Below are 56896 nucleotides of genomic sequence, written 5' to 3' on the forward strand. Positions count from 1 at the left end.
ACGAGCCGTCGCTTCCTCAGCGAATTCCGTGCCGAGACGGGTCCGCGACTCGGCGACCCCGCGCACGGCATGCTCGTCGAGCGGTTGCGGCAGGCGAGCGCGGAGTTCCGCGAGGGCTGGGACAGCCGTGACGTGCAGCGCTTCGCCTCACGAGAGCGGCTGTTTCAGCATCCAGATGTCGGCCTGCTGCACCTTGAGCACCACCAGCTGGCGATGGATGACCATCCGGAGATCCACGTGGTCGTCTACACGCCCATGCCAGACACGGATGCTGCGGAGCGCCTCGCGCGGCTGCGGGCGACGTAGACCGTGTTGGAGGACACCCCACCGGTCACCGGATTGTCGAACTCGACGACGTGCGCCGTCGCCTCGTCAAAGACCGCTCTCAGCTCGACCATGAACTCGTCATCGGGCGGATCATCCGACCACAGCGCGAAGACGCCGCCCGGCGCAAGATGCCGATCGAGCGCACGCAGCCCCTCTGACCGGTAAAAGTCGTCGTTGCCCGAATCCAGTCGGTGACGTGGTGAATGATCGATGTCCAGCAGAATGGCCGAATAGCGTTCATCCGCCGCGGGCTCTGCGCGCATCAGCGCGAAGAAGTCGTCTTCGACGAGGCTCGTGCGCGCATCTGCCACGAGCTCGGCCGACACCGGCAGCAGCATCCGCTTGTGCCAGTCGATCACCGCGGGCAGCCGGTCGACGACCGTCAGGGCGCGGACGCGCTCATCGCGAAGCGCCGTGACTGCTGTGTATCCGAGGCCGAGGCCGCCGACCAGAACGGTGAGCTCTTCTCCCTCGACCGCGGCAAGGCCACGCTCGGCGAGCTCCTCTTCGGCAACGGTGAAGAGGCTCGACATGAGGAATTCCTCGCCGAGTTTGACCTCGTAGATCTCCTGGCCCACCACGGGCTCCATGCGCCGTCGCAGGGTGAGATCCCCCATCACGGTGGGCTGCCAGTCAAGCTCCTCGAACCGAATAATCACTGCCACCCCTTCGTCGCTGTTCACCCTACAGGTCAGGCGCCGCGCCGCGAGCGCCGGGCCTCACGCCAGGGCCGCGGGTCGCTCCGCGCACGGTTGGCGACCGCGCCGCGTCCTACGCACCGGTACTGTGACGTACCCACACATTGGGCTCGATATAGACGGCCGTGCCGTTGTCGACGTCACAGTGCACCAGGGTGAGCGCTTGCGGCACCTCAACGAGCCCCGACCGATCAAAGGGCAGGCCCGTCCAGTCACGCCATTCGTCGAGCGTGCCCGGAATCACCATGGCGCGCGGAGCCACCTTGTCGATGCGCCCGCCCGCTCGCACGTGGACGCGAAGCCACGGATCGACGGGCAGCCCATCGTCTCGCGTGCGGAACGCATACGACGACATCGGTTCACGTGGATCCTGCTTGGCATTGGGCCGCACCGGAACGACCAGCTCTCGGAACCCGTGCCGCTTCGCGTTGTCGCGCAGAGCCTCCACGATCTGGCCCGAGAGTCCGCGCCCCTGCATCGACGGCGCGATGACGATCTCGAGCGCCGCCACCGTGTTCGGCTCCTCGCCGTCCACGCTCGTCTGCACGCCGCGACGGATCGCGCCATCCCATCCATCGTCAGGGAGCTCATCGCTCTCGCACCGGAACGGAATGGAAAACGCCTTCGCCACAATCTGTCCGTCGTCGTCCTGACAGACAAGAATATGCTCGGCAAAACGAGTCAGCGTCGGAGTGTTGTAGTACAGCGCTCCGATGGGGTCCTGGCGCATGAAGGTCGGCCAGGGACTCTCCATCGCGAGGAAATCATCCAGAAGGTCGGGGCGCTCGGCGAGCACAGAGATCGTCAATGCCATGACGCCCATCGTAGGGCGCGCTACGCTCCCTCGGCTGAACCATCGTGCAGCACCCGGCTGCGATAGTTCTGCGGTGACTCCCCCAGGAGCCGCTTGAACGCCGTACTGAACGCGCTCTCTGACGAGTACCCGAGTTTGGAGGCGATGGGGCGCATGCGGGACTCCGGTGCCCGCAGCTCACGCTGTGCCAACAGCATCCGCCATCTCACCAAATAGGTGAGCGGAGGCGTTCCCGCCACTTCGCGAAAGCGCACAGCGAACCCCGTGCGCGACATGGCAGCGGAGCGGGCGAGGTCATCGAGGCTCCACGACACCTCAGGATGCTCGTGCATCAGGTCAAGCGCCGGTCGCAGGCGTTCGTCACCGAGCAGCCTCAGCCAGCCGGGCGGCATGTCCGTGCTGCCCGAGAATGTGCGAAGGACGTCGAGGAGAAGCAGCTGACTGTATTGGCGTACGGCGAACTCTGCACCAGGTCGATCCTCGACGATCTCTGCGAAGAGCTGATTTACATGGCCACGAATCCTCCCCGCTTGGGGCGACGCGGAGCGCACATGGGCGACAGGAGGAAGCGCACCGGCGAGCACCTCGCTGCCCTCGACGTTCAGGTCGATGCGACCGCCGATGAACACGTCGGCGCGCTCGGGATCCGCTCCGTCACGCCTCACGATCGTTCCGTTCGACGGCTGCTCAACCTCGACGACGGGGCCGTCGCCGGAGCCGCCTCGCAGTTCGAGCCACGTCCGCGCATTGAGCACGGCGACCTCCCCTGCAACGAGCTTGATCGGCTCGTCGATGCCGTCCGTCATCAGCAGTGCTTCACCGCGCGCGACGGCGCAGAACTTCAGCTGCTCCGCGACATTCCCGTGCGCGCGCCACCGCCCCGTCACCGCGGCACCGCCAGAGACGACGCCGCGAACGGAGATGACGTTCAGAATTTCGGTCAGCCGATCAGCGCTCATTCTTGAACTATAGAGCATAGATTACGAACGCTTCGTTATTCCCCATACACTCTCGGCGCACAATACTGAAAGACATGACTCAAACGAATTCCACTCAGAACCCCACAGCCACGCGTCCCATCGCTCTCGTCAGCGGTGCCAACCGCGGAATCGGCTTCCAGGTGGCGAGCGATCTCGCCGCGCGCGGAATCACCGTGCTCATCGGCTCACGCAATCTTGAGCGAGGCCGTGAGGCCGCCGCCCAGATCGGCGAGGATGCTGTCGCCATCCAGCTGGATGTCTCTGACGCCGATTCCGTGGCGGCAGCCGCCTCGAGGATCCACACCGAGTTCGGGCGTCTCGACATCCTGGTGAACAACGCTGGCGTCTCGTTCCTCGGCGATCAGAACACTCCGCTCGACGTCCGCGCGAGCTCCGGCCTTCTCACCGTCGCCCCTCTGGACGTTGTGAGGCAGATGTACGAAATCAACGTGTTCGGAGTCATCGCTCTGACGCAGGCGCTGCTTCCGCTCCTCCGCTCCACCGAGGGCTCGCGCATCGTCACCGTCGGCAGCGGGGGCGGTTCGTTGAACGAGAACGCCGACACGTCGAATCCGCACCGGCGCATGTTCGGGCTCTATTCCGTATCGAAGTCAGCGCTTCACGCGGTGACCCTCGCGTTCGCGACGGCGCTTGAGCCAGAGGGCATCCCCGTGAACATTGTCGACCCTGGCATGACAGCCACCGCGCTCAACGACTTTCAGGGAACCAAGTCCGTCGAGCAGGGTGCCGCCCATATCGTCGAGGTAGCCATGCGCGGAACGGACGGCCCGACCGGCACATTCACCAGCGACGAGGGCGTCGTGGCCTGGTGATACGACGCATGATCGCGCGAGAGCCCCGGCGTCAACTCTGTGTGCTTGCCTCATAGACCTCGTCAAGCGCGCGCCGCGCCACGACCCCGAAATCGTCGCCGCACCCTCGACCCGACCACCGCTCGTAGGCGATGTCCATGGCGAGGGCACCGAACTCAGCGGCAATCCGGGCGGCCAGCTCAGGCACCCCGCGACGAACGAGACCGTCGGTCAGTGCTGCAGTGATCGAGAGACCCTTAAGCGCCTCGCGTTCTTGCAACTCCGGGTTGTCTGCGATCACCGCGCGGCGACGCGCAGAGAACTCACGGGTCTCGGGAGTGAACGTCTGGCTGCCCACCGCATCGAGCGCAGCGGCGATCACCTCGCGTGGTGTCAGCTCAGCGGGAAGATCCTCGATCGCCCGCTCGAGCAGAGCGGCCACCTCGCCACCTCCGAACAGAACCTCTCGCTTGTCGGGAAAATGCCGAAAGAAGGTGCTCTTGGTCAGCCCCGCGCGTTCGGCGATTTCGATCACCGTCGTGTTCTCGTAACCGTTCTCGGCGAACAGCTCGACGGCTGCCGCGATAAGCCGCACACGGGCATCGGGCTTCCAACGAGGCATGCGACGAGTTTATCGGACCACGTTGCATCAAGTGGCGACGTGATGGCACTTAGTCCCATCACGGGTGTACAGTGATAAGACTTAGTCCCATCACATTAATCGGAGGTCGATATGAGTCGAGCCGTTATGTACGAAGAGTTTGGCGGACCAGAGGTTCTGAACGTGACGGAGGTCACCGAACCTCACCCGGGGCCGGGCGAGGTTCGCATCCGCGTCACCGCGGCCGGCCTCAACCCGATGGACTGGATCATTGCTGCGCAGGCAGAGGCGGCAGAGATGTGGGGCGTCAGCCTCCCGGCAGGGTTCGGCTCTGACTTCGCTGGGGTCGTCGACGAAGTCGGAGAGGGAAGTGAGCGGTTCTCCCCAGGCGATCGAGTCTTCGGCGGGGCGATCGCCAAGGCGGTGGCAGACTATGCCATCGTCTCGACGGAACCCTCTGCCCTCTACGAGCTTCACCACCTTCCCGACGACGTCAGCGACGAGATCGGTGCCGCGCTGGCGACGCCAGGGCTGACCGCTGCCGCCGCTCTCGACACGATCGGTGTGGGCCCGGGCGACACTATGCTCATCGGCGGCGCGGCGGGAGGCGTCGGAGTGCTCACCGTCCAGTTGGCCACGCTCGCCGGGGCACGCGTGATCGGCACGGGCTCAGAGGGAACGTTCGATTTTCTGCGCTCACTCGGCGCTGAGCCGGTCACGTACGGCCCCGGTCTGGCCGACCGAGTCAGAGCCCTCGCGCCCGAAGGCGTCACGGCGGCAGCCGACCTGTTCGGCACAGAGACTGTCGAGGCCGCGCTCGAGCTCGGTGTGGCGAAACAGCGCATCACGTGGATCGCCGCGGGCGGGGCAGTGCCCGACGGCATCCGCTGGTCGACTGGTTCAGAGGCAGCCCCCGGTGCACTCGAGAAGATTGTGCACGCCGTCAGTGCCGGAGACATTGCCGTGCCCATTGCCGCCACGTTCCCACTCGAGCAGATTCGCGACGCTGTGCAGCTGCAGGCGGGCCGTCACGCTCACGGCAAGATCGTCGTCGTTCCCTGACCTCTCGCAAGCGCATGTGCGTCGACGACGACTGTCAGAAGCAGCCCGTCACAGGCCAGCACCGAGTTCGCGCATCGAGGCGAGCGTGACCTTCTCGCGCGGCGGGATCACTGCCGGATGCGTTCCCGCCATCTCCTCGATGACGCGCAGCACCTGGCAGCTGTAACCGAACTCGTTGTCGTACCAGACGTAGAGCACCACGTTCTCCGCGTCGGCAATCGTCGCCAGCCCGTCGACAATGCCCGCCCGGTGCGAGCCCACGAAGTCCGTCGATACGATCTCGGGCGATTCGATGTAGTCAACCTGCTGCCGCAACTTCGAGTGCAGAGACACCGCGCGCAGGTAAGCGTTGAGCTCATCGCGATCCGCAGCGGCTGTGAGGGCCAGGTTCAGAATTGCGAGCGACACGTCCGGCGTCGGAACACGGATCGAACTCCCCGTCAGCTTGCCTGCCAGCTGCGGAAGCGCCTTGGCCACGGCCTTGGCCGCGCCGGTCTCGGTGATCACCATGTTGAGCGCCGCAGATCGCCCGCGTCGCTCCCCGTTGTGGAAGTTGTCGATCAGGTTCTGGTCGTTCGTATACGAGTGCACGGTCTCGACATGGCCGCGCACGACGCCATACGCCTCGTCGATTGCCGCGAGCACCGGCGTGATGGCGTTCGTCGTACACGAGGCGGCCGAGAGGATGCTGTCGCCGTCAGCGATCTCGTCGTGATTGATGCCGTACACAATGTTCTTCACGTCGCCCTTGCCCGGAGCCGTGAGCAGCACACGCCCCACGCCCGTCGAGTGCAGATGCTGTTCAAGCCCGGCCCGGTCGCGCCAGCGCCCCGTGTTGTCTACGACGATCGCGTCGTCGATGCCGTACTCGGTGTAATCGATGCTCGCCGGGTCGTTCGAGTAGATCACCTGAATCAGTGTGCCGTTCGCGAGAATCGTGTCGTTCTCGTCATCGACGGTCAGAGTTCCGGCGAAAGGGCCGTGCACTGAATCCCGCCGCAGAAGGCTTGCGCGCTTCATGAGGTCGTCGTCGCTCCCCTTGCGCACCACGATCGCGCGCAGCCGCAGACCAGCATCGCCGCCATCGTGAGCGATCAGCAGGCGAGCAACAAGTCTGCCGATGCGGCCGAAGCCATACAGCACGACGTCCCGCGGCTCGACCGGGGCTGACCCCGCCTCGGTGCTGTCCGCAAGCTCGTCTCGCAGAAACTCATGAAGGCTCAGCCCCTCACCGCGATCACGGTAGGCCTGATGCAACCGCGCGATGTCGAGCGACGCCGGCCCCGGCTTCAGCTCGGTGAGTGCCTCGAGCACAGCTGTCGAGGCATCCATCGACATAGTCTGCGCCCCCGCCTGCCTGGCGAACTTGTGCGCCTTGATGAGGTCAATCGTCGAGAGACCGATGAGCCGCCGCCCGTGAATCGACGTCACGACTCCGTGGTTGCGATAGAGGCCGCCGACCAGCGGGATGAGGCGCTCGGCCTGCTCTTCCCGTGCGATCCAGTGCGTGCGGTGGGCTTCTGCGGTGCTGTTCACAGCGCGTGCGCTCCTTCTGCCTGACTGCCTCGTGAGCAGACAGCGTTGTCATGAATTTTGGGCACGCCGAATGGCGTGGAGAAACGGGGCGTGGCCTTAGTTTACCAAGCGCGTACCCGCAGAAGGCTGGGAGCACATCGGGCCGAAGTCGCGGTGCTTACCGACTCGGCAGCAGTGCTCGGGCAGGGTGCGCTCAGACCGGCCGCACCGGCTGACGCAGAATCGTGCGCAGCTTCTCAGGCGCCGTCTTGCGGGGATCAGAGAGATAGATCTCGTGGTGCCTGCCCATCAGCGCGTAGCCGGCATCCGGAATGACTGTATCGTGCATCTCAGCGATCAGGGGGCCTTCGGCATCGTAGGGCCCGACGTGCAGCACCTGCGCAGCACGGTGACCAGGATGCTGCGCCCAGCGCACACGATCGAGTGCTGCCGGGTTCTTCTTTCGTCGCACCTGCTCGTTCGCTTCGGCCACCATCTCGTCATCGATCCAGTCTGGCTGCGCGATCATCATCGTCCAGTCCCAGTCGGCCTTGCGACGCTCGGTGAACGCCGCCCAGTCGTCAGCCGACCACAGTCCCTCGAGCGGAGCCACCGTGTGCACCCTCCCGAGGTTCTGCTTCGCGCGAGCCCGGATGCCTTATGACAGTGAGAACAGCGCGACGACGGCATCCGTATACGCGCTCGTCGTGTTTGGGTCGCCGTGCCCGTCGACCATGAGGTAAGACAAGGTCGGCACGTCCACGAGTGAGAAGACTCCGGGCTTCGGCGCATAGAGCACGGGGTACTTCTTCTTGATGTCCTCGTTCTGCATCGGCATCCTTGTTCACATCGTCTCGCTCGTGCCGCGCCCGTGCATGCGGCGACGCACCGGGAGCTTGATTGCGCTATCCACTGAAAGGTTACGCTGTACGCAATGACACAGTCGGGTCGTACAGCAACGCGCTTCGCTCTACTGGGCGTGGCACTCACCCTCGTCACCATCGCGCTTGCTGTGATCATTGTCACCACAGACCTCCCGCTTCTCGTTCGAGCAGGACTCGGAATCGTTGGCGGTCTGACGCTCATCGGCGCAGGGGCGACAATCGGCTACGCGATCGCGGTCATTCGCCTGCGAGATGAAGACAATGATGAGGACGAAGACTGACGGCGGCGTGCACCGACGAGCCCTCGGCCAGACGAGAGCTGATGGGCGACAGAGCGAAGCCGCACCAAACGCCGCCGCAACTGAACATCACACCTGCTGGGTCACGCCGCGACCAGCGCACACCGTGACCGGGGCCGACCACGGCATCACTGCCTGACACCGTTGCCCGCTGAAGACTGTGCGCTGGCCCCCAGCCAGCGCAGCGCTGAGCCACACCAGTTCGGGGCGCCGAGGCGTTCAGGCGTTCGGAACTTCTTGCCGAAACGCCGCTGGCGACGCGCCCCGAACGGCGCGTCGCCAGCATTGTCCGAATGTGTGAACGCGAATTCAGCCCGCGGGAGTGAAATCACGCGCCCCCGCGAACTCCGGGCGCGGGCTGCTCGTCGAGAACGGATCGACGGCGGTGTTCTCCACACTGTTGAACACGATGAACACATTGGACCGCGCGAACGGCGTCACGTTGCCGTTCGATGCGTGCATGCAGTTGCAGTCGAACATGATCGCGCCGCCTGCCGTGCCCTCGAGCACATCAATGCCGTACGTGTCGGCGAACTCGGTGAGCGTCTCCTTCTCGGGAGTGCCTGCCCCCTGCATGATGAGGGACTTCTTGTAGTTGTCCTCCGGGGTCTCACCCGCGCACGACACGTACTTCTTGTGCGAACCCGGCATGATCATGAGCGGGCCGTTGAACGAGTAGTTATCGGTCAGCGAAATCGAGATGCTCACGGTGCGCATGCGCGGAAGCCCGTCTTCGGCATGCCACGTCTCGAAATCCGAGTGCCACATGAACTCCTTGCCCTCAAACCCAGGCTTGAAGTTCACGCGCGACTGGTGAATGTAGACGTCTGAGCCGAGCAGCTGCTTCGCCCGACCGACCACGCGTGGATCGTTCGCGATCTTCGCGAAGACGTCGCTGACCTTGTGGATCTCGAAGATCGAGCGAACCTCGTCACTCGCCGCCTCAACGATCGTGCGCTCGTCGCGGCGCACGCTCTCGTCTGCCGAGAGCCGCTTGAGCTCATCCTTCAGCGCGGCGACCTCGTCGGCGCTGATGAGCTCATCGATGGCCAGATACCCGTTGCGGTCATAGCCGCTGAGCGTCTCAGCATCCATGGGGCCGTCGTCGGCCGTGCCGTAGAGCGTGGGATCCTCACGATCGAACACCCTCTCGGCACCACCTGTGCGCGTCGGGTAAACATCGGTCTGGACTGTCTGGGTTGCAGTCACGTACTCCTCCTTTGACGGTTTTGTTCGTTCTTGCATGGATCACCCAAACGACAGCAGCCGGGCCAGCTTTCGCTGACTCGGCTGCTGTGATTGGGAGCTTTACGCGCCCGTTGGCTCTTCGACGATGAGCGGATACACGCCGTTCTCGTCGTGAATCTCGCGACCGGTCACCGGCGGGTTGAACACGCACACGCACTTGATCTCGGTGCGCGGGCGCACAATGTGCTTGTCGTGGTCGTTCAGCAGGTACACCGTTCCCGGCTTCAGCTCGTGGGTCTCGCCCGTCGCCTTGTCGGTGATGGTGCCTTCACCCTGCGTGATGAAGACCGCTTCGATGTGGTTCGCGTACCAGAACTCGCTCTCGGTTCCGGCGTACAGCGTGGTCTCGTGCACCGAGAATCCCACGCCTTCCTTTGCGAGGATGATGCGCTTGCTGCGCCAGTTCTCGCTCTTGATGTCGGACTCGGTGCCCTCGACATCTTCTACACTGCGGACGATCATGCGAAGCTCTCCTCGCTCTTAGAAATGGTGGATGCTGAGCTCGCCAGCTCACCCGAGGCAACCGTGGCAACGGCGCTCTCGAGAATGTCGAGTCCGGCGTCAAGAACATCTTCGGGAATGGTCAGGGCCGCAAGCAACTTCACGACCTCACCGCTCGGGCCGGCGGTCTCCACGAGAAGCCCGTTCTTGAAGGCCTCCTCGCAGACTGCATCCGCGAGCTCGCCGCTCGTCATCTCGATGCCGCGCGCGAGCCCACGGCCCTTCGCGGCAACCGTGATGCCGGGCGTCACGTCGACGATCGACTGGAAGCGCTTCGCGACAGTCTCACCCTTGTCCTTGATGGACGTGGTGAACGCGTCATCGGACCAGTACTCGCGGATCGCCGCCGTCGCCGTCGCAAAGCCGGCGCTGATGCCGCGGAATGTGCCGTTGTGCTCACCGGGCTCCCAGACGTCAAGCTCAGGCTTGAGCAGCGTCAGAGCCATGGGGATGCCGTAGCCGGAGATCGACTTCGACAGGCACACCATGTCCGGCTCGATGCCCGCCTCTTCGAAGCTGAAGAACGTGCCGGTTCGGCCGCATCCCATCTGGACGTCGTCGATGATCAGCAGGATGTCGTGCTCCTTGCAGAGCTTCGACAGGTTCTGCAGCCACTCGTAGCGAGCGGGGTTGATGCCGCCCTCGCCCTGGACCGTCTCGACGATGACAGCACCGGGCTTGTTCAGGCCGCTGCCGCTGTCGGTGAGCAGGCGCTCGAGGTAGAAGAAGTCGGGGTAGTCGCCGTCGAAGTAGTCGTCGTACGGCATGGGAGTGGCGTGCACGAGGGGGATGCCCGCGCCGCCGCGCTTGAGGGAGTTGCCGGTGACGGAGAGCGCACCGAGCGTCATGCCGTGGAAGCCGTTCGTGAAGCTGATGACCGACTCGCGGCCGGTGTACTTGCGTGCCAGCTTGAGGGCGGCTTCGGTCGCCTGCGTTCCACCGGGGCCCGGGAAGGCGAGCTTATAGTTGAGCCCGCGCGGCTTCAGGATCAGGTCGTTGAACGTCTGGATGAACTCCTGGCGCGACTTCGTGAACATGTCGAGCGAGTGCATCACGCGGTCATCGCTGATGTAGTCGATCAGGACCTTCTTGAGCACCGGGTTGTTGTGCCCGTAGTTGAGCGCACCGGCGCCGGCGAAGAAGTCGATGTACTCGCGGCCGTCCACGTCGTACATGTGGCTGCCGACCGCGCGATCGAACTCAGCGGGCCACGAGCGCGAATAGCTGCGCACCTCTGACTCGAGAGCAATAATGTCATCTGAAATGGGGGACATCACGATTCCTTCCTTCATGAGGATGCCGTGAATCTTTGAATTGACGTCGTGCGCAGGCGTCACGGGTGATCCTGCACGCGTCGCGAGGTCAGCGGTGGCCGCCCTCGACGTGTGGGGTGTCAGGCGAGCGATTCGGCGCGTTCGCGCTTCTGCTCGACCTCGGCGAGGAGCTCGTCGTCGAGAAAGAAGATCGGTCCGATCTCGTACAGATTCTCGGCGTCGTGCCCGTCGGGAAAGTGCTTCTCTTCGAAAAGCGGGTCGACGGTCATGGGGGCCTTCTGCCAACGCCGCGCGAACGAGGCGAAGAGCTTCTGGGATGCCTCGTTGTCGTCGGTGATCGTCGTCTCCACGGTGTGCACCTCAGCGGATGCTGCCACGTCGCCAAACAGCTCATCGAGCAGTCGCCCAGCGAGGCCGTGCCCGCGGTAGCTCTCGTCGACAGCGATCTGCCAGACGAAGAGGTGGTGCGGCTTTTCGGGTCGCAGGTGCCCCATGACGTAGCCGACGACCTTGCCGTCGACAACGGCGACGCGACTTGTGCTGCTGAAGTCGCGGCAATACACGAGGTATGCGTAGGAGGGATTGAGATCGAGCGTGACCGAGTCGCGCGCTATGCGCCACATCTCGGCAGCGTGTTCGGGTCCGGGAGCGACAATGCGCTCCGTGGAGTCACTCTCGACTTGGACATTCGTAATGGCTTGAGTCGCAGACATATGGCTTCCGAGGTTACAGAGGCTCTGTGCAGCCTTCAACCGCTATTCGGGATACCCGGAAAGCCCACAGATAAGCGTCAACCCTCGTGCTAAGAGCCAAAAATCGTTGGCATCTCAAGGATCGTGACCCCTCAGAACCGGGCACTTCCGGAACCTGTCCAGCCGATAATGCAATCGTAATCAAAACGAGACATAACGCACCCGTAACCTCAGGTTTCCTCTGTCACAATCACCCTCTCTGAGGACTCTGCAGACTCTGCCGGTCTCGGGTGCGACGGGAGGCCGCGGCTTCTGTGCTCGCCAGCCGGGTCGTGGCTGCCACAGCATCCTGAACCTGCGCCCCGCTAGTCAGCCGCGCCGACCAGACCCGCTGACAAGAACGCCAGGAAGGCGGCCCCGGCAAGCACGAAGGGGATAACGCCGATGAGCACCATGCGCCGCGGACGGAACCACCGCACGCGCGCCGTCGCGACGGCGCAGATCCACACCGTCAGCGGCATCCACAGCGAGACGGCCCAGAAGCGCGGCGATGCGATCTGCTCGAGCACGGCTGCACCCCACGACACGTCGGCCTCACCGTGCGGAATCACGATCGCGACGATGACAATCACAAACTCCACAAGCGCGACCACACCGATCACGGGAGCGATCCACCAGTGCAGCACCGGGCGGCCCTCCGTGGTGCGCCAGGTGACAAGCCACGCGAGCCCGGCCACCACAATGGCCCCGATCACCGTCCAGATGGCCACCGAGACGACATGGTCTGTCTGAGACAGCTCGGGTGAGAGCGCGCGGTAGACGACTCCGGCCAGGACGTGGACGATCAGCAGGTAGAGCGGCACGATCCCGATCGATACGCCGGTGCGCAACCAGGGATCAGACGCGAGGGCTCGACTCATGCGCTCAGGATAGGCATGAGTGCTCTAATGTTGACTGGATGCCCGACGAACAACGTTTCCCGTGGGTCGGCCTTCTCACCCTCGCCGGAGCGATCTTCGTCTCGGTCACCAGTGAGTTCCTGCCCACCGGTCTGCTGCCAGACATGGCTCGCGACCTCGACGTCAGCCTGTCGACGGCGGGGCTTCTCGTAACCGTGTTCGCGGGCACCGTCGTCATCGCGACGACCCCGCTCGCGGCAATGACGCGCAACGTGTCCCGCAAGGTGATCGTCGTGGCCGTTCTGCTGGTCATCGCGCTGGCGAACGTTCTTGCGGCGATCGCGCCGACGTACGAGCTGCTCGTCGGCGCGCGGATTCTCGGCGGGCTTGCGCACGGTCTGTTCTGGGCGGTCGTCGCCGCGTACTCGGCGCACCTCGTTCCGCCGCATCAGCTCGGCAAGGCCGTGGCGATCACGTCGGGCGGAGGTTCAGCCGCGTTCGTCCTCGGCGTCCCCGTGGGCACGGCACTTGGGCATGTGCTGGGCTGGCGTGCGGCGTTCCTGATCATCGGCGGCATCGTCGTGGTGCTCACACTCGTGGTGATCAAATACCTGCCCGCCGTGCAGCACCAGGTTCCGCTGCGCACGGGAGAGATCGCCATCCCCGCTCGACGCGATCGGAGCCTTCCCGGTGTGATCATCGTGTGCGCGGTGATTCTGCTCGTACTCACAGCACACAACACCTTCTACACGTACATCACGCCGTGGCTCGTCGAACAGGCAGGATTCCCGCCCGATAACGTCGCCTTTCTGCTCTTCCTCTTCGGCGGCGCCGGTGCCGTCGGTCTCGTCATCGCGGGTTTCACAACCGACCGCTTCCCCAAGCGCGGCTTCGCCATCGCCGTGCTCGCGCTCATGGCGGCCATCACCGTGCTTGCGCTGCTGACCATGAACCAGACAGTCGTGACGGCAGCCTTCGTCGTGTGGGGCGTCACGTTCGGGGGCATCCCGGCCATGCTCCAGACCCGGATGCTGCACACGGCGTCGTTCCGCCTGCGCGACCTCGCCGCCGCCTTGCAGACCACCGCGTTCAACGTCGGCATCGGCGGCGGGGCTCTCCTCGGCGCTGTCGTCCTCGACGCCACAAGCCTCAGCACACTGCCGTTCGCGGCGATCGCGCTTTTCGCCATCGGCCTCGTGCTCAGCGTCTCGACCGATGCGCTGCGTGCTGCCCGCGCCCGCCGCTCCATGCTCTGACGCTCCGCGGCCCCGCTCCAGCGCCGGCAGGCCGCGCGCCCCACGCGGCCCGTCGCTGTGCACGTTGCGCCGCTCGGGTGGATACTTGAGGCAGCAGACACCGTCGTCAGCCTGGAGCCCTATGCCACCCGAACATTCCGCCCTGCATGCCCTCGGCAGGCACACACCGCCGTCACACAGACGCGATGACGCCCGAGGCCGCAGAGGCAGAGGCAGAGGCAGAGGGAGACAATGATTCCGGATGCTGCCGCCCACCCTCACGCCGAACCGACGACGCGCGTCGGCATCGGCTGGCTTCTCTCGTTCGCCCTCGCCTGGTTCGGATTCTGGCTGCTCATCGTTCTGCCCGGCCAATTCATGGTTCTGAAGCTCGCGAGCGTTCTCGACCCGGTGGGCAAGGTCGCGTCGAGTTCGTTCATGATCGCCGAGATGTCCCTCGTCATCGTGGCATCCGTCCCGTTCATTGGCGTCGCCTGCGACCGCACCCGCACACGTTTCGGTCGCCGCCGCACATGGATTCTCGGCGGCTTCATCACCGCGACCGTGCCCTTCGCGTTTGTCGGCTCACAAGCATCCTGGCCCCTCGCGGCCCTGCTGCTCGGCGTTGTCTCGCTCGGGCAGGCCGCCGTGCTCGTCGCCCTGTCGGCGGTGATTGCCGACCAGGTTCCGCGCGAGCAGCGCGGCCGTGCGTCGGCAGCCATGGGCGTTCCTCAGGTCATCGCGCTGGCGGGGGGCATGGTGATTGTGACGATGCTGGTCACCGACGTGGCGCAGAGCTGGTTCGTCATCGCCGTCCTCGCCCTCGCGTCCAGCGCGCCGTTCCTCATCATGCTGCGCGACACCGAGCCCGGCCCGCTTCCCCCGCGACCCCGATTCCGGATGCTGCGACGCAGCGACCTGCACGGGTACCACGACTTCTCGTGGGCCATGCTCTCGCGTGTGCTGATCAACGCTGGCAACCTCACGGGCACGACGTACCTGTTGTACTTCCTCGCCGATGTGCTGCACGCGCCGAACCCCGACGAGGCGCTCACGACACTGATCTTCGTCTATCTCGGCGCGTGCGCGGCGGCGTCGTGGCTGAGTGGCATCCTGTCTGATAAATGGCAGATGCGCCGGCATTTCGTGGCCGCCTCTGCGGCACTGCAGGCGGCGGCCGCGCTGTGCCTCGCGTTCGTTCCCACGTGGGAGAGCTCCATGGTCGCGGCTGTGCTGCTGGGTTTCGGCTTCGGCACCTTCCTCGCGGTCGACCAGGCGCTGATCACCGACGTGCTGCCCCGACCCGAGTCCCGCGCCCGCGATCTCGGCATCATCAACTCGGCGCAGTATCTGCCGATCGCTCCGGTCGTGGGCTGGCTGGTGCTGGGCATCGCCGGATACACGGAGCTCTACGCGGTCACGGCGGCGATCATCGTCGCGGGCGGCATCGTCGTGTACCGCATCCGCTCCGTGCGCTGACTTCGCTGCACCGGCTTCGACACGCTGACGTTACTGCACTGGTATCGCTGCACCCACGTCTCCACACCGTCTTCACGGCGCTGATTTCGCTACACCGACGTCACCGCACTAACCTCGACGCACTGGTTTCGCCGCACCAACGTCGCCATGCGCACGTGACCCACCTCTCCCGTTGCCAGAATCACCCCCGCAGGCACTGCCGACCCACCTCCCCGTCGCCGGCAGCAACCGCCTCAATTGGGACCCAACTTTTGCTATCAACTCGGGCATTTCCATGAGCAAAGTTGGTCTCCAATTGCGACACACGGTGCCGTACACTCGGCGCATGACCGTCATCGATGACCAGGGGCGCCCGGAACCGCCGATTGCCGCAACAGAACTCGACACGCTCGTGGGCTTCCTCGAGTACCAGCGCGCCACATTCGAATGGAAGTGCTCCGGGCTCGACGCCGCGGAGCTGAACGCCACGACGGCATCCTCGTCGATGACTCTCGGCGGCATGATGAAGCACCTCGCCCTCGTCGAGGATTCCTGGTTCTCTGAGGTGCTTCTCGGCAACGAGCCCGGCGCCGAGTGGCGCAACGTTGACTGGAACGATGATTACGACTGGGAATGGCACTCGGCAGCGGATGACAGCCCCGAGCGACTGCGACAAGTGTGGGCGGATGCTGTCACGCACTCGCGCGCCTGCGTGGCCACGGCGCTGGAGCGCGATGGTCTCGACACACACGCGGCACGAGGTCAGCGCGACGGCTCGCATGTGACGCTGCGCTGGATTCTCGTGCACATGATCGAAGAGTACGCGCGCCACAACGGCCACGCCGACCTGCTGCGTGAGGCGATCGACGGCGAGACGGGCGAGTAGCGGTCTGAGGCTGCCCCTCTTAGCGCAAAGGGCCTCATCCGTACAGTGAGATTTCACGAAATGCCCCTTCCAACGGCGGAGAGAGGGGCCGATCGTGACATCTCACTTCCCCGAGGTCGTTGTTCTCACGTCACGAGGTCGCGGTACCTCACGTCGTGACCGAGTCGTGGTCGACGCGGGCTGCTCGTAAAAGTGCGGTGGAAGTGCGGCTACTCTGCGACGACGCCACGGAACGCCAGCGACGAAGGAGGCTCGACTGCCCAGCAACGACGCCACGGAGCGCCAGCGCGGCGACAGCGAGACGCGGCGGGAGCTCGACGTGTCAGCAGCAGCGGCTCGAAACGTCAGCGGCAGCAGCTCAACGCATCCGCGAGAACTGCAGCGGCGCCGATAGGCTGAAACGGTGGTGCGCGCATGACAGTCCTCGACGCAACGGGCGTCTCGGTGACGACGAGCGGCCATGTGCTTCTCGACTCGGTCGACATCCGCGCCAGCTCCGGCGAGTGCGTCGCCGTCCGCGGCGCAAACGGCTCCGGCAAGACAACACTGCTCCGTGTGCTCTGCGGGCTCCTCGCGCCCTCAACCGGACGCGTGCTTCTGGACGGAGTGCCGCTCAGCGACCGTCGCGCGGAACACCGCGCAGAGCTCTCCGCCCTCGTCGGTTCACCCGCGGCATACCCGGACATGACCGTCATCGAACACCTGGAGCTGATCTGCGCCAGCTGGAAGGTCCCGGTCGACGAGGCCGAACGGCGCATCACCAGCATCCTCGACGAGCTTGAACTGGGCCTTCTGCGCGATCGGTTCCCGGGCGAGCTGTCGTCGGGGCAGCTTCAGCTCTTCAGTCTCGCGCAAGTGCTGGTGCGACCCTTTTCGGTGCTGGTCATCGACGAACCGGAGCAACGTCTCGACGCCCACCGGCTCGCCCTCGTCGCGGACGCCATCACGGGGGTGCGGGAGTCCGGCGCCGCGATCATCCTGGCAACGCACAGCGACGACCTCGTGAGCACCGCGTGCACGCGTGAGATCTCGCTCGACGACGCGCGCTGACATGAGTGCCGCCTCCCCGTCGTTTGCGCGCGTCCGGCGCACACTTTTGGCGCGTGGCGCGGCACGGGAACCGCGCGATGTCGCCCTCACCGTGTACTCGGTGGGGCTCGGCGCGCTCGTCGCCATGGTTCCGATCATTCGCACGCTGGTGCTGACGCTCGCGGCGCCCGGGCCCGCCGCCGTGCTCACTGCCCCGTATGTTCGGGCACTCATCACCACTGGATGTCTGCTCGTGCTTCTGATCGTCACCGCACTCGGCGGCGTTCGCGGTGCCGTGGTGCCCGCGCCGCCCTACGTCCAGTTCGTCGTCGGCGGCGCGTACCCGCGCTCGATCACGCTGCGGCGCAGCATGCTGAGTGTGCACGCCGTGTCAGTCACGGTCAGCGTTGTGTCCGCGCTCATCATGTGCGCGGCCGTGTCTACCGCGGGCAGCCGGATCACCGCCGTCACCGTGACATCGTCCGTGGCAATGGCCGTCGCGTTTGGTGCCGTTCTCGCTACCGCCTGGCTTGCCGGGCAGGTGTTCCGCATCGTCAGGACAAGCAGCGCCGTCGCCGTGCTTCTGCTCGCGGTCGCAGGCACTGTCACCGTGACAGGCGGATACACGGATGCTGTCGCGAAAATCGCTGCGTCAACAGCATCCGCTCTGGCATGGCCGGCATCGGCGAGCGCGGTCACCGCGACGATCGTCGTCTGCGTGGTGTCCGCTTTCGTGGCGATCGTCGCATCATCGGCGATGCTCGACCGTGTGCGCCGAACAGAGCTCATGCGGCAGGCCGTCGTCTGGAGGGCAGCGGGCACGCTCGCGCTCACCGCCGACATGCGGGGGACCGTCGACAGCATCCGCCAACCGGCGCGGCACAGACCGGCACACGTGCGGTGGGCGACGCGCTCGGTGGCGCTGCGAATTCTCGTGCGCGATGTCGGCGGTGTGCTGCGGCATCCGGTGCGCACTCTGGTCGGCGCGGCGTCTGCCCTTGCAGCCGGTGCACTGGTGCCCGCGATGCTCGGTGCGAGTGCGAACGGCGCCGCCCTGGCCGGGGCCGTAAGCGCCCTGCTCGCGTACGCCGCGGCTGGAGCATGGAGCGACGGGCTGCGCTCCCATGCGGACAACATCGGGGCTCCGACGCTCTTTGGCTTTCGTGCCGGAACCGGCATCCTGATGCACGTCGTGACTCCGCTGCTCGCCATGATCCTGCTGTTGCTCGCCGGCGTCGCGCTTGTCACCGTGCCCGCGGCGGGCGGCAGTCCTGCTGCTCCCCCGCCCGAGGACGCATCGTTGTGGACCGCCGCACTCGCGCTCGGGGTTCTCGCGTGTGCGCTGCGCGCGCATGGGGCGGTGAAGGGTCCGATGCCTCTGCGGCTGCTTGCGCCCATCAGCACACCGGCTGGCGACGCGTCCATTCTGGTCATCACCGCGTGGGCGCTCGACGGGCCCGTGCTCGCGATCATCGCCGGCCTGGTGCTGGTCATGGCTGTGCCAGGCGGCGTTCTTCCCGTTCTCGGCGCGACGGTCGTCATGCTGGCGATCCTCGCCCCGTGGGCGTGGCTGCGGCTCCGCGACCGCCGGTCGCGCTAAGCAGGTCGTCGGGCGAAGTGCGCTGCGAGGCAGTCGTGCGCGAAACCGGGCGGTAGCCACGCGATCGCTCTGCCCGTGAGAAGCAGCTGACGGCGACGCCGTTAGGCCGAAACTGGGGGCGTCGCCCCATCGCCGCGCGAGTGAAACTGCGCCTCCTTTGCTGTTTCTGTACTTTGCGGTCTTGCTGTAACCCCGCGGCAGACAGGAAGACCGCAAAGTTCAGATTTCGCACCATGCGTCAAGAAACTTTCTGCGCGATGTCGATTTACGGCTCCACCATTCGACGTCATAGTAGGAGGACATATTCGGTGTCCTCATAATGAAGGAGAGAACCGTGAAATACATGCTGATCATGCGCACCACCGATGACGCTGCAATCCACGAGGACGAGCAGACGAACTTCGAAGAAGTCATCAACGCCATGGGGCGCTACAACGAATCGATGATGAAGGCCGGCGTGCTGCTCGCTGGTGAAGGACTCAGCGATGCGGCCGAGGGCTTCGTGGTCGACTTCAATGCCGAAGCACCCATCGTCACGGACGGCCCCTACGGCGAGACCCACGAACTCTTCAACGGGTTCTGGATCCTCGAGGTTGCGAGCAAGGACGAGGCCGCGGAGTGGGCGCGCCGCGCTCCGCTCGGCCGCGGAAGCAAGCTCGAAGTGCGTCGCGTCACCGACGAGAGCGACTTCGAAGACTTCGCCGACAACGAGTTCGTGCAGAAAGAGAAGGGCTGGCGCAATGAGCAGGAGCAGCGCGCGGAGCAGTCATAAGAGTGCGCGATGGCAACGCCGAGAACGCCACGTGCGCTCTGCCACGTGGGCGTAGATCCCTCGTGGCAGCGAGGCGCGGAGCGCTGACGACTGCGCCGCGTCACGCGACAGCATCCTGTGAGCATCTCGCATGACGACGATACAGAGCACGCTCGACGTCACCTGGCGAATCGAGGGAGCGCGCATCATCGCGACGCTCGCCCGGTTCACCGGTGACGTCGGGCTCGCCGAAGATCTCGCTAACGACGCGAGCATCGAGGCACTACAGGCATGGCCGGATGCTGGTGTGCCACGCAATCCGGCGGCGTGGCTGACCGCTGTCGCGAAGCGCCGCGCGATCGACGCGTGGCGGCGCGAGGCCCGGCTCAACGAGCGGTACGCCGCGCTGGCGCACGAGCTCGACGAGCAGCATCCGGACGCCGACGGAATCGTCTGGGAACCCGTGGACGACGACGTGTTGCGCCTGGTGTTCATCGCGTGCCACCCGGTGCTGTCGCGCGAATCGCAGGTGGCGCTGACGTTGCGCGTCGTGGGCGGCCTCACCACGACAGAGATCGGGCGGATGCTGCTCGTCCCCGTCCCGACGGTGCAGGCGCGCGTCACCCGGGCGAAGCGCACGCTCGCTGAAGCACGCATCCCGTTTGAGAACCCCGACTCGGGCGAGTTGAAGGCGCGACTCGGTGGCGTGCTGAGCGTCGTCTACCTGGTCTTCACCGAGGGGTATGCCGCAACGCAGGGCGACACGTGGATGCGGCCGGACCTCGCCCGTGAGGCGCTGCGGCTCGGGCGCATCCTCACGGGTCTCATGCCGCGGGAAGCCGAGGCTTTCGCCCTTCTCGCCCTCATGGAGTTTCAGGCCTCACGATTCAACGCTCGAGTGGATGCTGCTGGGAAGCCCGTACTGCTTGCGGACCAGGATCGCGCGCGCTGGGATCACGCGCAGATCCGCCGAGGAAGTGCTGCTCTGGCGAAGGCTGATGCTTTGGGGCGTGGTCGAGGCGCATATGCCCTGCAGGCGGCGATCGCCGAGTGTCACGCTGTTGCGCCAAGCGTCGAGGCCACCGACTGGGAGCGCATCGTCGTTCTGTATGAAGCGCTCGGACGGCTGGCGCCGAACCCGATCGTCGACCTTAATCGAGCCGTGGCCGTGTCGAAGGCGACCGGCCCGGCGTCGGGGTTACGCATCGTCGATACTCTCGTGGCAAACGGGGCTCTGGCGCAGTCGCATCTGCTGCCGAGCGTGCGCGGCGAACTGCTGCTGCAGCTGGGCAGACACGACGAGGCGCGGGCAGAACTCGAGCGCGCCGCTACGCTGGCGGGCAACGCGCGCGAGACCGAAGTGCTGCGCGCAAAGGCGCATAGCGTCTGCCGGGCGCGCTCGTGAGGCGACGCTCATGGGCCAGAACGCCAGCGCTCGTCGTTCAGAGGTCGAAGTTTGCTCTAAAACTGCGCTCTTAGAGCAAACTTCGCCCAACGAACGCGCAGAGCCCTGCCCGACGCAACGCAGATCGCAGCGCTGCGCAGGCGAGCAGAGCTCCGGGCGAGGTGCTAGATCACGCCGTCCGAGAGCGTGCTCGGCGTTCCGAAACGGTGCGCCGTGATCGATACAGCCTGCTCGTGCAGCAACTGCGTCCGGATCAATCAGCCAGGCTGACGCTACTCCACAGTGCGTTGATAAATTTATCAAAACTGCAACTCTCGTCGACGAGAGAGCAAGCCTGTTGCGCCGGCCCCACCTCACAGCGCTTGGACTCGACGCGCGGCATCATCCAGCGCGGAAAGCCATACACATTCCGTCACCGAGCCGTCGAGGCGTACCTCACGAGCGACTGGCCTGACATCCGCTCAGGCTAACGGCGACTCTGCGCCATAGAAATGAGGTATACCCAGGCAACCGAGCATGGCACGTCCCCCAGCCACCGAGCGGACGTGAGATGAGTGTGACGCGCCTACTATGTGAGAACGCTATTCTCATTGCTCACGACGATATTCGACGAGTGTGACCACATCGCGGTAGAGAGGCAGAGGTGGTCTTCGATGACACGACGACGCTATGAAATCGTCAGCGCAGCTGAACTGGGGCTTCCCGCGCCCGAAGAGCGCCACGCAAAGCGGCATTCGCTTCGCGCTCGCCTGGCTCTCATGGGAGGTGCCGTGATTGCCGTCGTCGTTCTGGTGTGGGGCGGCGGCTTCGTCTTTCGGTTCGTGACCTTCCCACCCTTCGAATCGGGGCGCTGCTTCGTCCTCTGGCCGACGTGGTGCATATCGCTATCCGAGACGTGGATTGAGGACACGGCCGATGTGCAGCTACCTCCGGGGTCGAGGATTGTGGAATCCGGCTCCTCGGAGAACTTCTTCGGCAGCGGCATGTCTGCGCTCGTCAGGCTCCCGTCAGACGCCGAGGTCGAGCTGGGTTCTGGATACACCCAGTGCCAGTACGCCTCAACAACCTGCCTGTCAGACGAAGAACAAGAGTATTTCGAATCACGCGACCTCACCCGGGACCACAGCTTCACCGACAAAGACGGCCAGAACTCAGGCACGTTCGTCAGTTTTGGTCATGACGACGAGGGCGCAGTGTGGGTGTACATACGGGCACACCACGAAGCATGAACGGTCGTCTTCCGAATGGACGCAGCACGGATGACGCTATCGAGGCCGAGATGCTGCGCGCAAAGGCGCATAGTGTCTGCCAGGCGCACTCGTGAGGCGACGCTCATCGGCCAGAACGCCAGCGTTCGTCGTTCAGAGGGCGAAGTTTGCTCTAAAACTGCGCTCTTAGAGCAAACTTCGTCACACGAACTGGCGGAGAGCCCAGAAAGGCGCTGCGGGACCCGAGAAAAGGGAGAAACTCGGGTCCCGCAGCGCTCTTCGGAAGGAGTGCTAGATGACGCCCTCGGAGAGGGTGCTCGGCGTTCCGAAACGGTGCGCCGTGATCGATACAGCCTGCTCGTGCAGGTGGGGAAGCATCTCGACACGACCGGCAGAGACGACCTCGCCCCCGTAGACGGCGATGTCCGGCTTGCCGTTCGCCGCCTCGAAGACGGCGGCAACCTCGGCATCCCGCGAGGCACCGGCGACAACGCGAATGCGGGCGCTGGCCGACGGGCCCTCCTGCGCAGCAAGCCCCGCCACGCGTGAGCGCCATGCGGCGTCGTCTTCGAAGTGGATCGGCACACCGGCGGCACGCACCGCGTTCATGATCTGCTCGGGCAGAGCGATCGGCGTGCTCACCGTCGGCGTCGCCCCAGCCGCGAGCCCCGCAGCGACAACACGCACCACATGGTGCAGCGGGGCGTCGACCGCCACACGAATCGTCACGGGGACCGGGCGATACCGCAGCATATTGCGCTCGACGCCGAGCTGCGAGGCATCCCGGGCGATGCCGAACTCCTCGCTCCACGCGCGCGCATCGCTGCCAAGAGCCGCCGTGAGCCACGCGAGCTCGCCGCCGTTAAGACCGGCGCGCTCGGCGGCGTTCAGCAGAGCGGCGGCCGACGCACGCGGCGAGACCGCGGGCTGCGTGGGCGCGGCATCCGACCAGTCAACGAGTCCGTGCAGGTAGTTCGGGCCGCCCGCCTTGGTGCCGGCTCCGATCGCTGATTTCTTCCACCCGCCGAACGACTGACGGCGCACGATCGCGCCCGTGATACCGCGGTTCGCGTAGAGGTTTCCGGCCTGGACGCGGTCGAGCCACGTCGCGAGCTCGTCGCTGTCGAGCGAGTGCAGACCGGTCGTCAGGCCGTACTCGATGTCATTGACGATGTCGATCGCCTCTTCGAGCGTGTCAGCGGTCATGATGCCGAGGATCGGCCCGAAGTACTCGGTGAGGTGGTACTCGGATCCGCGCTTCACGCCGTCGCGCACGCCGGGGCTCCACAGCTTGTTCTCACCGTTCTTGTCGAGCGCGAGCGGGCTGTCGCTGGCAAGCGGCTCGGGCTTGATCGCCCAGCTTTCGCCGGGGCCGAGCGTTGTGAGGCCGCGCAGCAGCTTGCCGTCTGGCGCCGCAATCACGGGGCCCATCTGCGTGTCGAGGTGCTCAGGTGTGCCGACCTTCATCGACTGGACGGCATCGAGCAGCTGGCTGCGGAATCGCCGGGACGTCGCGACGGATCCGACGAGAATGACCAAGGATGCCGCTGAGCACTTCTGCCCCGCGTGCCCGAACGCCGACTGCGCGACGTCCTTCGCCGCCAGGTCGAGGTCGGCATTCGGCGTGACGATGATGGCGTTCTTACCGCTCGTCTCCGCGAGAATCGGAAGGTCCTGGCGGAGCTCGCGGAACGTCACTGCCGTGTCATACGAGCCGGTGAGGATCAGCCGGTCGACGCGTTCGTCGGCGACGAGCTTCGAGCCGAGCGAGCGGTCGCCGAACTGCGCAAGCTGCAGCACGTCGCGCGGAACACCGGCCTCCCACAGCGCCTCCACCATGACCGCACCCGTGCGAGCGGAGTTCGATGCGGGCTTGATGATCACTGACGCGCCCGAGGCGAGCGCGGCGAGGGTCCCTCCGGCCGGGATCGCGATCGGGAAGTTCCACGGCGGGATTACCGCGACGAGCTTCTTCGACTGGTGCTTTGCGCCGTCGACCTGCTCAAGCTGCTGCCCGAGCATCGCGTAGTAGTTGGCGAAGTCGATGGCCTCCGAGACCTCAGGGTCGCCCTGATCGAGGGTCTTCCCCGCCTCAGAGCCCGCGACCTCGAGCAGGTCGGCGCGATGCTCTTCGAGCTTCTCGCCTGCGCGGTAGAGAATGCGGGCGCGCTCGTCGGCACCGAGTGCCTGCCAGGCGTCGGCCGCGGCAACACCGCGTTCGATCGCCTCGTTCAGCGTGGCCTCGTCGTTGATGCGGGCTGCTTCGACAGCATCCGTACCCAATTTCGACTCGACCATGCGGTCGGCAATGGCGCGACCCCATTCGCGGTTGCCCTCGAGGTCGGGGTCGGTGTCTGGTGTGTTGTCGAACTCGCCCTTTCGACCTGCGACGATGCGCTCCTCGATGCGAGCCTCTGCGCCGTCGGCGTCGTACGAGCGGCGGTCCTGCTGGCGATTGGGTTTCGGCACGTCAAACGACGCGACGTCGCCATCACCCGTGATCGCCTCGAGGTCGTCGAGCGAGGCCAGGAAGCGCTGTTTCTCGCGCTCGAACAGGGTCTCGCTCTCGTTGAGCTCGAAGACGGCAGACATGAAGTTCTCGTGGCTCGCGCCCTCTTCAAGACGGCGAATCAGGTAGGCGATCGCGACGTCGAACTCCTGCGGGTGTACGACGGGCGTGTAGAGCAGAAGCGATCCGACGTCGCGCTTCACGACCTCGGCCTGCCCCGTGGCCATGCCGAGGAGCATCTCGAAGTCGACGCCGTCTTGCGCGCCGCGGGCCTTCGCCAGCAACCAGGCCAGCGCGACGTCGAACAGGTTGTGACCGGCGACGCCGATGCGCACATTCCGAATGCGCTCGGGGTGCAGCGCGTAATCGAGCACGGCCTTGTAGCTCGTGTCTGAGCCCTGCTTCGTGTCCCACGTCGCCGCGGGCCACCCGTGAATCGCGGCGTCAACGTGCTCCATCGGCAGGTTCGCGCCCTTCACGAGGCGCACCTTGATGGGCGCTCCACCGTCGGCCACGCGCTGCGCAGCCCACTCCTGCAGGTGCATCATCGCGCCGAGAGCATCCGGAAGGTACGCCTGCAGAACGATGCCAGCCTCGAGCTGTTTGAACTCGGGTCGATCCAGGATGCCGGTGAAGACGGCGAGTGTGAGGTCGAGGTCCTTGTACTCCTCCATGTCGAGGTTGATGAACTTCTGCGGGCTGGCGTTCTTCGCCTGTTCGAGAAGCGGAGCGAGGTGATTCTGGATGCGCTCGGCGGCCTCGTCGAACGCCCAGTGGTTGTGCGGGGCGACGGTGGACGACACCTTGATCGACACGTAGTCGACGTCACCTCGGGCCAAGAGCGCCTTGGTTCCGGCGATGCGGCGCTCGGCTTCGTGCTCGCCGAGGATCGCTTCGCCGAGCAGGTTGATGTTGAGGCCGACGTCGTCTTTCTTGATCTTCGCGATCGCGGGCCCGAGCTTGGCATCGCTCGCGTCGATGATGAGGTGGCTGACCATCTCACGCAGCACCTTGCGGGCGATCGGCACCACGACCTGCGGCAGCGGCTTCGCGAACGCCCCGCCGAGCCCGATCGCGGCACGCAAAGGGGCGGGGAGGAACTGCGGGGTGAGCGGAGTCAGTTCGTTCAGCTTCTTCGCGGCTGCACGAAGGTCTTCGGGCCGCACGACGCCGTCAACGAAGCCGACGGTGAACGCGAGGCCGTTCGGGTCGCTCAAAACACCGGCGAGTCTCTCACCTGAGGCGTCTGCCGGGATGTCCGCGGCCTCGCTCAACCACCGCTTCGCGAGTGCGATGGCGTCGTCGGCGAGATCCTGGGGGCGAGTCTGCGGCTGGGTGGCATTCGATGCCGAGGTCTGCGATGTGCTCACGATGTGCCTTTCACGAGCGTGCGAGCAGCAATGCTCGCGGGGGTACGGACGTCAGACTGCCAGTTTCACCCCGCTCAAGTGTGAAGTAAAGCGACGTTTTTTCACCGGTATTCTGAAGCAGACCTGTAGTGTTTATAGTCGGCGCTCGCCACCACCGGTTCCAGCGAAGCAAGTGATCAGGGCACCCACTCCGACGACCAATAGTCGGCATGGATGCTGAGGAGGTCGCCCGCTTGCTCTGCCCGCAGCCAGATCGTTCGCGGGTCCAGCAGGTTTCCACTGATTTTCCCCTGAGGGTCAGTGCCAAGCTGAAGCGCGAGGTCCTTCGGTGTCATGTCTTCCGGCGGCCGCACGTCGAAGATTGACCAGCATCCGGCCGATGCACAATCGGTGCTGACGTTGACGACCTGGCTCCCGTCAGGAAGCGGAATCGACGAGGATGCGGACACGTCACCCTCCGTTGCACCGGCATACAGCCAGAGAACTCTCACCACGTAGAAGAGGATGAGCACGCACGCTGCAATCACCACGGTGAGCAGCCCGCGGCGTGACGTTCGTGTAAGCGTCATAGTTCATTGCCGATAGCAACGGTCATCACAATGGGGCTCACTCAGGCACGGGAGCGGCGAGCAGGCACACGAAATACGGCGCCCCGATGATCACGACGATCCCCATGTCTGGCTGGCGCCGCGTCGTGACAATTGGGGACCAACTTTCGCTATGCCAGACGGCGTTTTAATGAGCAAAGTTGGTCCCCAATTTCCAGTGGGTCAGGCGGCACGGGCAAAGCGCTCACGCGCGGGAGCGCGCGAGCAGATACACGAAGTACGGCGCTCCGATCACCGCGACGATGAGCCCCGCGGGGATCTGGGACGGCGCGATCACCGTGCGGCCCAGCGTGTCGGCGACGACGAGCAGCACGGCACCGAGCATCATGGCGACCGGCGCGACACGAGCATGCCGCCCGCCCACCAGTGCTCGCGCGGCATGCGGAGCGACAAGGCCGACGAAGCCCACGACACCAACGGCCGAGACGCTCAGCGCGGCAAGCACCGCAGCCGTGATCAGCACGCCAAATCGCACGCGCTCGCGCGCGACGCCGACCAGGCGCGGTGTGTCGTCGTCGAGCGAGAGCAGATCGAGTTCCCTCCGCCACACGACGGCCAGCGGGATGGCTGCGACAAGCGCGACACCCACAGGCAATACCTCGGCCCAGCCGCGGCCATACGTCGATCCCGACAGCCACGTGAAGATCGCGGGCGTATCCCACGGGTTCGCGCGCACGAGAATGAAGGTCGTCAGCGCCGTGAACCCGTACCAGAGGCCGATTCCGATCAGCACCAGTCGGTCGGTGTTCATGCCGCCGCGCCATGACAGCGAGTACACGAGCGCGAACGCCAGCAGAGCGCCGCCGATCGCGGCGGCCGTCATGACGACAACGCCGCCGCCCGACACGAGTGTGACGATGATCACCGCGCCCAGCCCGGCACCGCCCGTGATGCCCAGAATGCCCGGCTCGGCGAGCGGGTTGCGGGCGCTGGCCTGCACGAATGTTCCGGCCAGGGCGAGCGCAGCACCCGCGAGGAGCGCCGCGGCAACGCGCGGAGCACGACCGTCCAGTGCGTGCGCGATGACCGGCGCCGCGTCATTCTGCAGCCACAGGGCGATGTCTCCCGTGAGCAGCCATCGTTCACCGGCGAGCAAACCGACAAGAACGCTGCCGACGACGAGCGCCGCAAGAATCACGGCGACGATCACCGTTCGACGGCGACCGTGGATGCTGGTGCGCGCTGCGCGCGGCTGCCGCGTCGGCCCGGAGTCGCGGATGCGGCGCGCAAGCAGCACCAGCACGACCGCGCCAAGCAGCGTCGTCGTCACTCCGGTGGGCACTGAGATGGCAGCATCCGCCCCGATGATCGCGCGCAGCACGGCGTCGGCGACGATCACGATCAGGGCACCGACGAGGCCGGCGGCCGGAATCATCACGACGTGCTTATGCAGAACAGGGACGACGCGTGCAATAAGGCGGGTGATGACGGGCGCGCAGAGACCGACGAACCCGATCGGTCCTGCGAGTGTCACGGCCGTGGCAGTGAGCACGACGGCGATCAGGATGCCGCTTGCCCGCGTCGCGCGAATCGGAACACCGAGAACGGATGCCGCGTCATCGCCGAGACCGAGCAGGTCGAGGCGGCGCGACAGCAGCATCGCCAGCACCGTCGCCACGACAATCACGGGTGCGCAGCGCTGAGCGTTCTCCAGGCCCAGCTGGCTGAGCGAACCGCTGCCCCACGCGAACAGGCTTGTGGTCTCTTCCGCAAAGAGGATCAGCAGGGTTGACGTGCCGGCCTGCAGAGCCAAGGCCGTCGCCGTTCCGGCCAGGATCAGTCGGGTTGTGGAGGCCCCGGCGCCACCCGCGATGCCGAGCACGAGCCCCGCCGCAAGCAGGCCCCCGACGAATGCGACGCCGCCCGACGCCCACAGTGGCACAACGATGCCGAATGCCGCGACGACCGTCACCGCGAAGTACGACCCGGCCGTGACGGCGAGCGTGTCGGGCGACGCGAGCGCGTTGCGGGCGAGGGACTGGAAGAGCGCGCCCGCAACACCGAGCGCGATCCCGACAAGAATCCCCGCGGCGACGCGCGGCAGGCGCGAGCCCAGCAGCACATCGCGAGTGGTGACGCCGCCTGCGTCTGCGGAGCCGCTGCCCGACAGCATCCCGAATAGCTCGCCGATGCCCGTGTTCGACGTGCCCTGCGTCACGTGCCAGGCGGCCGCGAGAACCACGAGAACGGCGAGGCCGACGAGCGCACCCACGGCTCCGAGCCCGCGCGTCAGTGTGAGGACGCGCGACCTGCCGCCCGTCGTCGATGTGACGGGCGGCACGGTGTTGGTGTGCGCCATGCGGTGAAAACCTACGCGGTCAGCAGCTCGACGTAGGCGTCGATCGCCTGCTCAGCGGAGCGCGGCCCGCCGAACGTCCAGATGCCCGCGGGGAACGCATAGGTGTCGCCGCGCTCGACAGCAGGAAGTGACGTCCAGATCTGATTGTCGGCGAGCAGGTCGACGACGCTGTCGGACTCGGGGTCGTCGGTGCCGGTGTAGAACATCATGGCGTCGCCCACCTCGACGAGGCCCTCAACATCGGTCTGCCCCAGGCCGTACGCCGGGTCGACGTCACCGCTCCACACGTTCGTCAACCCCAGCTGCTCGCCCAGCTCGCCGAAGAGCGAACCCTGACCGAACGGACGGATCGCCACGTTGCCGCCCTGCACCCAGCCGTCGAAGTAGACGAAGTCCGTCGTCTCGAGGTCTGCGTCGGCAACAGCATCCTTCGCATCGGCGAGAGCCGTGTCGAACTCGTCGAGAACCACGTCAGCGCGTTCGCTGCGCCCCGTCGCATCGGCGATCAGCGAGAACGTGTCCTTCATCTTCTGAATCGGGTCAGCAGCATCCGCGCCCACGGTCGCCAGCACGGGCACGTCGTACTCTTCAAGCTGCGAGACGATCTCGTCATCGGGCGATGACACCTCGACGATCACCAGATCGGGATCTTCGGCGAAGATTGCGTCGAGGTTGGGCTCCTGACGGGTGCCGACGTCGGCGACGCCCTCGGGGAGCTCCTCTGCGGTGTCCCACGTCGAGTACCCGTCCGCATCAGCCACGGCGACCGGCGTCACACACAGCGAGAGCAGGTCTTCGGTCTGCTGCCACTCGAGAACGGCGACGCGCTCGGCCGGCTTGTCGAGTTTCACCGTGCGGTCGAGGTCATCGGTGAGCGTGACAGCATCCGTCGATGTTGTCGTCTTGTCGTTCTCGCACGACTGCGAAACGGGCGCCCCGCTCTCGCCCTCACCCGAGGCCTCGACCGAGGTGGTCCCGCAGGCAGAGAGTGCGAGGGCAGTCAGGGCCGCAAGAGCGACGGCGGATGCTGTGGATGAGCGTCGTGACATGGATCTGCTTTCGATGGATGGGGAGGGACAGAGAGTGCGGATGCTGTCGAGACAGCGCTTTGGAGCTATGCGGTGCGCGCCAAACAGCGGCGCGGCAGCGATTCAACGCGAACGAGCCCCGAGTCGTCGTCGACGTGGGAGACGATCGGGATGCCGTAGACCTCAGAGAGGACGCCCGCAGAGAACACCTCGGGCGGCGTTCCTTCGACACGAACGCGTCCACCGCTCAGCAGAACGACGTGATCCGCGACGGCCGCTGCATGGTTGAGATCGTGGAGCACGACGCCGACCGCCGTGCCGTGGTCATCGGCGAGCTCGCGCATGAGATCGAGAATCTCGACCTGGTAGCGCAGGTCGAGGTGGTTCGTGGGTTCATCGAGAAGCACCACCCCGGTGTCTTGCGCGAGGCACGTTGCGAGCCAGACGCGCTGCAGCTCCCCGCCGGAGAGCTGATCGACGGCACGGTCGGCCATGAGCTCAGTTCCGGTGAGGCGGAGAGCCTTCTCGATGGCGGCGTGGTCGCTGTCGCTGAGCGCCGCGAAACGACGCCGGTGCGGGTGGCGCCCGTAGGCGACGACGTCGCGGACGCTGAGACCCGACGGGTTGGGCCGCGACTGCGAGAGAAGCGTGACACGGCGGGCGAATTCGCGGGCGCTGAGGGCGGCAGCATCCGTGTGTCCTTGTCCGCCGCGGGCACCCGTGCTGTCGCGGGTGGCTGCGCTGTCGCGAGTGGCTGCGTGACCTTTCGTTCCCTCGGCGTCGCCAGCCAGCGGGGCAGCATCGCGCACGGTGACCGATCCAGTGCTGACCGGATGCAGCCGGGCCATCGATCGCAGGACCGTCGACTTGCCGCTGCCGTTCGGTCCGATGAGCGCCGTGACCGCGCCCGGAGTGATGTCGAGTGAGACATCGTGCACGACAGTGCTGCGCTCGTAGGCGAGGGTCAGGCTGTCTGCGGTCAGCTGGGTGCGATTCACATTAGCCGAGCCTAACCTAACCGCGCCTCAGTCCGCGAGGGGGAAATGTAATTTTTCTGCACCGGGCGACGGTCTTCTCCCGCCCGCGTCGCGACGCGTTCCTGTGATTCTCACCTCACACTCGGCGTCCTGCGCGTATGCTATTCCCGTGAATTCATTGATCTCGACTCCGCCCGATGGGCGTTTGGAGGATGCTGGCGCGCTCTGCGCCGGTACGAGATAGCCCTGCCGCCGCGTCGAGAGACGATTGTGCCTCGCGGCATGCGCCGCACACCTTGCACGTCACACTCTCTGTGCCCTGTGCCCTGTGCCCTGTGCTCTGTGCTCTGTGCTCTGTGCTCTGTGCGGCACCGTGCACTCTGCATGCCGTGAGCCTATTACTCGCCACCCAGAAGTTTCACCGCCACTTTTTGTGTTTCGCTCTCGAATCTTCTGGCGCGAAGAACTAAGAACGGCGCGCTTCCGTGAGGGGAGCGGGGCACGATGCGTCGGACGCGGCATCCGGTTGTACTATCTCGGACTCCCGGGCGATGAGTTCGCCCGCCATCATTAAGGACCACTCATGCTTCCACTGACCGAAAAACAGATCCGCTCAAGCTTTGTCAATGCGACCAAACGCGAACGCACGCAGCTGAGCATCCCCGACCTCGATGCCCAGCCGTGGGAGTCGCTCGACTTTCTCGGCTGGCGCGACACGAAGTTTCCCAAGCTCGGTTACGTCGTCGCGATGGTCGACGACACACCAACGGGCATTCTGCTGAAGCTGGCCGAGGGCCGCACGCTCTCTCGTCCGCAGTGCTCGTGGTGTGAAGATGTGACGCTGCCCAATGACGTCGTCTTCTATGTCGCCAAGCGCGCGGGCGACGCGGGGCGCAAGGGCGACACCGTCGGCACGCTGGCCTGCGCCAACTTCGAGTGCAACGTGAACGCGCGCCGCACACCCGTGAGTGCGTACATCGGGTTCGACGTCGAGGCGGCGAAGCAGCAGCGCATGGACGCCTTGCGCAGCAACATCACGCGATTCGTGGCGGGCGTGCGCGACGGCCGCTGAGCCGCCGCGGTGCTGACGGCGACCGCCGAGCCGCGTCTCGCCTGGCCGCACCTCGTCGCACAGCTCGCCTCGCCGCGCGGCAGAACTCGCTCGCCGCGCGGTACGGTCGGCAGTCCGCAGTCCGGTCGGCAGTCCTAGGTGCCGCCGGCAGCCCTCGGTCCGGACGCCAGCCCTCAGTCCGGACGCCAGTCCGCGATCCCTGTCGCCTGGAGGCCAACCGCTGGTGCGCTACAGAATCGGATCTGCGCTACAGAATTTTCTGTAGCGCAGATCCGAAAGTGGCGCGCACGGGGTGTCGGCTGCACAAAGCGCGGGGCGTGCGGTGCGGAAACGCCACCACCTGTGCTGAAGGCCGGCCCCGCTACCGCGCGTGGCGCAGCGTGGTGAGCGACACAACGATCGCCACGACGATGAGCCCCGCACCCAGCCACGATGTCAGAGATGCCCCACTGCCGAACGCAGTGATGGCCGCATCGCGCAGGGCATCGCCAAGCTCAGCCGGAAGACCATCGGCGACCTTCATGGCTCCGCCGATGGTCTCGGATGCTGCCACAGCATCCACCCCGCTCACACCCTCGGGAATGCTGATGTGGCTGCCGTACGACGCGGTGAGCACAGTGCCCAGCGTTGCAACGCCCAGCACCGAACCGAGTTCGTACGCGGTCTCGGAGAGGCCGGACGCCGCTCCCGCCTTCGCGGCCGGGGCATTGGCGAGGATGAGGTCGTTCGACACCGTCTCGGCCGCACCCACCCCGATGCCCAGGGCGACGACAGCGAGCGCAATGCCCAGCGCGTTGACGCTGCCACCCTGCACGGCGATGCTGCCGTAGCAGAGCACCGAGAACACCAGAGCAACCGCGATGACGATGCTGGGCCGCACCCGCCGAGCGATCGGCACCACCACGAGCCCCGCCGTGATCATGACGGCAAGACCGGGAACAAGCACGAGACCCGCATTCATGGGCGACATTCCCAGCACGAGCTGCAGGTGCTGGGTGATGAAGAAGAGTCCGCCGACGAACGCGATGATGCTGAACAGGTTGATGACGATCGCGCCGGTGAACGCCGAGTTGGTGAAGAGCGACACGTCGAGCATCGGATGCCGCAGCCGCAGCTGGCGGCGCACGAAGAGAGCCCCGAAGACGAGCGCGCCGAGGAACGCCGCGACAGCGAACGCATCGATTCCGGCATCCGCCGCGTGCTTGATCGACCAGACGAACGGCACCATTGTGACAAGCACGAGAAGTGCGCTCAGCAGGTCGATGGGCGAGTCCACGGGGTCGCGCGACTCGCGCACGATGAGCGGAAGGAAGATGAAAAGCGGCAGCAGCACGGGGACGGAGAGCAGGAAGATCGAGCCCCACCAGAAGTGCTCGAGAAGGAAGCCGCCGGCGATCGGGCCCAGCGCGCCACCGCCCGCGAACGCGCTGCCCCAGATGGCAATGGCGAGGCGCCGCTGCTCGCGGTTCACGAAGAGATTGCGCAGCAGCGAGAGTGTCGACGGCATGAGTGTCGCGCCGAACAGGCCGAGCGCAGCACGCGCCGCAATCAGGGCTTCAGCCGATGGCGAGTAGGCGGCGAGAATTGAGACGATGCCGAAGCCGGCTGCCCCGATCAGAAGCAGCTTGCGGCGCCCGACGCGGTCGCCGATGCTTCCCATCGAGACCAGCAGCCCCGCGAGTACGAGTGGATAGACGTCGATGATCCACAGCAGCTGCGTGCCGGTCGGCAGCAGGGCCTCTGAGATCTGCGGCAGGGCGAAGTTGAGAATCGTGTTGTCCACCGAGATCAGCAGAACAGGGAGCATCAGCACGGCAAGGCCGAACCACTCGCGCGCTCCGGCCCGCGGCGTGGTCACTGTCATCTCTGCTGTCGTCATCATTCACCGTCCGATCGACAACTGTACCGTCCAGACGGTACAGTAGCAATATGGCTTCTCAGACTGACAGCGCACACACAGCCGACCGACTTCTCGATGCCTACTCAGAACTCCTGATCGAAGGCGGCGAGAAGGCGGCGACGCTGGATGCTGTCGCGGCCCGCGCGGGCATCTCCAAAGGCGGCCTCCTCTACCACTACGGCTCGAAGGACGCCCTCACGGCCGGGCTCATCGAGCGCCTGTCACACCTCGTGGACGAGGACGTCGCAGCCATGGCCGCCGACGCAGAGGGCCCCGTCGCGTTCTTCATCCGCACGTCGACTGCCACGGCAACACCCTTCGACGTCGCCTACAACGCAACGGTGACTCTCGCACAGAGCGGCGATGCGTCCGCCGCTGCCGCCATCGCCAGCACTCGGGCGCGCTGGCACGCCGCCCTTCTGCCCGAAGTGGGTGACCCGGATGCTGCGACCGCACTGATCTTCATGAGCGACGGCCTCTACCTGGCGAGCGCCAGCCCCGAGACCGACCCCGCCTTCACCCGCGGCTCAGCATCAGACTTCGCCGAGCGGATGCTGGCGGTTGCCCGCCGCCTCATCGCGCAGTGATACCCGCCGGCCGTCTGGTGCGGACGCCACGAGCCCGGCATATCAGAGATGCGCCGCGCCGACGCACAGCGGGCACTGACCGCTATCGACAAGGATGAGACTATGACGTCACAGGACACCACGGCTCCGGCGCAGCCCCCGCGCCGGCGCGGAATTCAATACGCACTCACGGTTATTCGCACCGAGCAGCTCACGCCACACCTCGTGCGTGTGCACCTGGGTGGCGACGGTTTCGACGCCTACATCGCTGACGCCGACCCAGAGCGGCTCGCCGCGACCGACACCTACTCGAAGCTACTGTTTGCCAAGCCGGAGCTCGGCCTGACCCCGCCGTATGACCTCGAGACGTTGCGCGAGACGCTTCCCCTTGAGGACCTCCCCGTGCGCCGCACCTATACGATCCGGTCGATCAACGAGGCCGAGAAGACTCTCGCCATCGACTTCGTTGTGCACGGCAGCGACGGCATCGCTGGACCCTGGGCCGCGGCCGCACAGCCGGGCGACGTCGTGTCGCTGTCCGGCCCGGGCGGCAAGTTCGCGCCGAGCCAGGACCCGTCAGTGCAGCGCCTCCTTCTTGGCGATGACTCGGCAATACCCGCGATCGCCGCAGCGCTTGAGGCCATGCCGGCGGATGCTGTCGGGCGCGCGATCATCGAGGTCGGCGACGCGAACGACGAGATCCCACTCACGCACCCGGCGGGGGTCGACGTGACGTGGCTTCACCGCGCTGGTGCCGTGCACGGCATCCCGCTTGTTGAGGCCGCCCAGGCTCTGCCCCGGCCCGAGGCGACTGATGACCCGGATGCTGAAATCGAGGTCTTCTCCCACGGCGAGCGCAGTGCCATGAAGCAGCTGCGCCGGCTGCTGCACAACGAGTGGGGCATCGATCGCCGCGCGCTGTCTCTCTCGGCATACTGGGCACTCGGCCGCGCCGAAGACGGCTTCCAGGCTGAGAAGCGCGAACCCGTCGGCAAGATCTTCGACGAGTAGGGCGCCGCTCTCTCGCGTCAGTCGAGCAGGTCGGGGCGGAATCGCAGACCCTCGCGAGGCACGCGGACCAGGTCGTTGAGCACACGCGTGATCACGTCAAGGTCGCTCTCCGAATAGCGCACGAGCAGCGTGGCCAACCCGTCGCCCATCTGCTCGTGGAGACTGTGGTGTGCGCGCTGGATCTCCTGACCTACCGTTGTCAGACGCAGATGGACTTCTTTGCGATTCCCTTCGCGCCGATAGCGGTCGACCGCTCCCCCATCGACGAGCCTCTGCACAATCTTCGACACTGTCCCCTTCGGGACTCCCGTTGCGTCTGCCAGCCCGACGATATTCACCGACTCACCGCTGCCATCATCGGCAGGAATTCGGGCGAGCACGTGCAACGCCTGCACGCTGATCGTGGCGAGAACACGCTGCGCAGCGGGTGAGCATTGGTCACGCATCCAGGCCTGCTCGTCGACGTCTTCCTCGCTGAAGCGAACGGTGAGCTGATCGATAAGCTCGCCGATCTGCTGGATCGCGTCCTGCTTTGTTTTCACAGAAACAATCTTGCCATTTCACGCACGGTGATTTATTGTTTCCTTGGAAACCAAAACCGACAGGAGACAGTTCCATGAAGGCAGCAGTCATCGATGCTCTCGGCCGTGCACCCGTGTGCCGCGAGGTCCCAGAACCGACAGCACCCGACGGCTGGGTTGTCGGCCGCGTGCGCGCCGCGGCGATCAAGAACATCGAGCGGATGCTGGCGGCCGGCACGCACTACGGAAGCGGGAAAATGTCTCTACCGGCGCAGATGGGCCTCGATGCCGTCGTCGAGCTCCCGGATGGCCGCCGTGTTTACACCGGAGCGACACCACCAGCCGGGGCAATGGCTGAGCGCCTGGCCGTGAACCCCGCACAGGTCATCGAGCTTCCCGAGGGCGTCGACGATGCCGTCGCCGCCGCATTGCCGAACGCGGCCGTGTCTGCGTGGTTCGCCCTGGAATATGCGGGGCAGATTCAGCCGGGGCAATCCGTTCTCGTGCTCGGCGCCACGGGCGTGACGGGTGGACTCGCCGTGCAGCTGGCTGCGCAGCAGTTCGGCGCGGACCGCGTTGTTGCTGTCGGGCGCGATGAGACTCGCCTTGACCAGCTGCGGTCGATGGGGGCCGACAGCGTCATTCGTCTCGACGCTGATGCGGCCGGGCTGACGGATGCTGTCAGGGCACTCCATGCCGAGCATCCATTCGACCTCGTGCTGGACTATCTGTGGGGGTCGCCAGCGGAGCAGACGTTGCGCGCACTGGCGAACGACGACCTTGCGGCGAGCTTCCATCGCACGCGTTTCGTGCAGATCGGTGAGTCGGCAGGGCCGACGCTCTCCCTCCCGGCCGCTGTGCTTCGAAGCGCGGGGATCGAGCTCGTCGGCCAGGGCGCCGGCAGCGTCCCGCACGAGGCGTTCGGGCGCGTCCCGACGGAGATCCTGCCGGCACTCTTCGCCATGGTCAGTGCCGGAACCCTCACGCTCACTACTCGCACGATGAACCTCGACCAGGTCGAGTCTGCCTGGGCGGAGCCCACAGCATCCGGCGAGCGCATCGCGCTCACCCCGTGATCAGCGCACGCGACGGCCGTGCGCGAGGTCGATCAGGTGCGGCAGCACGTCGCCCGAACGCAGTCCGTTGTGCTCGTTCTCGCTCGAGATGAACGGCGTCACACCCGGCAGCATCCGCAAAGTTTCGAGCGAGTACTCCATCGGAACATAGATGTCATTCGCGTACACCGCCGCAGCGCCGCGGGCTCCGGATGCTGTCAGCGCGGCCTCGTCGTACAGGCGCGGCCACTCCACCTGCGCCAGCGTGTCAACGACCTCGCGCCACGGTTGCAGCGCGGGAACGGTGTCTGCCCACTCCCGGCGCACGTGCTCGCCCGTCAGAAGCGTCACGTCGCGGTGGAACTCTTCGGGCATCGCCCGCTCGGCCGACCAGTTCGTCACCACGCCGTCCGCGTAGCACGACTCGTGGAACACGTAATAGAGGGGATTGCGTCCCGAGAACGGCAGCGCGGACACCAGATCGTAGCGGAACGCATTCGTCGCCGGATCCCGCTCCAGCAGGCTCCACAGCATCTGCCAGCCCTCGTTCGTTCCCAACAGCATCCCGAGAGATCGCAGTCGCGAGACCGACACCACTTCGCCGTCCGGGAGCACGATCTCGCCAGCATCCGCCCGTTCTGCCAGACGCCGGAACGCGTCACGATGCCCGGGGAATCGCCGGTAGTACCGCAGCGTCGCGTCGTGCACCTTGTCGTAGGTGAGCGCATAGGGCTCGTCTGGGTGGTGCCCGACAGCGCTCACGCCTCCGGTGAAGTACGCGTGCTCGATCGACGAGGCGTGCGTCGAGAGGTACGTCAGTGTTGTGAAACCGCCGAACGACTGCCCGAGCACACTCCAGGTCTCGGCACCCAAGTGTTCGCGCACCGCTTCGCAGTCGCGCACGATGGAGTCTGCCCGCAGGTGCGTGATGTGCTCGGCAAGGGATGCTGCCGGGCGCTGCAGATCCTCATCGCCGATCGGCGTCGAGCGGCCCGTTCCGCGTTGGTCGAGCATGACGACGCGGTAGTCCGTCAGCGCGTCGTCGAGCCACGACGGCCCGGTCGGATCGCGGAACGGCCGCGGCGCCTCACTGCCCGGGCCGCCCTGCAGGAAGACCAGGTACGGCAGATGCTCACCGCCCTCGCGCGACACCACGGCGGCGAACACGTCGATCGTGCGCGAATCGGCGGCGTCGTCCCACACCAGCGGGACGGTGAGCGTGTGCTCGTGAACGGTCAGATCCAGCATGCGTCGCGTCGTCACGGTCATACTGCCAGCCTACGCGGCGGTGCGGTTCGCGCTTTCGGCTGCAGTCTCCGTTGTTCGCGGTGCTACTTCAGAATCAGCTTCTGTCCCGTGCGGCGTTGCTCCAACATCAGTTTCTGTCCTTTACGGATTTGCTGGCCTTCCGCGGAGTTACAGCAAATCCGTAAAGGACAGCAAATGCCGGTGCCACACCTCGGAGCCGCTGCAGCCAGCGCAGCAGAAGCCGCAGCATCGGGTGCGCCTCAGACGTACGGCACCGGCGCGCCAGAGGTCGCCGCGGCCGCGGCGCATCTGAAGCACTGCGGCAGCGACACGTCACACCTCAGCAGCGACACGTCACACGGTCAGCAAGACCTTGGTCGCACGGCGCTCGTCCATCGCCGCATAGCCCTCAGCGGCGCGGTCGAGCGGCAGCGTCATGTCGAACACATCGCCCGGGGTGATGGCGCCGCTCATGATCAGGTCAATGAGCTCGGGCAGGAACCGCCGCACCGGCGCCGGCCCGCCATGCAGGTGCACAGCAGAGAAGAAGAGCTTGTGTCCGGGCAGCTCCACACCGTGTGACACCCCGACAAAGCCCACGTGGCCGCCGGCCCGCGTCGAGCGAATCGCCTGCATCATGGACTCCTGCGTGCCCACCGCCTCGATCGTCGAGTGCGCGCCGAGCCCGTCCGTGAGGTCGCGGATCCGGCGAGCGCCAGCATCCCCTCGCTCGTCGACGATGTCGGTGGCACCGAACGAGCGCGCCAGCTCCTGCCGGTCGGCGTGGCGGCTCATCGCGATGACGCGCTCGGCACCGAGGCGACGGGCCGCGAGCACACCGAGCAGCCCGACGGCGCCATCACCGACAACGGCCACTGTCTTGCCCGGGCCCACCTCTGCAGCGACGGCGGCGAACCAGCCGGTGCCCAGAACATCGGATGCTGCGAGCAGCGCGGGAATCTCGGCGGCCGTGGGCGGGCGCGGCGTCGCGACAAGTGTGCCGTCGGCCAACGGAATCCGTGCGTATTCCGCCTGGGTCCCGATCGAGCCCATCGGCACCACGTGCACGCAGCGGCTCTGATATCCGGCGGCGCAGATCTCGCACGTGTTGTCGCTGGCCATGAACGAGCCGACGACGAAGTCTCCGGGCACCACTGTCGTGACAGCATCCCCCACCGACTCGACGACGCCGACGTACTCATGCCCCATCGGCGACGGCTGATCTGACGTGTCGATGCCGCGATACGGCCACAGGTCGGAGCCGCACACGCATGTCGCTGCGATTTTGATGACGGCGTCCGTCGGCTCCACGATCGTGGGCTTCTCGCGCTCCTCGACGCGGACGTCGCCGGGACCGTGCATGATCACTTGGCGCATGTGCTCTCCTTCAGTCGGTTCTCGCAGTCTGCGCTTGCAGTCGATGCCCGCAGTCTGCACATGTGCGAGTTCAGTGCGCGTGCGAGCCGTCTCGCGTCACGCGTGTTCGCGCTGCCTCTCAGATTACGCCGTGCTCGGTGCTCGCTCGAGGCCGGTCGGCTGAGCGCACCAATCGTCGTCCATCGTTCCGCACGAACGGCCAGTTGCCCGCGGGTCGACGGCTCATGGCAACGTTCGAGAACACGGGACGCACACGCTCGACAAGACCTCTTCCCGTTGTCGGATGCGCCACGTAGGCTGTGCCGGGTGAGCACAACGACGTACCTTCGCTACCCGCACATCTCGAACGACCTTCTTACCTTCGTCGCTGACGACGACATCTGGCTCGTCGGCTCCGACGGCGGCCGCGCCTGGAGACTCACCTCAGACCACGCTCCCGTGCGCCAGCCCCGGCTCTCGCCCGACGCCGCGCACGTGGCGTTCGTGTCACACCGCGACGGCCACCCCGAGGTCATGGTCGCCGACATCGCCACCGGTTCGGTGCGCCGCCTCACCTGGTGGGGTGGCAGCGTGACCACGATGCTCGGGTGGGCGTCGAGCGACAGCATCCTCGTTTCGTCTCATGCGGGCGAGGCGAACATGCGCCATACGGTTGTGAAGCGCGTTTCGCTCGATGGCCGATTCGAGCGTCTGCGTTATGGCACAGCGGCGGGTCTCGCCGTGCGTGCGGACGGCGCTGTGGCGCTCAGCACTCCGGGGAGCCGCCCACCAGCGTGGTGGAAGCGCTACCGGGGCGGCACGGCGCCGCGGCTGTGGCTCGACGCCCACGGCGATGGTGCCTGGCAGCAGCTTCTGCCCGGCGACGAGGCCTCGATCGTCGACCCGATGTGGCTGGGCGACCGGCTGGTCTTCGTTTCCGATCGCGCCGCCCGGTTCCCCGACCACGCCCGGGAGCAGGCCAACCTGTGGGTGCTGGATGCTGCCGAGAACGCCGAGCCGCGCCAGCTCACGTTCCAGACCGAAGATGACGGCTACGTCCGCGATGCCACGACGGCCGGCGAGCGCATCGTGTGGCACAGTCGCGGGCAGCTCCGGATGCTGTCGGGCATCGACGCCGAGCCCCGCACCCTCGACATCGTGCTACCCGGCATCGACGTGGGCCCCGTCGCCCTCGACCCGGCGAAGGACGTAACCGCAATCTCGCCGGACCACGGTGGCGACGCGAGCCTCCTCACCTGGCGGGGCAACGCCTTCTGGCTGTCGCACCGCGAAGGACCCGCACGCGCGATCGCCGCCGATTCCGGCATCCGGACGCGCGAGCCGGTCGTCCTGGGCGAGACCGGATCTGTTGCCTACATCACCGACGCTGAGGGTGAGGATGCTGTCGAGATCCGCGCGTCTGACGGCAGCGGCGAGCCGCGTCGCATCCTTGGCGGGGTGCTCGGGCGTATCCTGCACCTCGCGGCGAACCCAGCGGGAACACACATCGCCGCGATCTCGCACGACGGCGTCATTCGGCTCATCGATGTCTCCGCCGGAACGGCCCGCGATGTCGGCAGCAGCGTGGCCGGGGAAGCACTCAGTCCCGTCTTCTCCCCCGACGGTCGCTACCTCGCATGGTCACAGCCGACGTCGGGCGAGTCGGAATTGCATCAGCTCCGCATCCTCGACACCACCCGCGGTGACGATGCCGTCGCGCTCACGACGGGGAAATACCACGACCACTCGCCCGCGTTCACCCTCGACGGCGCGCACATCGTGTTCCTGTCTGACCGCACGTTCGACCCGTACTACAACCAGCACGCCTTCGACCTCGCCTTCAGCGGGGCGACGCGGCCGTGGCTGATCCCGCTGTCGGCGACGGAGCCCGCACCGTTCGGGCCGAGCGCTGACGGGTGGCGGCTGTCGAGCGCGACGGGCTCCTCCGCGGAGGGTGGCTCCGCAGCATCCGCCCCTGTGACCTGCCCGGAGCTCGACGTCGAGGGTGCCGAGGAACGCATCACGCCCTTCCCCGTGCCCTCCGCCGATTACCGCGATCTGGTGGCGGCGAAGGACGGCGTGCTCTGGATCCGAGTCGCGTCGGACGAGCAGGGCGAGCTCGGGTCGCGCCGCGCCGGCGTCGCGGGCGAGAAGGCGGCGGACCGCGTGGAGCGCTGGTCGTTCACCGACCGCAAACTCACGACGCTCGTCGACAAGGCGGACCACGTCGCCGTGTCGGGTGACGGCGAGAGAATCGTCGTGCGTCATGGCGACGACGTCACCGTGCTGCCGTCCACGCGCAAAGCGGAGGAGGACGACAGCGCCCGCATTTCCGTCGACATGAGCCGGCTGCGGTTCGAGCTCGATCGCACGGCTGAGTGGCACCAAATGTTCGACGAAAATGCTCGCATCATGCGCGATCATTACTGGCGCGCCGACATGAACGGGGTCGACTGGGATGCTGTCATCGCACGCTGGCGCCCGGTGGTCGATGCTGTGCGCACGCACGACGACCTCGTCGACGTGCTGTGGGAGACCGTCGGCGAGCTGAACACGTCGCACGCCTACGTGATGCCGCGGGATCCGCTCGGGGATGCCTCGCGCAAACTGGGCTTCCTGGGCGCCGACCTCTCGCCCACGGAGGGCGACTGGCGCATCGACAGCATCCTGCCCGGCGAATCGAGCGAACCGGAAGCCCGGTCTCCGCTGCGCCAGGCCGGGGTGGGCGCACGGGCCGGCGATCTGATCGTCGCCGTCGACGGCGCACCGGTGGACCCCGTGGCGGGGCCGGCACGACACCTCATCGGGGCGGCGGGCAAGCCCGTCGAGCTCACACTGCGACGTGACGGTACCGATCGGCGCGTCGCCGTTGTGCCGCTTGCCAGCGAAGAAGTGCTGAGGTATCAGGCGTGGGTGCACGAGCGCCGCGCGTACGTCACCGAGCACAGCGGCGGCAGGCTCGGGTACCTGCACGTTCCCGATATGCAGAGTTACGGCTGGGCACAGCTGCACCGCGACCTTCGCGTGGCAACCGACGCCGAAGGGGTCATCGCCGATGTCCGCTACAACCGAGGTGGGCACACGAGTCAGCTCGTGATCGAACGCCTCGCGTCGCGTGTGATCGCGTGGACGCAGGCGAGGCAGTACGAGCATCCCATTCCCGATCCGGACCGGGCACCACGTGGTCCCGTCGTGATCGTCGCGAACGAGAACTCGGGGTCAGACGGCGACATCGTCAACGCGCGTGCTCAGGCCCTGGGCGTCGGCCCGGTCGTGGGCGTGCGCACCTGGGGCGGCGTCGTCGGCATCGACGGGCGGTTCAGCCTGGTCGATGGCACGGGCATCACACAGCCACGGTACGCGTACTGGCTCGAAGGCAAGGGCTGGGGCGTCGAGAATCACGGCGTGGATCCGGATATCGAGGTGGTGCACACGCCCTCCCAGCTGTTCGAGAATGACGACCCGCAGCTCGACCGGGCGATCGCCGAGGCGCTTGCCCGGCTCGACCGGACTCCCGCGGCGGCGCCTCCGCCTCTTCCGGAGCCGCGAGTTCAGGGCTGACGGCAAACGCTCATCGTTCCTGCTGAGGGCTCCGCGCTTATTGCTCCTGGTGAGAGCCGGGGCCGGACGACTTCAGATCTCGCCCGCTGAGCTCTCGCGCCGATTGGGTCAAGACGGATGCTGTCATGCAGCGCGATGCTGCCACCGCAACGCGGTTCGGCACCGCGCGCGTGCGGCCGGCGCTGACGTCACGTCGCCAGCGCCGGTCGCTCACGCCGCGGCCAGTTATCGGGCGAGGATCTCATCGAGAGACTCATAGCCCTCGACGACTCCGTGCTCCATGCCGCTCTCGACCATGGCATCGCGCACCTCGACACTGGGGTACGTGGCTCGGGAGCTGAGCCGAGTGCGGCCACCACCCAGATCGGTGAGTGTCAGCTTCTCGATGCTGACAGCATCCGGAGCGCCTTCGAACTCGAACGTCTGAATGACTACCTCGTTCTCGCGAACCGTGTGGAACGTTCCGTTGAAGTGAAACTCGTTGCCTTCACCGTCGCGATGGACGAACCGATAGCTGCCGTGTGAGGTGAAGTCCCATTCGGGAACTGTCATCTCGTAGCCGTGCGGCCCCATCCATTGGGCGACGAGCTCCGGGTCGGCATGAGCCCGGAAGACTGCCGATGGGGGAGCCTCGAACTCCCGCTCGATGTCGACGAAGGGAAGTCCTTCTGGAGCTGTAATGGTGACGGGATTCGTCATTGTTCTGCATCCTTTGAATCGTTGTGTGAGAGAAGCTCGTCGAGCTGTCGAAACTGCTGCTCGTGGATCAACCGGTAGCGGTCGATCCACGCCGTGAGCTTCTCGAGCTGTGCGGCATCCAGTGCGACCGGTCGCCGCTGCGCATCGCGCGAACGCGTGACGAGCCCGGCGGCCTCGAGCATCTGGATGTGACGGGACACGGCCTGCTTGGACATCTCGAACGGTTCCGCGAGTTCATTCACGGTTGCCGGTCCCCTGCTCAAACGCGCAACGATCCGCCGTCGGATCGGGTGCGCCAGAGCAAGGAACGCGGCGTCGAGAGTGTCGTCATCCGCATTCGTCATTAATCAACCTATTTCTTTATCAACTACTTTGTTGATTAACAAGGTACCGAGAAGTCGCTTCGAATGCAAGGCCTCCCTCGAGACTTTTGTGTCGCCCGATGCGTTGCTGCGTGTCAGGTTCAGAGCGCAGAGGGGATATCGGTGTAGGCGAAGTCGTCACCAACGTAAAGAAGGGGCTCATCGGACACGGACGCGAGCGCATAGCTGAAGGTGTCTCCGAGATTGAGCTTCGCGCGATGCCCTGACCCTCGCCCGTAGTCACGATATGCGTCACACGCGGCCTGAGCCTGTTCTGCGTCGAACGGCACGACGCTCACCTCGGCCACTCGCAAGAGTCGCTCAAGCCGCCGCTCACCTTCGGGCCCGGCCTTTGCCCGTGCGACGATCCGCGCCTCGACGAGTGTCGCCGCCGAGATATGCGAGTCACCACGAGCCAGAGCACGTCGGATGCCGTCAGCATCCCGCTCGTCAAGCAGAGCCGCGATGAGAGCCGACGTATCGATGATCATGCGGGCAACCCCGCGTCGTCGTACAGCCACTCATCAGAATGGCGCAGATCCTCACGCTGTCCATCGGTGAGCCCCGCGCTGAATTCCTCCGCAATGCGTGTGAGCTGCTCATACCTGCGCTCAGCCTCGGCATCCGTGTCGCGAGTGCTCTGTTCGGCAAGTTGATCAAGTCGACGGCGAACAGCGTCTTCTACCACGCTTGTCTGGCTCATGCCTTCCAGCTGCGCCAATCGCCGCACCACCTCATGCGTGCGTTCGTTCTTGATGTTCAACCCCATATTCGAAGTCTACCAACGGTAGATTGAAATTGGAATACTTCTACCCTCATACACTGGGCTACTCGGCGCACGCCGGCTTCTGCCCAATCCTCCAAGGCATGCCACCTGGGCAGTTGACCCCATGGGCAGGCGCGCGTTTTCTTGGCATCGTTGAATGCATGTCAGCTCAGCAGCCACCCCACGATCCGTATGGCTACCCACAGCTGCCTCCATACGCGCAGCAGCCCGGCCAACCGTTTCCGGGGCAGCCCGTTCCGGGGCAGCCGCTAGCCGGGCAGCAGTTTCCCGGGCAGCCGCCGCAGCCGACACACAGCCGTGTTAACGGATTCGGCATTGCCGCGTTGGTCATCGGCGTGCTCTCGCTGATCGGCGCTGCCATTCCCGTCATCAACTACGGCAGCGGCATCCTGGCTCTCATCGGCCTCGTGCTCGGCATTGTCGGCATCTGCCTGAAGAACCGCAAGAAGGGGATGGCTATCACCGGCAGCATCCTCTCGGTCATCGCCATCATGCTGTCGATCGTTCTCGCGATCACGTACACCTCGTCGTTCATCAACACCATCATCGACTACGCGCCGTCGCCCACGGCGACACACGGCCCGGATGCTGCCGGCGAGCCCGGCACGATACAGAATCCGATCCCCGTCGGAACAACGGCGCAACTCGGTGCGGACGAGCCCGAATGGGGCGTCAGCATCGACGACGTTCTCATCGACACGAGCGACGAGAACGCCAAGACCACCGCATACGGGGCAGACGCGGCCGACGGAAACCGCTACATCGCTATCAACCTCACGGTCTCGTACCTCGGCGTCGGATCGGCCACTCCGTCGACAGATCTCAGCGTCACGTTCGTCGATGCCGAGGGCACTGAGCACCAGGCGAGCTCCCTCAACCCACCAGGGCCAGACACCGACTTCGATGACATCACCGGGTTGGCCACGGGTGAATCGGCCAGCGGCAGTGTCGTGATCGAGGTGCCCGAAGACACCATGAACGGCGGTCTCGTTCGGGTCACTGCCGGATCGGACGAGTGCTATTTCGGCAGCGCTTAACCTTTCACAGCATCCGGCATAGGCTGGCACAGAGGTCCCGCGCCGGGCCGACGCGGGATCTCCCGTCGGAAAGGCAGGGCTATGTCTCAGAACGTCGCACAAAAACTCATCGCGAGTCACCTCGTCGAAGGCGAGATGACGCCGGGCAGTGAAGTCGGGTTGAAAGTCGATCAGACGCTCACGCAGGATGCTACGGGCACAATGGTGATGCTCGAACTCGAAGCCATGGGGCTCGACCGCATCAAGACCGAGCTGTCGGTGCAGTACGTCGACCACAACCTGCTGCAGACCGACGAGAAGAACCCAGACGACCACCTCTTTCTGCAGTCGGCAGCGCAGCGCTTCGGGCTCTGGTTCTCGAAGGCGGGGAACGGCGTCTCGCACCCGGTTCACCAATCGCACTTCGGGCGGCCGGGCGTAACGATGATCGGCTCCGACTCGCACACGTGCGCCGCCGGAGCACTCGGGATGCTGGCGATCGGCGTCGGCGGACTCGAGATCGCGATGGCTATGGCCGGGCAGCCGCTCTACGTGGCGATGCCCGAGATCTGGGGCGTTGAACTGACAGGCAAGCTGCCGGACTGGGTGTCGGCGAAGGATGTCATTCTCGAGATGCTGCGGCGCCACGGCGTCAAGGGCGGCGTCGGGCGGATCATCGAATACCACGGCCCGGGCCTGAAGAACCTGACGGCGATGGATCGCCACGTGATCGCCAATATGGGCGCTGAGCTCGGCGCAACCACGACGGTGTTCCCGGCCGACGACGCCGTGCGCGACTACCTCGAGGCCGTCGGCCGCGGCAATGACTATACGGAACTCGTCACCGACGACGGCGCCGAGTACGACGTCACCGAGCACATTGACCTGTCGAGTCTCGAACCGCTCATCGCCAAGCCATCGTCACCGGGCAACGTTGTGCGGGTTGCCGACGTCACAGACGAAGAGGTGTTTCAGGTCGTCGTCGGATCGTCAGCCAACCCGGGGCTGCGCGATTTCGCCGTCGTCGCCGAGATCCTCGATGGACAGCAGACGCATTCGCAGGTCTCCGTCGACATCAACCCCACCTCACGGGAGGTGCTCGCCGATCTCATCTCCGGCGGCTGGCTCACCTCGCTCGTGAAATCCGGTGCCCGCATTCACCAGTCCGGGTGCATGGGCTGCATCGGCATGGGTCAGGCACCGGCATCCGGCCGCAACTCACTGCGAACGATGCCCCGCAACTTCCCCGGGCGATCGGGGACGGAAGAGGATGCCGTGTGGCTCTGCTCACCAGAGACCGCGGCGGCCGCGGCACTGACGGGACGCATCACCGACCCGCGCACGCTCGCAGAGTCTCACAGCATCCGGTATTCGATTCCGACAATGCCCTCGAAGTACAGCTCCATCAGCGATATGCTCCTCGCACCGCTGGAGCCGGCGGAGGCGGCCAAGGTCGATCTTGTGAAGGGGCCGAACATCGTGTCACTTCCGGAGTTCGAGCCGCTCGACGACCACCTTGAGGTGCCCGTGCTGCTGAAGATGGACGACAACGTGTCGACGGACGAGATCATGCCCGCGGGGTCGCGTGTGCTGCCGTTCCGCAGCAACATCCCGAAGATCGCCGAGTTCAGCTTCACGCGCATTGACGAGACATACCCCGACAGGGCACGGGATGCCGCGAGCGGCCACGTGGTGATCGCGGGCGAGAACTACGGGCAGGGCTCCTCGCGCGAGCACGCGGTGATCGCCCCGCGCTACCTCGGTCTGCGGGCCGTGATCGCGAAGTCGTTCGCGCGCATTCACTGGCAGAACCTCGCGAACTTCGGCATCCTCGCCCTCGAGTTCGACGACCCGGCCGACTACGACGCGCTGTCGCAGGGCGACGTGGCGGTGATCGATGGGCTGCACGAGGCTCTCAAGACCGGCACGAGCGTGACGGCGACGATCGGCGGGCGCGAGGTGCCGCTGCACCACCGCCTCTCCGACCGGCAGGTGGAGATGATCCTCGCGGGCGGCCGCATTCCGCTCACCGCGCTGGCGGCGGGAACGCAGGGGTAGCCGCTCAGGTAGCCGCGTCAACGACCAACCGCTTATGGGCGTCCGCCACCTGGCCGGGGGCGTCCGCCACCCGCCCAGCTACAGAATCGGAATTGCGCCACAGAAAAAACTGTGGCGCAATTCCGATTCTGTAGCGCTGCCCGAGATCCGTCGCATATGCCCGTAAAGTCCACGCAGACCCGGTTCTCAGTCAGGCTGGCGCAGTGCAGCCGGCGCCATGCAGCAGATCGACCGGGCACGCCTGCTTCCGATGACTGCGTGCTACTGGCTGCTGACTATTCCCCGCTGTCGACTTAGGGCTTACCGCTCGCTGGTGGGCGCTGGCCGCGTTAGCCCCTCCTCGTCCTGCCAGAAACGCCGCTCGCTAGCGGCTGCACGTCGTAGCCGAGCCGGCCACGCGTCGCCACCACAATAACCGCGGCCGCGATCGTCGACCCGAACAAGAGCGAAGTCTGCGCGAGCGAAACGTCCACCATGGGGAACATGTCGCTCCACGCGATTGAGACGAAGTTGTTGACGCTCACGTGCATCAGCATCGAAAGCGGCAGGCTCTGACCCGTGCGGTTGAAGACCCACGTCATGACAATGTTGAACGTGATGCAGAACGCCGCAAACTCGAGCGGACGCCACCAGGCAGCATCCGGCCACCCACCCCAGTCGCTGAGAAACAGCGGCATGTGCCACAGAGCCCACAGCGGCCCGAGAATGAACGACGATTTCAGCGGGCTGAACCGCGCCTGCAGACGGGGCAGGGCGAAGTCGCGCCAGCCGGGCTCCTCGGCGAGGCCGGTCGTCACCATCTGAAGTACGAGCCCGGGCACGAGCGCCGCAAGCACCAGGAGGGACGGCGCCTGAATCTGGCCGCCGGAGAACACGAGTGCCGACGCGATGATCGCGGCCGGAACACCGACAATCGTGATGATGTACCACCGGACGCTTACGCGCCACTTCCACAGTCGCTTCGCCCACGCCCTCAGCCCGGCACGACCATCGGCGAGCGCGGTGATGAGCAGCGCCGAGACAATGGGCCCGAGGTAGGCGCCGGGAAGCACACCCGAGAACTGCGCAGTGCCCAGCCACTCGGGGAACGAGTAGTCCCACAGGCCGAGCCCGTTGTTCGACAAAATGTACGGCGTCCAGGCCGCCCAACTAAGCAGATTGGCGAGAACGAAGAAGCTAATGAGCGGCGAGCGCGACACCAGCGACCGGATGCTGCCAGAGCGGCGCCGCGCGCTCTGGTCGCCCGTCCGGTCGGCGGAAAGACCGGTGCTGTTTTGGTCAGCAGTGCCGCTCCTCCCGTCGATGCCGGTTTCTGAGCGGGATGCTGCGTTGCGGGCCGTCTTGGGGTGAGGCAGTGCGCTGGACGGCGACGCTGACCGGGGCGCAGCGGCGGCAGTGGCGTGTGGCAAATCAGTGTGTGGCGCGCCGCTCGGGTCAGACGCATGTGGGGCAGTCACGGAAGGTCCTTTCACGTTTCGACAATCGAACGTGTCAAGCTCACCAGCGCGACGGCCGCAGCTCACTACCCCGCACACCACACTTCGGGGTAGGGCTGGGCCTACCCTCGGGCAATTGGGGACCAACTTTCACTATCAAACACGGCCCTGTCATAGTGAAAGGTGGTCCCCAATTCGGGCTGACCTGTCGGATTGGGGCTGGCTATCCGACGTAGAGCACGGTGTCGCTCGCCGTCGTCGACACGGCCCAGGTGCCGCCCGTTTGCGTCCCCTGCGGAAGCGCGATGACCACGTCGACGGTTGCTGAATCGCCCGGCTCCATGCTGCCGAGTGTTGCAAACGACTCCGCGGGTGTCGTGATGTCGGACGACGGGATCCCCCACACCGTCTCGCCGGTGCCCGCGTAGCCGAACTGAAGTTCCATCTGCGGCACAAGCGATGTGCCGGAGCCGTCGTACTCGAGCGTCACGTGCAACAGCGCATACTGCGGTGCTTCATCGGCGGGCACTCCGTCATCGTTCGGGTTGTCGACGGCGTCGCCGGCATCGAATTCCGCATCGTCGACGGTGATCGTCCAGGTTCCGCCCGCCATGCCCTCGACGTCAAAGGGTGTCCCGAGCGCGAATGGTGACTCTTCGGTTCCGTCGCCTCCGGCCGCACCGTCACCCGTTGGCTCTGCGGTCGGCGTTGCGGTGAGCGTCGACGACGGGGCGACGTCGCCGTCCGAGCTGATCGCCGAGAAGATGAACACCGCGCTGTACACGAGCACCATCACAATCGACAGGATGGCCCCGAGAACAGACAGCACGATCCCCGTGATCGCCATGCCGCGGCCGCCTCGTCGCTTGACGAGCGAGACGATCCCGAGAACGAGCGCCGCGATGGCGACGAGCCACGCCCCGAAATTCGCGAAGGGCACGACGGCGACCACCAGGGTCAGGATGCCGAGAATAAGCGCCCAGACCGCAAGGGTGCGAGAAGCTGCCGAAGGGGATTCAACTGAGGGACTCTCGGGATTCACAAATTCCAGCATTACATACCCAGGCCATGTATCGGGTGCGGCTGCCGCGTATCCTCAGCGAGTTCGGCCGCTTGTCGGCACGGCACTCGCCGGCCGGCACGGGACCCTCGCGGGTCGACACGGCACTCGCGGGTCAGCACGGCACTCGCGAGTCGGCACGGCACTCGCCGGTCGACACAACACTCGCGGGTCAGGACAGGACGCGCAGACCCGCGGACGTCTCGATCGGCGTCCGCTGCCCACCCGAGTGCACAACGTCATCCCCCGCGACGGTGACCTGCGATGCATGATGCGCGAGCGCCCGCTTCACCTGACCGAGTCGGTGCTCGAGGCGGAACCACGTCTCTACCGGTGCGCTCTGCTTCACCTCAGGCTGCGCACTTGGTTCGCCGACAGCATCCGCGTCGCCCCTGGTCTGCAGGGCATTGTGGTGGGGCTCGTTCGGCTCACCAGCATCCTGAGCGTTTTGCAGGGTCGACGCATCAGAGATGATTTCAGCAAACCGGATGCCGCGGGCGCGCGCCGCCCTCTCGGCGATCTCGCGCGCACGCACGTGATCCGGATGCCCGTAGCCGCCGATCTCGTTGTAGCTGACGATGAGGTCGGGCGGCGTGTGCGGGGTAGGCTGAGCGCCCCGAGTGCTCGCGGCAGACTCTGCGCCCCGAGCGGGCGCGGAATTGCGGTCGAGCAGGGCGAGCAGATCAGCCACCTCGTCGTCGAGCGGCTGCGACGTCAGCGACGTTGCCGAGGCATCCTCGGCCGGACCAGCGAGGCCTTCGCGCACCCAGCGCATGCCGGAGTCTTCGTAGCGGCGCGGTTCAGGACATGCGGCGACCTCTGCTGCAGAAGCGTTCTGATCGCTGTGCGCGACTGAGGCGGAATGTTCTGACCGTGAGCCGGGGGCCTTCGGATCGGGACACGCCGCGGCTTCCGTTTCGGAGGCTGCGTGCTCGCCGTGGGACACGGGGGGCCTGCTCGCCGCCGCACGGGCCGGGGGCGTGCCAAGCCACACGTGGCGCGTGACGCCAAGCTCGGCCAGTGCGCCCGCCAGTTCGTTCTCGCGATGCGTCGCGAACTCTGGTGTCCCCTCCAAATGCGACAGTGGCCCGGGGACGACCTCGCCGCGCTCACCGCGCGTGCAGGTCACGAGCGTGACGAGGATGCCGCGCTCGACCAGTTCGGCCATGAGCGCACCGGTGGCTAGCGTCTCGTCATCCGGATGCGCGTGCACGAACAGCACGTGGCGGGTGCCGTCGAGCACGGTGCCGTCAGTGTCGAACCCGTGCGCCGGGCCCTGAGACTCGTCGCCCTCACTCCGCGTGCCACCCCGCGGCATCTCGGTCACGCCCGCCGCCCCAGAAGTTTCTCGTAAACGGCGACGGTGCCCTGCGCCGTGCGTTCCCAGGTGAAGCGCTGCGCCCGTTCACGACCCGCCGCGCCCAATTGTGCGCACCGTTCCGGGTCACGCAGCAGCGTCGAGATCGCTCCCGCCCACGCGCTCGGTTCGCGCACCGGCACCAGCACACCCGTCTGCCCGTCGACGACAGCCTCGCGCAGCCCACCAGCATCCGATGCCACCACCGGAGTGGCGCACGACTGCGCCTCGAGCGCGATCAGGCCGAAGGTTTCGGAGTGCGAGGGCACGAGCGCAATGCGGGCTCCGCGCAGCAGGTCGGCGAGCGCATCACGCGACTGCGGGCCGATGAAGTGCACGCGATCGGCAACGCCTCGCCGTTTGGCAAGGGCGCGCAGTTCGCTCGGGTAATCGTCGAAGCCCGTCGTCGCGCCGCCGGAGACGATGAGGTCGGGGCGTCCCTGCTTGGGCAGTTCGGCGAGCGCATCGATGGCGAGATCGAGGCCCTTCAGCGGCTCGAGCCGCGCGGCAGCGAGCAGGTAGCCGGCGTCGCCCGTGGCAGCATCCGGTGTCGTCTTGGGGCTGAACTGGTCGGCATCGACACCGGGCGGAACGGTCATGACGCGCGCGGGGTCAGCGCCGAGGCGATCGGTGACGGTGGAACGCTCGGCGTCGCTGACGGTGATGATCGCGTCGGAGCGCTGGGCGAGCAGCTCTTCGCCCGCGAGGCGGCCGGGGGACTCTGGCCGCTCGCCCTCAGACAGCGGAGTCGCGCTCGCGGCGGCGATCGAGTGGAAGCTCTGCACGTGAGGGATGCCGTGGTGCTGCGCGAGCTCAAGGGCCGCCATGCCACTGAACCAGTGGTGCGAGTGGATCACGTCGTACGGGCCGAGGTGGCGCATGGCGTCGCCGAACTCGGCGATGTACTCCTCGTGATCGCCCTTGACGCGGCGCTCGGCAGGGCCGGCGTGCAGCTGGCGGAGAGTGACGCGGGGCGCGATCTCGACAGCATCCGGAACCGACGGCGATGACCGGCGAGTGAGCACGTCGACGTGGTGGCCCAGCGCGGCGAGCGCGAGTGCTGTGTGGCGCACGGCGACGTTCATGCCGCCGACGTCGCCCGTGCCTGGATCGTCGTTGGGCGACGTGTGCAGGCTGACGAGGGCAAGGCGAAGGGGCATGGTTCCAGCCTAAGCCGCGCGGTTGTGCGTGCGGTCGGTGGTGACGTGCAGCCGTCTGCGGCGAGACGACGGCACGACCGTAAACTTGATGCATGGCAGCAGATCGACGCGTCGCCGAGTTCTACCGTGATCAGCTCGCCGAGTTGGGCGACATCACAATCTCGCGCTTGTTCGGCGGCTGGGGACTGCGAGTGCACGGCGAGTTTCTCGGGGCCATTCTCGACGATGTCTTCTACTTGAAGGTCGAGCCGTTCGCGTACGACGCTATGCGCGCCGAGGGCGGTCACCCATTCACATATACACGTCCGAGCGGCAAGCGCATCACGATCGAGAAGTGGTGCTCAGTGCCTGACGATTACCTCGACAACGCCGAGTCACTAACCGAGTTCGTGCGTGGCATGACCGGCATTCTCTGAGGCATAAGTGATCAGCCCAGGCCGAACGTGGCGTCGAGCGCAGCATCCAGATCGGCGATGATGTCTGCCGGGTCTTCGAGCCCCACCGAGAACCTCAGGTGTCCGTACCGCTTGAACTCGTCAGGATAGTGCTGCACGCGCGGGCCACTGGTTCCCACATGGACGATGAGCGACTCGTCGTGGCCGAGCGAAACAGCCGACGTGATCAGCCGCAGGTTCGCGACGAAACGGTTCTGCGTATCGGGGTCGCCGTCGACGGCGAACGCCATCACCGCGCCATAGCCACGGCCGCCGAACTGCCGCGCCGCCACGTCATGCTGCGGGTGCGAGTCGAGCCCCGGATACGCCACGTACGCAACGCGCGGGTCGGCGTCGAGGTGCGCCGCGATCTGCTCGGCGCTCGCGAGATGCTGCCGCAGCCGCAACGGCAGCGTGACGGATCCGCGCATGATGAGCCACGCGTTGAACGGCGAGATCGTGCCGCCGACATCGACCATGGCTTCCGCCTTGATCTTCCCGACGAGGTCAGCACTGCCGATGACCGCACCGCCCATCGCATCACCGTGCCCATTGATGTACTTCGTGAGCGAGTGCACAACCAGGTCGGCGCCATCGGCAAGCGGACGGTAGAACGGAGGCGGCGTGAACGTCGAGTCGACGGTGAGCAGCGCGCCCGCCTTGTGCGCGAGAGCGGCCACGGCGGCGATGTCGGTGACCTTCGTTGTCGGGTTGCCGATGGCCTCGACGTGCACGAGCTTCGTGTTGGGGCGTATTGCTGCGGCGACAGCATCCGGGTCGCTTGTGTCGGCAAACGTCGCCTCAATGCCGTATTTCACGGGCAGCAGATCGGTGAAGAGCTTCCAGATCGCCTCATACGTCACGTCGCCGACGACGACATGGTCGCCGCTCTTCAGGTGCGTGAAGAACACAGCGTGCAGGGCGGCAACGCCAGAGGCCAGCACGACGGCATCCTCGCCGCCTTCGAGGACAGCAAGCTTCGACTGCAGGGCCTCTTGATTCGTGCCCGTGTTGCGCGTGTACGTCTTGGTGTCGGTGTTCGACCAACTGAGGCTCGAGGGGTCATCGGGCAGCGCGTACGAGTTCGCCATGACGATCGGCGTGCGAATCGCGCCCGACCCGGCGTCGATGGCGTTGCCGGCATGCACCGCCTGCGTCAAGAATTGCAGTGTCGAGGGGTCGTGGGCATCGGGTCGCGGCGTCATACTCCAACGCTACGGCCGGCGCGGGAATGCGCGGTAAGTATTACAGAGAATGGATGCTGTCAGCGCGTTCAGGTGTCACAAAGTGCGCATAACGGCCCCCGGAAACGCCGTTTTTGCCACCTGAACGGGTTCGCGCGGCCTCAGCGCTCGTTCGGCACCACGATCCACAGCACGATGTAGATGATGAACTGCGGCCCCGGAATCAGGCAGCTGAGGATGGCGAGGAACCGCACGACGTTCGGGCTCATGTTGAAGCGCAGTGCGAGCGCGGCGCAGACACCAGCGATGACGCGGCCACGGCGAGGTCTGTATAGCGAGTTCATGCTTCCATGGTGCGCCAGAACCCACGCCCTGTCACCCGATTTGACCCGGAATCAACCCTGAGAGGGAGCATGTTGCTACTGGAGTAGCACCCAGGTCGTTACTCGAGGAACGGGAAGCTTCACCGCCGACCACGTCGTTTCGGGCGCAACTGCTTCTTACGGAAGCACGAGAATGACAGCAGCAATCCCGCAGAGCACTCCCGCAGCCGCCAGCCACCAGGTCGTCGCATTTAAGAGGCGCACGACCGGAATCTTCTGGGCAACATCTCCATTCACCCCGGTGGGGACGGGAAACAAAATGGCATCCCATTCCACCCGCAGATTTTTCAACTGCCTCGCCGAGAACGGCTGAGTTGCCGCGAATGCGCCGTCTGACACCAGTCGATGCAGCTGGCGCCGATACCACCAGACCGTGCCGTACATCTCCAGAAAATAGCAGCCGAGCAAGGCAAACCACACTCCAACTGGAATCATCACCGCCTCACCCAGCTGAGTTGCCAGCCAGAGCCCCGCGCCGACAAGTGCGAGAGCGAACGGAAGCCAGCAGGCGAAGAAGATCACATTCGCTTGCAAGGTCTGCCGCCGATAGTAGGCCAATGCAGACGCAGTCATTGTTCAAGTCTGACGTACTCGACAAATCTCATTGACGTCCTTCACGCACGTGCCGCCGAAATATTCGCCATGCAGCAGGCTGACGGGGCTATTCTGACAACAGGTTCACGAGATGCAGCTTTCGGTACCTGGCCGGCTGCACGGCAACCCTGTCCATCGACCGGGGTGCCCCAGGGGAAGAACCGGCGTCGTGCGAGGGCTCGGCGCAAGTCGATGGAGGCACGTGCCTCCGGGAAGGCAGGCATCATGCACACTCAAGCTCCGATTCGCGCGGCGTCCCCCGCGCCCACGGCCCACCCGCGGGTCGAGCCCCGGCAGCCGCATCGTGGGGCGACAGCGCCGCTGCGCATTGTGGTGCTCGACGGGCTCCCCCGCACCGAGGTCTTCGACGTTGCCGAAGCCCCGCGTGAGATCCCGGTCAGCGAGCAGCATGTGTGGGCGGCGGCGTTCGCCACGTTCTCGCCGCGCGTCGTCGGCATCTTCGAGCAGCGCGCCCTCGAGCAGTGCCTACGCGCGGGCGCGCCCCTGCCCAGCTGGATGCAGAACGACATCGTCGCGTGGGCGGATGCTGGGTTCACACCGTCGCGTTACCGCGACCTCGTCGCCGCGCTCGGTGAGCTGGAACAGCATCCGTCTCACCCGGCGCACCACGACGACGTTGCTCCCCACCAGCGGCTGCGCGCCGCGCACTGGGCCGAGTGGGCGCGGCTCGTCGCGAACGGCGCTGATCCGCAGATCGAGGCGATCGTCGTGCTCGATAGTCTTCGCTGAGCCGCACTTCTGAGCCGCACCGGGGCAACACGCGCTCCGGCTGAACCGTGTGGGCCCCGCCCGGGTCGCACCCGGCGAAACCGAGCACCGGCGATCCACATCAGGCCGGGCCGCACCCCGACGCCCATGTAGATCGCACCGCACACCGGTCGGCGATCCACATCTGGCCGGGCCGCACCCCAGCGAGTCAGGTCTCGTCGGACCGCACCCCAGCAAGCCGCGCTTCCGTGACGCACACGCCGGATCCGCCCCGCCTCGCCCTGCCCTGCCGCATCATGCCCGCCCAGCGCCACGAATTGTGTGGTGGCGTCTCATATATGCGTCGCCACCACACAATTTGTGGCGCTCAGCCGACCG

General features: G+C 65.9%; 53 protein-coding genes and 1 riboswitch (1 of these 54 cut by a window edge). Of the genes, 21 read left to right on the forward strand and 32 right to left on the reverse strand.

Going from position 1 to position 56896, the window contains the following annotated elements; all coding sequences use genetic code 11:
• Nucleotides 1-306, forward strand: the final stretch of a protein-coding gene (locus OK352_RS02990; RefSeq protein WP_265139903.1) for a helix-turn-helix transcriptional regulator. It extends 528 nt beyond the left edge of the window; only the last 306 of its 834 coding nucleotides appear in the window; its start codon lies off the left edge, out of view; the stop codon is at nt 304-306.
• Here the strand turns inward: OK352_RS02990 and OK352_RS02995 are convergent.
• The 3 genes from OK352_RS02995 to OK352_RS03005 form a co-directional block, all read right to left on the reverse strand.
• Entirely contained in the window at nt 246-986 is a 741-nt protein-coding gene (locus OK352_RS02995; RefSeq protein WP_265139904.1) for a spermidine synthase family protein, read from the reverse strand. The genes OK352_RS02990 and OK352_RS02995 overlap by 61 nt on opposite strands.
• A 112-nt stretch (nt 987-1098) precedes the next feature.
• Nucleotides 1099-1839 carry a GNAT family N-acetyltransferase gene (locus OK352_RS03000; protein WP_265139905.1) on the reverse strand — a complete coding sequence of 247 codons (741 nt, stop codon included), beginning with the start codon at nt 1837-1839 and terminating at the stop codon, nt 1099-1101.
• Nucleotides 1840-1859: 20 nt separating this feature from the next.
• Complete coding sequence (locus OK352_RS03005) at nt 1860-2798, reverse strand: AraC family transcriptional regulator (RefSeq protein ID WP_265139906.1); 939 nt, start codon at nt 2796-2798, stop codon at nt 1860-1862.
• A 74-nt stretch (nt 2799-2872) separates the two neighbouring features.
• On the opposite strand from OK352_RS03005, the gene OK352_RS03010 reads away from it, so the two are divergent.
• Complete coding sequence (locus OK352_RS03010; protein WP_265139907.1) at nt 2873-3652, forward strand: SDR family NAD(P)-dependent oxidoreductase; 780 nt, start codon at nt 2873-2875, stop codon at nt 3650-3652.
• Nucleotides 3653-3683: 31 nt separating this feature from the next.
• On the opposite strand, the gene OK352_RS03015 is transcribed toward OK352_RS03010, so the two are convergent.
• A complete protein-coding gene (locus tag OK352_RS03015; protein ID WP_265139908.1) occupies nt 3684-4253 on the reverse strand; it encodes a TetR/AcrR family transcriptional regulator in 570 nt (189 codons plus the stop codon).
• A 111-nt stretch (nt 4254-4364) separates the two neighbouring features.
• Here OK352_RS03015 and OK352_RS03020 point away from each other — a divergent pair, with 111 nt between their 5' ends.
• Complete coding sequence (locus tag OK352_RS03020; RefSeq protein WP_265139909.1) at nt 4365-5294, forward strand: NADP-dependent oxidoreductase; 930 nt, start codon at nt 4365-4367, stop codon at nt 5292-5294.
• Nucleotides 5295-5342: 48 nt separating this feature from the next.
• Here OK352_RS03020 and OK352_RS03025 read toward each other — a convergent pair whose 3' ends face one another.
• The 3 genes from OK352_RS03025 to OK352_RS03035 all read right to left on the reverse strand — a co-directional run bounded on the left by OK352_RS03025 (nt 5343) and on the right by OK352_RS03035 (nt 7641).
• Nucleotides 5343-6830, reverse strand: a complete 1488-nt coding sequence (locus tag OK352_RS03025; RefSeq protein WP_265139910.1) for a glyceraldehyde-3-phosphate dehydrogenase — start codon at nt 6828-6830, stop codon at nt 5343-5345.
• A gap of 193 nt (nt 6831-7023) precedes the next feature.
• Nucleotides 7024-7464: a GyrI-like domain-containing protein gene (locus OK352_RS03030; protein WP_372338074.1), complete on the reverse strand. Its 441-nt coding sequence runs from the start codon at nt 7462-7464 to the stop codon at nt 7024-7026.
• A gap of 3 nt (nt 7465-7467) precedes the next feature.
• The gene (locus tag OK352_RS03035; protein ID WP_306387766.1) at nt 7468-7641 is read right to left on the reverse strand and encodes a hypothetical protein; all 174 of its coding nucleotides are present in this window, start codon (nt 7639-7641) and stop codon (nt 7468-7470) included.
• A 102-nt stretch (nt 7642-7743) separates the two neighbouring features.
• Between OK352_RS03035 and OK352_RS03040 the strand changes: the two genes are divergently transcribed.
• Nucleotides 7744-7974, forward strand: a complete 231-nt coding sequence (locus OK352_RS03040; RefSeq protein ID WP_265139911.1) for a hypothetical protein — start codon at nt 7744-7746, stop codon at nt 7972-7974.
• A gap of 327 nt (nt 7975-8301) precedes the next feature.
• Here the strand turns inward: OK352_RS03040 and thpD are convergent, their stop codons facing one another.
• The 5 genes from thpD to OK352_RS03065 all read right to left on the reverse strand — a co-directional run bounded on the left by thpD (nt 8302) and on the right by OK352_RS03065 (nt 12627).
• Complete coding sequence (gene thpD, locus OK352_RS03045; RefSeq protein ID WP_265139912.1) at nt 8302-9201, reverse strand: ectoine hydroxylase; 900 nt, start codon at nt 9199-9201, stop codon at nt 8302-8304.
• 99 nt (nt 9202-9300) lie between these two features.
• Nucleotides 9301-9702, reverse strand: a complete 402-nt coding sequence (locus OK352_RS03050; protein WP_265139913.1) for an ectoine synthase — start codon at nt 9700-9702, stop codon at nt 9301-9303.
• On the reverse strand, nt 9699-11015 hold the full coding sequence (ectB, locus tag OK352_RS03055; RefSeq protein ID WP_265140273.1) for a diaminobutyrate--2-oxoglutarate transaminase: 1317 nt from the start codon (nt 11013-11015) through the stop codon (nt 9699-9701). Before ectB ends, OK352_RS03050 begins: the two co-directional genes overlap by 4 nt.
• 119 nt (nt 11016-11134) lie before the next feature.
• Nucleotides 11135-11728 (reverse strand): diaminobutyrate acetyltransferase, encoded by a 594-nt coding sequence (gene ectA / locus OK352_RS03060; RefSeq protein ID WP_265139915.1) that lies wholly within the window; start codon nt 11726-11728, stop codon nt 11135-11137.
• 344 nt (nt 11729-12072) lie between these two features.
• Nucleotides 12073-12627, reverse strand: coding sequence for a hypothetical protein (locus tag OK352_RS03065; RefSeq protein ID WP_265139916.1), 555 nt, complete (start codon nt 12625-12627; stop codon nt 12073-12075).
• Between the two features lie 38 nt (nt 12628-12665).
• Between OK352_RS03065 and OK352_RS03070 the strand changes: the two genes are divergently transcribed.
• The 8 genes from OK352_RS03070 (at nt 12666) to OK352_RS03105 (ending at nt 22199) form a co-directional block, all read left to right on the forward strand.
• Entirely contained in the window at nt 12666-13862 is a 1197-nt protein-coding gene (locus OK352_RS03070; RefSeq protein WP_265139917.1) for an MFS transporter, read from the forward strand.
• Nucleotides 13863-14093: 231 nt separating this feature from the next.
• Nucleotides 14094-15320 (forward strand): MFS transporter, encoded by a 1227-nt coding sequence (locus OK352_RS03075; protein ID WP_265139918.1) that lies wholly within the window; start codon nt 14094-14096, stop codon nt 15318-15320.
• A 325-nt stretch (nt 15321-15645) separates the two neighbouring features.
• Nucleotides 15646-16185, forward strand: a complete 540-nt coding sequence (locus OK352_RS03080) for a DinB family protein (protein WP_265139919.1) — start codon at nt 15646-15648, stop codon at nt 16183-16185.
• A gap of 414 nt (nt 16186-16599) precedes the next feature.
• Nucleotides 16600-17235 carry an ABC transporter ATP-binding protein gene (locus OK352_RS03085; RefSeq protein ID WP_265139920.1) on the forward strand — a complete coding sequence of 212 codons (636 nt, stop codon included), beginning with the start codon at nt 16600-16602 and terminating at the stop codon, nt 17233-17235.
• On the forward strand, nt 17207-18814 hold the full coding sequence (locus tag OK352_RS03090; RefSeq protein ID WP_265139921.1) for a hypothetical protein: 1608 nt from the start codon (nt 17207-17209) through the stop codon (nt 18812-18814). Before OK352_RS03085 ends, OK352_RS03090 begins: the two co-directional genes overlap by 29 nt.
• 334 nt (nt 18815-19148) lie before the next feature.
• Nucleotides 19149-19586 (forward strand): YciI family protein, encoded by a 438-nt coding sequence (locus OK352_RS03095; protein WP_265139922.1) that lies wholly within the window; start codon nt 19149-19151, stop codon nt 19584-19586.
• A gap of 130 nt (nt 19587-19716) precedes the next feature.
• The gene (locus OK352_RS03100) at nt 19717-20970 is read left to right on the forward strand and encodes an RNA polymerase sigma factor (protein ID WP_265139923.1); all 1254 of its coding nucleotides are present in this window, start codon (nt 19717-19719) and stop codon (nt 20968-20970) included.
• A 653-nt stretch (nt 20971-21623) separates the two neighbouring features.
• Entirely contained in the window at nt 21624-22199 is a 576-nt protein-coding gene (locus OK352_RS03105; protein ID WP_265139924.1) for a hypothetical protein, read from the forward strand.
• 270 nt (nt 22200-22469) lie between these two features.
• Here OK352_RS03105 and OK352_RS03110 read toward each other — a convergent pair whose 3' ends face one another.
• The 5 genes from OK352_RS03110 to OK352_RS03130 all read right to left on the reverse strand — a co-directional run bounded on the left by OK352_RS03110 (nt 22470) and on the right by OK352_RS03130 (nt 30990).
• On the reverse strand, nt 22470-26057 hold the full coding sequence (locus tag OK352_RS03110) for a proline dehydrogenase family protein (protein WP_265139925.1): 3588 nt from the start codon (nt 26055-26057) through the stop codon (nt 22470-22472).
• Nucleotides 26058-26233: 176 nt separating this feature from the next.
• Complete coding sequence (locus OK352_RS03115; protein WP_265139926.1) at nt 26234-26626, reverse strand: hypothetical protein; 393 nt, start codon at nt 26624-26626, stop codon at nt 26234-26236.
• A gap of 223 nt (nt 26627-26849) precedes the next feature.
• Entirely contained in the window at nt 26850-28964 is a 2115-nt protein-coding gene (locus OK352_RS03120; protein ID WP_265139927.1) for an iron ABC transporter permease, read from the reverse strand.
• 11 nt (nt 28965-28975) lie between these two features.
• A complete protein-coding gene (locus OK352_RS03125) occupies nt 28976-30013 on the reverse strand; it encodes an iron-siderophore ABC transporter substrate-binding protein (RefSeq protein ID WP_265139928.1) in 1038 nt (345 codons plus the stop codon).
• 65 nt (nt 30014-30078) lie between these two features.
• On the reverse strand, nt 30079-30990 hold the full coding sequence (locus OK352_RS03130; protein ID WP_265139929.1) for an ABC transporter ATP-binding protein: 912 nt from the start codon (nt 30988-30990) through the stop codon (nt 30079-30081).
• Nucleotides 30991-31552: 562 nt separating this feature from the next.
• Here OK352_RS03130 and OK352_RS03135 point away from each other — a divergent pair.
• Nucleotides 31553-32041: an FBP domain-containing protein gene (locus tag OK352_RS03135; RefSeq protein ID WP_265139931.1), complete on the forward strand. Its 489-nt coding sequence runs from the start codon at nt 31553-31555 to the stop codon at nt 32039-32041.
• A 361-nt stretch (nt 32042-32402) separates the two neighbouring features.
• Here OK352_RS03135 and OK352_RS03140 read toward each other — a convergent pair whose 3' ends face one another.
• A complete protein-coding gene (locus tag OK352_RS03140) occupies nt 32403-33923 on the reverse strand; it encodes an MFS transporter (RefSeq protein ID WP_265139932.1) in 1521 nt (506 codons plus the stop codon).
• Between the two features lie 47 nt (nt 33924-33970).
• Here OK352_RS03140 and OK352_RS03145 point away from each other — a divergent pair, with 47 nt between their 5' ends.
• Both OK352_RS03145 and OK352_RS03150 read left to right on the forward strand, forming a co-directional pair.
• Nucleotides 33971-34528, forward strand: a complete 558-nt coding sequence (locus tag OK352_RS03145) for a TetR/AcrR family transcriptional regulator (protein WP_265139933.1) — start codon at nt 33971-33973, stop codon at nt 34526-34528.
• 102 nt (nt 34529-34630) lie between these two features.
• On the forward strand, nt 34631-35518 hold the full coding sequence (locus OK352_RS03150; RefSeq protein WP_265139934.1) for a siderophore-interacting protein: 888 nt from the start codon (nt 34631-34633) through the stop codon (nt 35516-35518).
• Nucleotides 35519-35535: 17 nt separating this feature from the next.
• Here OK352_RS03150 and OK352_RS03155 read toward each other — a convergent pair whose 3' ends face one another.
• A complete protein-coding gene (locus OK352_RS03155) occupies nt 35536-36060 on the reverse strand; it encodes a MarR family winged helix-turn-helix transcriptional regulator (protein WP_265139935.1) in 525 nt (174 codons plus the stop codon).
• A 74-nt stretch (nt 36061-36134) separates the two neighbouring features.
• On the opposite strand from OK352_RS03155, the gene OK352_RS03160 reads away from it, so the two are divergent.
• Entirely contained in the window at nt 36135-37115 is a 981-nt protein-coding gene (locus OK352_RS03160; RefSeq protein WP_265139936.1) for a quinone oxidoreductase family protein, read from the forward strand.
• Here the strand turns inward: OK352_RS03160 and OK352_RS03165 are convergent, their stop codons facing one another.
• Both OK352_RS03165 and OK352_RS03170 read right to left on the reverse strand, forming a co-directional pair.
• Nucleotides 37116-38363 carry an alpha/beta fold hydrolase gene (locus OK352_RS03165; protein WP_265139937.1) on the reverse strand — a complete coding sequence of 416 codons (1248 nt, stop codon included), beginning with the start codon at nt 38361-38363 and terminating at the stop codon, nt 37116-37118.
• A gap of 333 nt (nt 38364-38696) precedes the next feature.
• Nucleotides 38697-39719 (reverse strand): zinc-dependent alcohol dehydrogenase family protein, encoded by a 1023-nt coding sequence (locus OK352_RS03170; RefSeq protein ID WP_265139938.1) that lies wholly within the window; start codon nt 39717-39719, stop codon nt 38697-38699.
• A gap of 306 nt (nt 39720-40025) precedes the next feature.
• Between OK352_RS03170 and OK352_RS03175 the strand changes: the two genes are divergently transcribed.
• Complete coding sequence (locus OK352_RS03175; protein WP_265139939.1) at nt 40026-43259, forward strand: S41 family peptidase; 3234 nt, start codon at nt 40026-40028, stop codon at nt 43257-43259.
• Nucleotides 43260-43484: 225 nt separating this feature from the next.
• On the opposite strand, the gene OK352_RS03180 is transcribed toward OK352_RS03175, so the two are convergent.
• The 4 genes from OK352_RS03180 to OK352_RS03195 all read right to left on the reverse strand — a co-directional run bounded on the left by OK352_RS03180 (nt 43485) and on the right by OK352_RS03195 (nt 45089).
• Entirely contained in the window at nt 43485-43958 is a 474-nt protein-coding gene (locus tag OK352_RS03180; RefSeq protein WP_265139940.1) for an SRPBCC family protein, read from the reverse strand.
• Nucleotides 43955-44302, reverse strand: a complete 348-nt coding sequence (locus OK352_RS03185) for an ArsR/SmtB family transcription factor (protein WP_265139941.1) — start codon at nt 44300-44302, stop codon at nt 43955-43957. The genes OK352_RS03180 and OK352_RS03185 overlap by 4 nt, the downstream gene beginning before the upstream one ends.
• A 119-nt stretch (nt 44303-44421) precedes the next feature.
• Nucleotides 44422-44811, reverse strand: a complete 390-nt coding sequence (locus OK352_RS03190; RefSeq protein WP_265139942.1) for a type II toxin-antitoxin system VapC family toxin — start codon at nt 44809-44811, stop codon at nt 44422-44424.
• Complete coding sequence (locus OK352_RS03195; RefSeq protein ID WP_265139943.1) at nt 44808-45089, reverse strand: type II toxin-antitoxin system VapB family antitoxin; 282 nt, start codon at nt 45087-45089, stop codon at nt 44808-44810. The genes OK352_RS03190 and OK352_RS03195 overlap by 4 nt, the downstream gene beginning before the upstream one ends.
• 158 nt (nt 45090-45247) lie before the next feature.
• On the opposite strand from OK352_RS03195, the gene OK352_RS03200 reads away from it, so the two are divergent.
• Both OK352_RS03200 and OK352_RS03205 read left to right on the forward strand, forming a co-directional pair.
• A complete protein-coding gene (locus tag OK352_RS03200; protein WP_265139944.1) occupies nt 45248-46144 on the forward strand; it encodes a YybS family protein in 897 nt (298 codons plus the stop codon).
• Between the two features lie 81 nt (nt 46145-46225).
• Entirely contained in the window at nt 46226-48181 is a 1956-nt protein-coding gene (locus tag OK352_RS03205; RefSeq protein ID WP_265139945.1) for an aconitate hydratase, read from the forward strand.
• Nucleotides 48182-48510: 329 nt separating this feature from the next.
• Here the strand turns inward: OK352_RS03205 and OK352_RS03210 are convergent, their stop codons facing one another.
• The 4 genes from OK352_RS03210 to OK352_RS03225 all read right to left on the reverse strand — a co-directional run bounded on the left by OK352_RS03210 (nt 48511) and on the right by OK352_RS03225 (nt 53194).
• Nucleotides 48511-49638, reverse strand: a complete 1128-nt coding sequence (locus OK352_RS03210) for a type II CAAX endopeptidase family protein (RefSeq protein ID WP_265139947.1) — start codon at nt 49636-49638, stop codon at nt 48511-48513.
• A 202-nt stretch (nt 49639-49840) separates the two neighbouring features.
• Entirely contained in the window at nt 49841-50659 is an 819-nt protein-coding gene (locus OK352_RS03215) for a DUF4190 domain-containing protein (RefSeq protein ID WP_265139948.1), read from the reverse strand.
• A gap of 190 nt (nt 50660-50849) precedes the next feature.
• Nucleotides 50850-51995, reverse strand: coding sequence for a PIG-L family deacetylase (locus OK352_RS03220; RefSeq protein ID WP_265140274.1), 1146 nt, complete (start codon nt 51993-51995; stop codon nt 50850-50852).
• 5 nt (nt 51996-52000) lie between these two features.
• Entirely contained in the window at nt 52001-53194 is a 1194-nt protein-coding gene (locus OK352_RS03225; RefSeq protein WP_265139949.1) for a glycosyltransferase, read from the reverse strand.
• Between the two features lie 92 nt (nt 53195-53286).
• Here OK352_RS03225 and OK352_RS03230 point away from each other — a divergent pair, with 92 nt between their 5' ends.
• Nucleotides 53287-53610, forward strand: coding sequence for a TfoX/Sxy family protein (locus OK352_RS03230; RefSeq protein WP_265139950.1), 324 nt, complete (start codon nt 53287-53289; stop codon nt 53608-53610).
• 11 nt (nt 53611-53621) lie between these two features.
• Here OK352_RS03230 and OK352_RS03235 read toward each other — a convergent pair whose 3' ends face one another.
• The 3 genes from OK352_RS03235 to OK352_RS03245 all read right to left on the reverse strand — a co-directional run bounded on the left by OK352_RS03235 (nt 53622) and on the right by OK352_RS03245 (nt 55768).
• Nucleotides 53622-54833, reverse strand: coding sequence for a trans-sulfuration enzyme family protein (locus OK352_RS03235; RefSeq protein ID WP_265139951.1), 1212 nt, complete (start codon nt 54831-54833; stop codon nt 53622-53624).
• Nucleotides 54834-54973: 140 nt separating this feature from the next.
• Nucleotides 54974-55156 (reverse strand): PspC domain-containing protein, encoded by a 183-nt coding sequence (locus OK352_RS03240; protein ID WP_265139952.1) that lies wholly within the window; start codon nt 55154-55156, stop codon nt 54974-54976.
• A gap of 156 nt (nt 55157-55312) precedes the next feature.
• Nucleotides 55313-55768 (reverse strand): hypothetical protein, encoded by a 456-nt coding sequence (locus OK352_RS03245; protein ID WP_265139953.1) that lies wholly within the window; start codon nt 55766-55768, stop codon nt 55313-55315.
• 103 nt (nt 55769-55871) lie between these two features.
• Nucleotides 55872-55986, forward strand: a riboswitch (SAM riboswitch).
• A gap of 28 nt (nt 55987-56014) precedes the next feature.
• Here OK352_RS03245 and OK352_RS03250 point away from each other — a divergent pair.
• A complete protein-coding gene (locus tag OK352_RS03250; protein WP_265139954.1) occupies nt 56015-56539 on the forward strand; it encodes a hypothetical protein in 525 nt (174 codons plus the stop codon).
• Nucleotides 56540-56896: the final 357 nt, after the last annotated feature.

The sequence above is a fragment of the Microbacterium sp. MPKO10 genome (assembly GCF_026107415.2).
Lineage (GTDB): Bacteria > Actinomycetota > Actinomycetes > Actinomycetales > Microbacteriaceae > Paramicrobacterium.

What these genes read in the sequence shown, in the direction of transcription:
- OK352_RS03145 (WP_265139933.1), top strand. Translation starts at nt 33,971, where the DNA reads ATGGCTTCTCAGACTGACAGCGCACACACAGCCGACCGACTTCTCGAT.
- OK352_RS03220 (WP_265140274.1), bottom strand. Translation starts at nt 51,995, where the DNA reads ATGCCGCGGGGTGGCACGCGGAGTGAGGGCGACGAGTCTCAGGGCCCG.
- OK352_RS03010 (WP_265139907.1), top strand. Translation starts at nt 2,873, where the DNA reads ATGACTCAAACGAATTCCACTCAGAACCCCACAGCCACGCGTCCCATC.
- OK352_RS03165 (WP_265139937.1), bottom strand. Translation starts at nt 38,363, where the DNA reads ATGACCGTGACGACGCGACGCATGCTGGATCTGACCGTTCACGAGCAC.
- OK352_RS03195 (WP_265139943.1), bottom strand. Translation starts at nt 45,089, where the DNA reads ATGGGGTTGAACATCAAGAACGAACGCACGCATGAGGTGGTGCGGCGA.
- OK352_RS03070 (WP_265139917.1), top strand. Translation starts at nt 12,666, where the DNA reads ATGCCCGACGAACAACGTTTCCCGTGGGTCGGCCTTCTCACCCTCGCC.
- OK352_RS03240 (WP_265139952.1), bottom strand. Translation starts at nt 55,156, where the DNA reads ATGAACTCGCTATACAGACCTCGCCGTGGCCGCGTCATCGCTGGTGTC.
- OK352_RS03015 (WP_265139908.1), bottom strand. Translation starts at nt 4,253, where the DNA reads ATGCCTCGTTGGAAGCCCGATGCCCGTGTGCGGCTTATCGCGGCAGCC.
- OK352_RS03205 (WP_265139945.1), top strand. Translation starts at nt 46,226, where the DNA reads ATGTCTCAGAACGTCGCACAAAAACTCATCGCGAGTCACCTCGTCGAA.
- OK352_RS03180 (WP_265139940.1), bottom strand. Translation starts at nt 43,958, where the DNA reads ATGACGAATCCCGTCACCATTACAGCTCCAGAAGGACTTCCCTTCGTC.
- OK352_RS03200 (WP_265139944.1), top strand. Translation starts at nt 45,248, where the DNA reads ATGTCAGCTCAGCAGCCACCCCACGATCCGTATGGCTACCCACAGCTG.
- OK352_RS03225 (WP_265139949.1), bottom strand. Translation starts at nt 53,194, where the DNA reads ATGCCCCTTCGCCTTGCCCTCGTCAGCCTGCACACGTCGCCCAACGAC.
- OK352_RS03075 (WP_265139918.1), top strand. Translation starts at nt 14,094, where the DNA reads ATGATTCCGGATGCTGCCGCCCACCCTCACGCCGAACCGACGACGCGC.
- OK352_RS03140 (WP_265139932.1), bottom strand. Translation starts at nt 33,923, where the DNA reads ATGATGACGACAGCAGAGATGACAGTGACCACGCCGCGGGCCGGAGCG.
- OK352_RS03160 (WP_265139936.1), top strand. Translation starts at nt 36,135, where the DNA reads ATGAAGGCAGCAGTCATCGATGCTCTCGGCCGTGCACCCGTGTGCCGC.
- OK352_RS03065 (WP_265139916.1), bottom strand. Translation starts at nt 12,627, where the DNA reads ATGAGTCGAGCCCTCGCGTCTGATCCCTGGTTGCGCACCGGCGTATCG.
- OK352_RS03020 (WP_265139909.1), top strand. Translation starts at nt 4,365, where the DNA reads ATGAGTCGAGCCGTTATGTACGAAGAGTTTGGCGGACCAGAGGTTCTG.
- OK352_RS03170 (WP_265139938.1), bottom strand. Translation starts at nt 39,719, where the DNA reads ATGCGCCAAGTGATCATGCACGGTCCCGGCGACGTCCGCGTCGAGGAG.
- OK352_RS03250 (WP_265139954.1), top strand. Translation starts at nt 56,015, where the DNA reads ATGCACACTCAAGCTCCGATTCGCGCGGCGTCCCCCGCGCCCACGGCC.
- OK352_RS03105 (WP_265139924.1), top strand. Translation starts at nt 21,624, where the DNA reads ATGACACGACGACGCTATGAAATCGTCAGCGCAGCTGAACTGGGGCTT.
- OK352_RS03150 (WP_265139934.1), top strand. Translation starts at nt 34,631, where the DNA reads ATGACGTCACAGGACACCACGGCTCCGGCGCAGCCCCCGCGCCGGCGC.
- OK352_RS03080 (WP_265139919.1), top strand. Translation starts at nt 15,646, where the DNA reads ATGACCGTCATCGATGACCAGGGGCGCCCGGAACCGCCGATTGCCGCA.
- OK352_RS03085 (WP_265139920.1), top strand. Translation starts at nt 16,600, where the DNA reads ATGACAGTCCTCGACGCAACGGGCGTCTCGGTGACGACGAGCGGCCAT.
- OK352_RS03040 (WP_265139911.1), top strand. Translation starts at nt 7,744, where the DNA reads ATGACACAGTCGGGTCGTACAGCAACGCGCTTCGCTCTACTGGGCGTG.
- OK352_RS03235 (WP_265139951.1), bottom strand. Translation starts at nt 54,833, where the DNA reads ATGACGCCGCGACCCGATGCCCACGACCCCTCGACACTGCAATTCTTG.
- OK352_RS03190 (WP_265139942.1), bottom strand. Translation starts at nt 44,811, where the DNA reads ATGATCATCGATACGTCGGCTCTCATCGCGGCTCTGCTTGACGAGCGG.
- OK352_RS03230 (WP_265139950.1), top strand. Translation starts at nt 53,287, where the DNA reads ATGGCAGCAGATCGACGCGTCGCCGAGTTCTACCGTGATCAGCTCGCC.
- OK352_RS03115 (WP_265139926.1), bottom strand. Translation starts at nt 26,626, where the DNA reads ATGACGCTTACACGAACGTCACGCCGCGGGCTGCTCACCGTGGTGATT.
- OK352_RS03120 (WP_265139927.1), bottom strand. Translation starts at nt 28,964, where the DNA reads ATGGCGCACACCAACACCGTGCCGCCCGTCACATCGACGACGGGCGGC.
- OK352_RS03100 (WP_265139923.1), top strand. Translation starts at nt 19,717, where the DNA reads ATGACGACGATACAGAGCACGCTCGACGTCACCTGGCGAATCGAGGGA.
- ectB (WP_265140273.1), bottom strand. Translation starts at nt 11,015, where the DNA reads ATGTCCCCCATTTCAGATGACATTATTGCTCTCGAGTCAGAGGTGCGC.
- OK352_RS03050 (WP_265139913.1), bottom strand. Translation starts at nt 9,702, where the DNA reads ATGATCGTCCGCAGTGTAGAAGATGTCGAGGGCACCGAGTCCGACATC.
- OK352_RS03185 (WP_265139941.1), bottom strand. Translation starts at nt 44,302, where the DNA reads ATGACGAATGCGGATGACGACACTCTCGACGCCGCGTTCCTTGCTCTG.
- OK352_RS03135 (WP_265139931.1), top strand. Translation starts at nt 31,553, where the DNA reads ATGCTTCCACTGACCGAAAAACAGATCCGCTCAAGCTTTGTCAATGCG.
- OK352_RS03005 (WP_265139906.1), bottom strand. Translation starts at nt 2,798, where the DNA reads ATGAGCGCTGATCGGCTGACCGAAATTCTGAACGTCATCTCCGTTCGC.
- ectA (WP_265139915.1), bottom strand. Translation starts at nt 11,728, where the DNA reads ATGTCTGCGACTCAAGCCATTACGAATGTCCAAGTCGAGAGTGACTCC.
- OK352_RS03035 (WP_306387766.1), bottom strand. Translation starts at nt 7,641, where the DNA reads ATGCAGAACGAGGACATCAAGAAGAAGTACCCCGTGCTCTATGCGCCG.
- OK352_RS03125 (WP_265139928.1), bottom strand. Translation starts at nt 30,013, where the DNA reads ATGTCACGACGCTCATCCACAGCATCCGCCGTCGCTCTTGCGGCCCTG.
- OK352_RS03000 (WP_265139905.1), bottom strand. Translation starts at nt 1,839, where the DNA reads ATGGCATTGACGATCTCTGTGCTCGCCGAGCGCCCCGACCTTCTGGAT.
- OK352_RS03245 (WP_265139953.1), bottom strand. Translation starts at nt 55,768, where the DNA reads ATGACTGCGTCTGCATTGGCCTACTATCGGCGGCAGACCTTGCAAGCG.